The organism is Clostridium sp., assembly GCF_026168755.1.
Classification (GTDB): Bacteria; Bacillota; Clostridia; order Clostridiales; family Clostridiaceae; genus Clostridium.
The window spans coordinates 57,672-115,342 of record NZ_JAPFDR010000004.1; the positions used below are offsets into that span (position 1 = coordinate 57,672).

A 57,671-nucleotide genomic window follows, 5' to 3' on the forward strand; every position below is an offset into this window, starting at 1 on the left:
TGATACATATTATTGTATCCATTTTCTCTCTTAGATTCTAATCCACCTGTAAACTTAACAAATCCATTTGTACCATCGTCTTCCCATTCCATAATTTCAAAGTGTTGCATATACTTTGATGGTAAAGTTTGATTATAGAATGTTTCTATAGCATAGAATCCTTCTAAATCATGCTTAGTTCCCCATCCACTAGCTAACATATGCTTTCCACCTTTTAATAGGTCATCAGACATATATACATCTTGCTCTTGATTTCTTATAAATCTTGAAATCTTACTTGTATTACCTGTATTAGGATATGCAGGGTCTCCTCCCCAGTGAGTCCAAGCAACATCTTCATATAATGGTCCATTAAACTCTGTTGCTGCCATCCATCCTCTACTGTGTATTTCATCAGCTAACACTTTTGAATTCCAGCCTACTCCATCATAAACGTCTATATATATCCAACTTAAATCTGGATGATCAGCTTCTAATAAATCAAATCTCCTTGCAAGTTCTCCTGATACTATATCACTTCTCTTATCAACCCAATAAGCTTGGTCTACCCAGTTCCATCCCTTTTCAAATCCTGGTCTTAAGTTTTCTACTTTAAATTGGAATGCATCTAAATGATATTCTGTTAAGTTAAGATGTACACCTACTCTTGCATTATAATCTTTTCCAATCTCTATTAACTTATTAAGATCATCTTTTCCACCTTGTCTTATTCCAGTATGTCCTCCAATATCAGCCTTAGCATCATCATGACCTTCAGCTTGGAATCCCTTATGAAGAACTAATTGTCCAAATCCATCAGTATAGTTAGATAACTTTTTAATATAGTCTGCAGTTCTTAAAAATGGCATTTGAGTTAATGATCCTATATTAAATGGAATATAAGAGAAGCTATTTCTTACATAATCAGCACCTTCAACTTCTTCCATGTTTTCTCTATACTTAATAGCAGCATCTTGCCAAGTTACTTTTCCATTATTATTAGTATCTCTGGCAATCATAATTTCAGACCATGGTAATTCTTCTGGCTCAAATGGAACTACATCATTACTAGTATTAGAATTAAGATTTAATTTTACTTTTGTAGTACCATCTTCAGCTAAATTAGCTTTAATTAATTCACCAGTTTCTTGACTAACTCCTATCATATTAAGAGAATCTTGTTCTCCTTGAGCTGGAACACTACCACTTGTATTATTAATACAAATTATATATGCAGCTCCTGCATTTCTTGCATTTATTCCTTTTTCTACAAAAGTTTGAGTTCCTCTATCTACTATAGCTACTTTTCCTTTTAAATCTTTTCCTTCAAAATCTTCTACTCCACCTAAACCACAGTAAACAGCATCAAACTCTTTACCCATATATTTATTTATTGAATTACCACTTTGTATAATTACTTGAGTACCATCTAACTCATTTTCTTCAGTTATATCTACTCCAGCAATTTGTCCAACAAATTTTGCTTGTGATGATTCTTTAAGTGATTCTCTATAAGTCCATCTTCCATTTGCTATAGATGCTTTCTTATATCCATCTTCTTGCTCAACACTTATAATAGCCTTATTTCCACTTTCTATTAAATTATTATTTAAAGTAACAGCAAAATCATCATTGTTTATCATTCCATAAATTTTAGAATAATTTCCTAATGCTTTATCTGCTACAGAGCTAAACTCTTCTTTAACATCATTTCTATTTCCTTGAGTTGATACCCCTGCTAATTGACCATTTTCACTATCCTTTACAGAAGCTAAACTATGTCCAGGGAAATTTAAAGTTTTAACTATAAAATCTCCATTTTCTTTAATATCAGTTACTTCCATTCTTAAAACATCATCTTTAGTAAAACTCATTTCTAATTCAATAACTACATCAATTTCCTCAAAAGTCATTGTGTATTCAACTTTATCTCCCCTAAGCCTTCCTTTAACTTTAGGTACATATGGAATATCATTTATTTCAGCAATATATAATTGTTCTTCACTACCAGTTAATACTGCACCATCAGATTTCCATTCATATCTAATTACTCTTGGGAAATTATTATCTAAAACTGCTGTCATCTTTTTAGATTCTAATTTTATTTCATCAACCTCTACATCTGGTGGAACTAATCCTGTAGAAGATTCAGTTACAGTTACATTTGCAACAGCTTTTATATCTGTTCCTTCAACAGTACCTTCAACCTTAAACTCTCCTACTTTTGCATATTTATCTTTTGATATACTATCCCACTTAACAGGAAGAGTTCCTTTTGTTTCATCATCATAAGTTACATTAACAGTATTAGGCATTACAGGTTTAATATATTGTTCAGTGCTTATATTCACTTCTTCAATTGATGATATAGTTTTTTCACCAACTTCATCTGTAATTGACCCTACAGCTCCAGCCTTAAGATAATTTACCTTTATAGTTTTTTGATCATACCATGTTCTAAATCCAACTCCATAACCTTGAGATGTTGGCATATTATCTATTTCTACTTCTTCACTAAATATTTGTTCACCATCAACCCAAATAGTTATCTTTTTCCCTTCAAATCTAACCTTTAACTTATATGTTTGTCCCTCTTTAAGCGTTGGACCTGCTATACCATCTTTCCAAGCTGAACTAGATTCTATTAGCCATTTTCCATTATCGTTATATCCTACAAATAAAAAATTTCCATCTGTTGATGGTCTTACAACAACACCAAATCTACTACTTCCATCTTCTAAAGTAAATTCTGTTTCAACTTCTCCATCTGCCAGCATAGGAGCATTTTGATCATAAAAAACAAAATTATTGTTTGTATTACCTCTAGTTATTTTTAAATATCCGTCTTCTATAACTCTCTCTCCATTACCTTGAATGTCATGCCAATCAGGTTGTCCCTTGTCAGTTTCATCAAAATTTAATGTATAAACATCATCATTTGAAACTGCAACACCCTCACTCAAGATATCGTTTACATCATTTCCAATAGCATATACTGGAACAACTGATGCAACTTGATTAACAACAACAGCGCTTGCTAATAATACAGCTAATCTTTTACTCATAGCTCTTCCCTTCATATCTTTAGCCATTTTTTCTCCCCCTTATAACCTTTTGTTTCACTTTTACAACTATAATTTTATAGTAATTGCTATTTATTTCATATATTTTTATTGGGTAATGTTTTATATATATTGCTAATTTACACATTATACTTATATAATTTACAAAAAATGTAACTACCTCAGATATAAATCCAATATATTGATTTACATCTGAGACAGTTACATTTTTTACTACTTATATTATTCTATTACTCCACCTTCAACAACTATTTCTTGTGGATCTATGCTATCACCATATACAGGTAACAATGTCTTCTTATAATCATTTAAAAAGAATTCTTCACCAGCTAAACTTTTAATTTCATCATTAATCCAATTTAATAATTCAGTATTTCCCTTTTGTACAGCTGGTGCAATTGTATCTATATTACCAATACTTTCAATACCTGTAGTAAAACCTTCATTTTGATTTGACCAAGCTAATGCTTCTGTGTTATCTGTTGCAAAAGCATCTCCCCTACCATCCAATAGTGCATCATAAGCTTCTTGATATTCATCATATTTAACAAGCTTTAATTCAGGATAAGTTTCTGAGAAATATGTTTCTGCAGTTGTTCCTTTTACAACAATTATATCTTTACCTTCTAACTGGTCAGCATCAGTAATTAATGCATTATCAGGTGATACTATCCCTAATGCCACCTTCATATAAGGTAATGCAAAATCAACAGCTTCTTTACGTTCATCAGTTACAGTAAAATTTGCTAAAATAACATCTACTTTACCTGATTTTAAATACTCAACTCTACTTGCAGCTTCAACATAAACAAATTCAACAGCATCTTCACTTCCTAATAAATCTTTACCTATTCTCTTTGCAAATTCTACATCATAGCCTTGAACCTCTCCATTTGAATCAACATATCCAAAAGGATTTTTATCACTAAATACCCCAATTCTTATTTTTCCATCCTTCTTAATTTCATCTAAAGTTCTTGCCTTTGCATTTCCTGTATTATCACTTGTCCCATTCTCAGTAGTATTTCCAGTACTATTTTTAGTAGAACCACAACCTACCAAAGTCCCTATAATAATTATAGCTGATAAAAATACTGCAATTAACTTTTTCATTATAAAAGCCCCCTTAATTTTTATATTTAATACTAATAATAAATTAATTATTATCTATTATTAATTTTTAGACATTTCCATATATACTTAGAATTATTTTGTTGTAACTTCTTGTACACTTTCATAAGTAAAGGTATTAAGAAACTGCTTTGCTCTGTTAGTCTTAGGATTAGTAAAAAACTCCTCTGGCGGTGCTTCTTCAATAATATGTCCACCATCAATAAAAATAACTCTATCAGCTACAGCCCTAGCAAACTCCATTTCATGTGTTACAATTACCATAGTCATTCCATCTCTTGCAAGCTCTAATACAACTTGAAGAACCTCTCTTACCATTTCTGGATCTAAAGCTGCCGTTATTTCATCTAATAATAATATTTGTGGATGCATAATTAAAGATCGTACAATAGCAACTCTTTGTTTTTGACCTCCTGATAACTGCCTTGGATAATCATTTTTTCTATCTAAAAGTCCAACTCTATCTAAAAGTTTTTCAGCTTCTACTTTTACCTCTTCCTTTTTTCTATTTTGAACTAAAGTAGGTGCCAAAATTAAATTTTTCATTATATTCATATTTGGAAATAACTCATAGCTTTGAAATACCATTCCTATTTTTTCACGTATTTCATTTACCTTATTATTTTCAGATGATATTTCCTTTCCATTTAAAATAATCTTACCTGAATCTATCTCTTCAAGCTTATTTAAACATCTTAAAAATGTGCTTTTCCCACATCCTGAAGGCCCTATAACAACAACTACTTCTCCTTTTTCTAGTGAAAATGAAAGATTATTTAATACTACCTTTTCCTTATTATATGATTTTGTCAAATTTTCAACTTCTAATATTTTTTTAGTCATACTAACTTTTTACCCTCCTTTCTAATACTTCTGATAACTTTGAAAATGGAAAACAAATAATAAAATACATTATAAATATTGCTCCATATACCCAAAGTGCTGAATCCTGTATTACATATCTATTTGCATCTATTATCTGCTTACCAACTTTAACAACTTCAACTACTCCAATAAGTACTACTAAAGATGTAGTCTTAATCATTCTTGTTAATAAATTCATTGCAGATGGAACTAATGGCCTAATAGTTTGAGGTATTATAATATGTATAAATACCTGTGGCTTTGTCATTGCTAAAGCAAATCCAGTTTCATATTGATGCTTTGGTACTGAAATAATTGCACTTCTTACTAAGTCTCCCATTTCTGCTGTTCCCCAAAAAGTAAATACTATTATTGCTGCAGCTTCCCCTGAAAAATTTATACCTATATTCTTTGCTGCACCAAAGTATACTAAAAATAGTAAAACAAGCTGTGGCATTATTCTTACAATTTCTAAATATATCCTACAAAGTAATCTAACTATCTTATTTTTACTAGTCATTATTACTCCCATCAAAATTCCAAAGCCTACTGACAGTAACATAGATATTAATGCTATTCTTAATGATACCCATATGCCCTGACATAAACGTAAAAAATTGTTACCTTCAAATAGTACTCGAATTCCCAAATCCTGCATAACGTACTCTCCTTTCTATTACTGTACAAATTAATGAAATTGGAAGTAAAATTATTAAATATGCTATTACTAACATAAGTAATGCTTCATCTATCTTGTAATAAACTCCAATTAAATCCTTTGCTACAAACATTAAATCTGCTAAAGCAACAGCACTAAACACTGAAGTTTCTTTTATTAAAAAAATAAAATTAGCACATAAAACAGGTACTGAAGTTTCAAAGGCTTGGGGCAATGCTATGTGCCAAAACACTTGCATTTTTGTCATTCCTAAACTTAATGCTGATTCATACTGTACTACAGATACATTTTCAATTCCTGAACGAAATGCCTCTGCCATATAACTTCCTCCTAAAAAAGCTAGTCCCACAATTCCACAAGCCTCTGAACTTAATGTAATTCCTATCTTTGGCAAACCAAAGTATAAGAAAAATAATTGAATTAATAATGGTGTATTTCTTGATAGCTCAATATATATTGATACTATAGTCTTTAACACTGGTATTTTAATAGTCTTAATTAAGCTACATATAATTCCAATAATTAAGGATAGTAATATTCCTATAGCTGCAATTCTAATAGTTAAAATTCCAGCTTCAATATATAAATGATAATGTGTCTGAATAAAATTAATATCCAATTTACCCTCTCCCAATTAATAATATTATGATTATATAATTTATTATCTTCTCTATTATTTTGTTCATTGGATTTTAAATTAATTGTTGCTTCATATAGCGGAGCTCTTTCAAATGTATCCCCCTTCATTAAAGAGCATATATTACCTTTCCGCATCACTAGTTAAGTTTGAAACCAAACCTGTACTTATAATAATATCCAAAGCTATTTGTTCTAATTCATATGATGTAGTGTTATTTCTGCAATCTTCTAAAGCCTTAACAGAAAAAGATAATAATAATCTCTAAAAGTATCATCAGCATTATACATTACTGCAAAAATAATATCTGCATCCTTAACTTTTGTGTTATTTAGTAAAGCTTCTACATTTTCATAGGAAGAATTTCCTCCATACCAAATAATACTATAATATCTTAATTTGCAGAACAAAAAAAACAGTATCTCAATTTAAATAACAAGATACTGTTTTTTTAATGTATTTAGATTTACCTATTTTTCTTTACTCCAATCAATAACTACAACAGGTTTTATTAAATCTGCTGGTTTATCCTTCATAAGCATTAAAGCTTCTTCAATTTTATCGAAACCTTCAAATTTATGAGTTATAAGTTTGCTAGTATCAATCTTTTTAGTTACTAATAAATTTGCCATTTTTTCCATCTTTAATCTTCCACCAGGAGTAAGACCTGCATTTATTTTCTTATGGCCCATACCAACTCCCCATTCAACTCTTGGTATCTTAATAAATTCGCCCTCTCCTAGATAATTTACATTACCTATACTTCCTCCAGCTTTTAACATTTTTATAGCTTGTGCAAAAGTATCAACATCTCCACCAGCTATTATAACCTTATCTACACCTTTTCCATTTGTTTTAGCAAGAACTTGTTCAACTATATCTCCTTGCTTGTAATTTATTATTTCTGTTGCTCCATATTCCTTTGCTATTTTAACACAGTTAGGTCTAGATCCTACTGCAAATATATGAGATGCTCCCATTTTATTTGCCCCTTGAACTGCCATTAATCCAACTGGTCCTATTCCAATAACACAAACACTATCTCCTAATTTAATATCAGCTAACTCTGCTCCATGGAAACCTGTTACTACCATATCGCATAACATAACTGCTTCAGCTGGATCAATTCCATCTGGTAAAAGTGCAAGATTAGCATCTGCTTCATTTACATGGAATTTTTCAGCAAATACACCATCCTTAAAATTAGAAAACTTCCAACCTGCAAGCATACCACCTGAATGCTGAGCATATCCATTTTGCGCTTCTATTGATCCCCAATCTGGAGTAATAGCTGGTACTATTACCTTATCACCAACTTTAAAATCTTTAACTAGTTGTCCAACTTCTACAATTTCACCAACAGCTTCATGGCCTAATATCATATCATGCCTTTCTCCAATAGCTCCAGCCCAAACAGTGTGTATATCAGATGTACATGGTGCTACTGCTATTGGTCTAACAATAGCATCTAATGGCCCACATACTGGTTCTTCTTTTTCAATCCACCCTGTTTTTCCTATCCCTAACATTGCAAACCCTCTCATAATTAACAACTCCTTTATATTATTTTTTTACATTGACTAACACAATCCCCCTTATAAACGTTTTCACATTGATGTGTTTTAATTATTTAATATTACTATAAATGTTAAGTTAGAACAATTTTACAGTAATATTTTAACATATTTATTTATATATAGAAACCCTTTAATTAATTTACAAACAAGTTTTTTATTATTTCTATTCTTTGCAAAAATATATTATATTTAATAGAATATAACTAAATTTAGCATTCTAGTTAATATTGCCTCATATAAAAAATACACACTATATATTTCTAATTTAACCATTATAATTACAAATAATGTAATAACCTCAGAGGTCAATCCAATATATGGATTTACCTCTCAGGTTGAATAAAAAGGCAATTAACTTAAATTTCACAAATATATTAATCTCTTATTTTTATACAATTAAATGTTTTTAATAATATTAAATACACAGTTCCAACACAGCTAACAGCTATTATTGTATTTACTTCAATCACTAAAGTATTATGTGTCAACACACTCCAAATTAACCTTCCAAATATAGCTGATATTATGCCAAAAATCATAGGCATAACTACCCAATTTAATAAATTTATTTTAATATTTGTAACCTTAACTACTGTAAAAAAGTTTAAAGTAAAACTAAATATTGTAGATATAAATATTACTATAATTAATCCTTCTATTCCTTTTATAGGCACTAAAAAATATATTCCTAAAATCTTTAATATAGATTCCATAATCTGATATTCCAATGATTTTACCTGCTCATTTAATCCATTTAAAATTCCTCCCATAATCATATCAAGGTACATAAATGGAATTATAAAAGAAATAACCTTAAAAATCATTCCTATATCTTGCCTATTATAAATAGCCATAGATAGTTCATTATAAAATGTAAAAAATATAAAAAAGGATATAATGCCTATTATACTTGTAAATGCAATACTTCTATTAATTATACTATTTAATCTTTCCTTATTATTAATAGCTCTAGCTCTAGAAATCTCTGGCATCAAAACCATTGCTAATGACATAAGTAATGTTGCTGGAAACATTATTATAGGAAACACCATCCCCATAACTCCGCCTAATGCACTTATGGCCTCACTTTCAGACATTCCAAACTTTATAAGTGATAGTGGTATTAATATCATTTGAACAGTACTAAATATAGACATAAGATATGAATTAGCAGCTATAGGCACAGATATTTTAAATAATCTTTTAGTCAATCCCTTTGTATTTTCTTTGATAGTAATTAAATATCTACTTTCCTTATTGTCCAACTTATATGCTATAAATACATAAAAACAAGATAATATATCACTTATTGCAGCTCCCAATACAAGAACAGCACAACCATATTCTAAGTTTATTGATACTGCTAAGTCTAATAATAATATTATTACTGAAATTTTAATAAACTCTTCTGCAAGCTGAGTTGTTATTGGTATAAAAATATCTCTAACAGCATAAAAATACCCCTTTAAGCATGCTGATATTGAAATAAAAGGAATACTTGCTGCAAATATTTTTAATGAAAGTATTACTCTTGTGTCTTTTAAAAATAATGATGCTATATCTTTTGAAAAAACACTTAATATAATGCAAGCTGTTATTCCTAATACTCCGCATATTGTACATGCTTTAAACATTACATACTTTACATTATTATACTCTTTTTTTGATACTTCTTCTGCTACAATCCTAGTTACTGCTGAACTTACTCCTGAAGTTGCAAAAGTTATTGCAATCATACTTACTGTACCAATAAGCTTATATAATCCCATTCCTTCTGTACCAATTCCATTAGATATGTATACATTAAATACAACACCTATACTTCTCATTATCATCATTGTAGCAGTTAGTAATATTGTATTTATAAATAAGTTTTCTTTTTTTCTTTCCATATAGTACCTCTTTTATTATTCTATATATACTATATGTTAAGCATTTATAATAAATTACTTATATCAACTTCTATATTTTCATTATATACTTAATCATCATATATATTTTTAAGCTTCTCTATATATACCAAAGAATACTACAAAAAGAGTAGATAGATTTGTTTTTTACACAAATCTATCTACTCTCCTTATTTTTGCACTAAATTAACTATTAAAATAAACCTCTTAAACATCAAATTATCTATTATTTCATATTAAATTCTATTCCATACCTGCTTCTTTATTAATAATCTCCCAAAACTCTTTTTCAGTAATTATTTCTATTCCAAGTTGCTTAGCCTTTTCTAACTTACTTTTCCCTGCCTCTTCACCTATAACAAGCATATTGGTTTTACCACTTATACTTGTTGGAGAATCTGCTCCATACCTTATAGCCATAGCTCTCATTTCTGCCCTACTTTTAGACATATCACCAGTAAAAACTATTTTCTTTTTACCAAATATATCTTTTATTAAATTATTTTTAGCAAACTCAATCATTTCCTTTTCTTCTGCAACTTTTTCCTTATCCTTTGCAAACTTTCTAAATCTATTAGGTTTTACTGTGATTTCACTATCACTTTTACTTTCTTTATTATCCTTCTTTGCAGTTGAGCTTAATGTTTGTGTAGTTAAAGCTGACCATCTTTCTGGCTTTATAACTTTCAATAATTCTAATAAATCTAAAACATCTTGTAATGCATTATGAGCTTGTCTTTTTTTAATATTGTAATACTCTAATAAATTAACTAATTTATATGATGGCAAAATCTCTTTTTGCTTTATTGTATTCATGCTACAATAAAATTCCTGCTTATCTTCAACCCATCCCCAATATCTTAAAAAGTTTCTATCAAAACTTGCATTATGAGCTACTAAAGGATATTTATACTTTTTAATTAAGTCTTTAAACTTTTTCTTAAGTTCTTCATTTTCTTCAATAGCTTCTAATCCATCACCATATCCATTTTTATATTTTTCTTGATCAGTAATTACTGCTAAGTGTAAAGTATCTATTACTCTATAATCCTCAACAACAACTGCTGCTACTTCTCTAATTCCATCAGCAGGACTAAAACTTCTTGGTGTTTCTATGTCTACAATAATAAATCTTTCTTTTTTCTGCATATCTATTAAGTAATCTGGATGTATGCTATGTAACTCACCATTTATATCTAATATTATTTCATTGTTATCTACTATTCCAACAACATCACATTCTACAGCATCTTTTGTATATGCTCCTTTATAATATAATGTTTTAACTTCATTAGCTTTAGGACTAATTATTTTTAACTCTTTTAAAATTTCTATTTTGTCTTCTTGTGACTTAAATTTTCTCCACACTCTTTTTGGACTTATCATAACTTTATACCTCTACTCTAATTTTAATAATCTTTCTATAATTTCATTTATAACATATATTTTTTATTTAGGCTTGTATTTTTAATTGAATATTAAGAAAAACTAACAATAAACAATTAAAATTATAATATATAAGAGGTAAAAAAATGTTTATTCCTAAAAGAGTTATATTTGAAAAAGGTTCCTTAGATACTGAAGTTGTTAAAAATATTTATAATAAAATATAACCCTTATCTATAAAATACAGCTGTAATCATAAAATTAGTGCCATACTTTTCATTTTCTATAATTCCACTATCTCCCCATTTACCAAAGCCAGCTTCAACTGCTAAAGGTCTTAAATCTCCATAGATAGAAAATACTCCTTTAGACCATACTCTTTTATATCCATATCTTTTAACAAGTCTTTTAATTTCCTTTAAATTTTTATTTGCTATACTTCTAACCTTAAATATATCCTTGGAAACTTTAAAAAACTTTTTATAAAATAAAGTACTATCACAATAATGTGCAAATATTAAACAATTAGTATTATTGCTTATTTTTATATTGCCTTTAAGAATTACATTGTTACTCTCAGCTATTTTATATGCATCATTAATTAAAGAATTCATATTTATCTCTCCATATTAAACATATTTTCTTTTATTATTTACAATTCTTAACTGTTATATGTATAGGTTTATAATACTCTGCTTTCTGGAGCTTTGTTTGTCATAATAAATTTTTTTCTTTACAATTAATCTATACAAAAAAGAAGATTTTTTTTATAGATTATAAAATAAATATTAAAAAAAATTGCTATTATGACATATGATAGCATATATCATTATTTAAGATTATAAGGCATCTCTTATTGTCTAAAGCCTTAATATAAGTTAATATGATTTTGACTTTATATTATTATAAAGTTATACTTAACTTACAAGTTAATCAAAACAAGTTTGCAAAACATAATATCGCGGGGTGGAGCAGTTGGCAGCTCGTTGGGCTCATAACCCAAAGGTCGTAGGTTCAAGTCCTGCCTCCGCAACCAAAAATAAATCTTATATTTTCATAAGATTTATTTTTTTGCATAAATATTTAAGGGTATATACTGATTCTTTCTAGAAATCACTATATACCCTTTCTTATACCCTTAAAGTACTTTTTTAAATATACTAGCTATTAATTTCTTAGTTACTCCCACTGGGATATCTTCAAAATACAAGTTTTTATTTAAAGAATCATTATTCCAATATTTAAAATCAGCTATTGAAAAATCATCCTTCTTAGATAAACTTCTCCACACCTGAAACATAATAAGTGATTGCAATTTAGGTTCATGAAGCTTATGTGAATTTAACTCCTTACTAAATACTTTAGCACCTTTAATTATCTTATTTATATTTTTATTGCTTAATTCAGTGCCTCTATATGCTATAGGTAATGTTTGTATATAATTAATATTCCAATAACTCATTACTTTCTTAATATACTTTGCAGTACTAGTATGCCCAGCTCCTGCAGTTGTTGTAATTATTAATACTTTTTTATTATAAAACTTAGGTCTATGAAAATTATAAGACATATGATCTATAAAATTTTTTAATGTTCCTGATACCTGCATTGAGTAAACTGGAGTTGTAATAATAAAAGCATCTGCTGCTTCCATCTTTTTAACTATAGGTTCAATATATGATCTATGTGGACACTTTTTTTCACCGTTTTTTATACAATTAAAACAACCAATGCACATTGGAATTTTTTCTTTTGATAATTCAATAACTTCAAATTCAAAATTACCGTTCTTTTGCATTTCTTCTTTTACTCTGTTTAATACATCCCAAGTATTACCTCTTCGTGGACTTCCATGTATAATTAAACATTTCATTTAAAAACCTCTTAATTAGAATTATTTTCTATGAATATTATATTCATCTTATTCATTAAGATTATCATTGAAATTTAATACACTGTATTTTCTATATAGTTTTTCAATTATTATTATTTATAGTCTTAAAGCTTGTATTTATAAGTTGTTTCAGGTGTCTACCTTAGTTAAATTTTAGGGCGACACAAGGTCGACAGAGTCGACACTTATTTAATTACTTTCTATATATAATATATACTTAATTAGTTGATTTTTAATTTCTATACTCTACTTTTCATTACAAATTATAAAACTTTGACGTTCTTAGTTAAATTAAAATTAAATATCTATTAAATAACATTTTATTTACTCATATAATCTATTGTTGTATAATTTATATATATTTTACGTACGTAAGGAGAAAATATGATAAGTAACTTTTTTTATACATTCCCCGCTATAAAAGGAATTCAATCTTCAAAAGAATACTTTGTAATAATGTGTCCATTAAAAATATTATCAAAATTATTTATTTTTAATGAAGAAGAAATTCCTGCTGAATATAGATCACAAAGAATTTTAAATAAAAGTAGAATACCGGAAATAGCTAATTACATAATAAACAATCCTAAAGACTATGTATTTTCATCATTAACGGCATCAATAGACGGAGATTTTGAGTTTTCTTCATTTGATAAAAGCTTAAATAAAGATATAGGAGTTCTTAAGGTCTCTATGGATAGCAAACTACTTATAAATGATGGTCAACATAGACGAGCTGCTATTGAAGAAGCTTTAAAAGCAGCTCCAGAGCTATGTGAAGAAACTATTTCAGTAGTATTATTCATCGATGAAAATTTACAAAAAAGTCAACAAATTTTTGCTGATTTAAATAAACATGCTGTTAACGTATCAAAATCAATCGGTATTCTATATGACTCAAGAGATCCAATTGCAATAATAACTAAAAATCTATTAGATAGTAATGATTATTTAAAAAATTTTACTGATAAAGAAAATACATCACTACCTAAATATTCAGCAAAATTATTTATATTAAGCAGTATTTATGAAACAAATAAAAAACTACTTAATAAAATAAATGCAACTGATGAACAATCACAAAAATTTGTTTTTGAGTTTTGGAAATGTTTATGCGATAATATAAGTGAATGGATGTTCGTTTTCAATAAAGAAATTAGTGCTCATAACTTTAGAAATACATATATAAATTCTAATGGTGTTGTACTTGAGGCTATTGGAATTATAGGTAACTATTTATATAGTAATAACTACTCTGATTGGAAAGATTATATTGCTAAACTTAATTCAATAGATTGGAATAGAAGTAATCTTAAAGATTGGGAAAATAGAGTTATAGCTCCAAATGGTCGTATTGTAAAAAATGCAAGTTATGTTAAGTTAACTTGTTCATTAATAAAAACTAAAATCGGCCTTCCATTAACCAAAGACGAAGAAAAACTTGAAAGTGAATTTCAAAAATAGAAGGATGATTATATGACAACTAACGATATAAACATAAAAATAAATGAAGTAATAGAAGAAATGAAACTTGTTTATAAAAATGATAATAGACCTTGGATTATAGGATATAGTGGTGGTAAAGATAGTACTGCTGTTGTTCAGTTAGCTTTTACAATGCTAGAATCACTATCTCCAGAAGAAAGACATAAACCAATTTATGTAGTATCTTCTGATACACTAATTGAAAATCCTATAGTTCTAGGATATCTAAAAGAGGCTTCTCACTTAATCAATGAAGGTGCCAAAGCTAAAGGCTTACCTTTATATGCTGAAATGGTTCATCCAGATTATAATAATACATTCTGGACTAATATAATTGGTAAGGGGTTACCTACTCCAACTTCTATTAGATTTAGATGGTGTACAGAAAGACTTAAAATTAAACCATCTAATACTTTTATTGAAGAAAAGGTTAAAGAGAATGGTGAAGTTATTGTGTTACTTGGTGTTAGAAAAGCTGAAAGTATTGCAAGAAAGATAAGAATAGAAAATAGGGCTATTGATGGTTACTTACTAACTCCTCATGCTTCATTACAAAACACTTATGTATATAATCCAATTGTTGATTATACAACTGATGATGTTTGGAAAACTCTACTTTCTAATAATGGAGTAACTCCTTGGGGTGGAGATAATAATGAATTATTTGCCCTATATGCAGGTTCAGATGCTGGAGAGTGTCCTTTTACTATAACTAAAAATGCTAAAGGTGAAGTAGACTCCCCTTCATGCGGTAACTCAAGATTTGGTTGCTGGATATGTACGGTTGTTAAAGAAGATAAATCACTTACTGGTTTCATTAAAAATGGTGAAGATTGGCTAATGCCTCTTTTAGAATTTAGATCTTGGTTACTAAGCATAAGAGATAAACATGAATATAGACAACAATTTAGACGTAATGGTAATCATTATTACAAAAAATTATATTTAGAAGATTTACCTTTATTAACCGACTTAACCCTAGATAATGATTATATTTTCTCTGATAAAGAAAGTGGTAAAAAATATATAGATTTAAGAAATAATAAAAAAGATTTAGAAGCTGGTAAAAGAAAATCTACAGACAAAGAAAAAATATTCTTAGAGTTATTACCTCTAATTTCTAATTATCAATTAGATGAAAATAAAATATTTGATAAAGAAACTAAACCTTATATAAATGTTATTGGTTATGGTCCATTTAATTTCTTTGGTAGAAAAGAAATTTTAAAAGAATTATTAAAAACTCAATTAAAAATGAATGAATATATCGACTTTCCTCTTATAACTATTGAAGAATTAGAACAAATTGATAATATTTGGGATGATGAAGAAGATTTAACAAGAAGAAGTCTTGTTAATATTTATTATGAGGTTATGAAAGAAAAACTTCCATGGCATGATTTTAAGAAACCTATATTTGATACTGAAACATTAGATACTATAAAAAATCTAAATAAAGAATTTAATCTATCTGATAGCTTAATTAATAAACTGCTTATTGAAACAAATAAAGCTAAACATTTTACTAACAAAACAGTATTAGATAAATCAATATCAAAAGTCTTAAATCAAAGATATTTACACAAAAGCATAGTTGAGGAGATAGAAAATGATAATTAATAGTATAAAACTTAAAAACTTTAGATCCTATGAAGATGAAACTGAATTTTCTTTTTCTCCTAAAGAAAATAAAAATATAGTTTTAATTGGCGGAGAAAATGGAGCTGGTAAATCTACTTTATTCGAAGCAATAAAACTTTGTATATATGGCCCAATGAGTTATGGTTATATAGGAATTAATTCAAACTACTTAACTAAAATAAAAAATAATATAAATAATAATGCTTTTAAAAGTGATATTGTAAAATGTAATATATCATTATCTTTATCCTTTAAAGAAGGAACTCAAACTAATGAATATACTTTAAATAGAAACTGGGAATATATTAATCAAAAAATTGTTGAAAACTTTGACGTTATTAAAAATGGTACTATTCTAAATGAAGATGAGGTTAATTATTTTAATAGATATCTTCAATCAGTATTACCACCAAGTTTATTTGACTTCTTTTTCTTTGATGGTGAAGAACTTACCGAATTCTTTATAGGTAAAAATTCATCAAATAGCTTAAAAGATGCTGTTCTTCAACTATTTAATTATGATACTTTTAATATTTTAAAGAAACAACTACTTTCTTTCCAAAGAAATATGTCTAAAAATAATAATAGTTTAAATGATATTCAAACTATTTATGATGAATCATTAAATAGAGTTAAATTAGCTAAATCTAAAATAGATTTAATTAATTCTAATCTTAAAACTAAAGAGTTAGAACTTGATGAACTTTTAATGAAGAAAAATAATATTGATGAAGAATTTAAAAATTCTGGTGGTATATTAGAAAATGAACGTGCTGCAATAAATTCTAAAATTAACAAACTAGAAAATGAACGTTCAATCATAAATCAAGAAATTAAGGATTTCTGTAATGATATACTACCATTTTTAATCGTTAGTGATTTATTAAAGGATACTAAAAATCAAATTGAAAAAGAAGAAAATATCTCTTCATATAAAGCTGTAAAAGATAAATTATCAGGTGAAGTAATAAAAAAATCCTTTAATTCTATCTCTAATTTAAAAAATTCATCTGCTGATTTTGATGAAATTGCAGTAACTATATTAAATAATATGTTTAATGTTAAAGAGATAGAAAATATAAGTGAAATTTTATTATTATCTAATGATCAAAAAGCTAATGTTCTATCAACAATAACTTCAATTATCTCTAATAATGAAACTTATAAGAATTCATTAATAAGTAATTTTAATAAATTAAAATCTATTTCTATAGATCTTAAAGAATGTAGAGATAAATTAAACTCAACTATTTCAGGAGAGTTAGTTGAAAATTACCTTAAAGAAATAGAAGCTATTAATACTGTTATACTTAATACTCAAAATTCTATTTTAACATTAAAGCATGAGTTATATAATTCTAATCAAGAACTAAAAGTTGCTGAATATCATTATACTAGAGCTAAAAATCAATATACTTCATCATTACAAGATAATAATGTTTTAGAGTTATCAGGTAATGTTACAGAATATCTTGATGCTTTATTAGCTACATTAACTAAAGATAAGTTAAAATTAATTGAAGAAAACTTCATAAATATTTTTAAGACTATAATAAGAAAAAATGAATATGTTTCTAGTATCATAATTGATGATTCATTTGAATCTACATTATATGTTAATAGAATCTATAGTTCACTTGAAATACAAAATATTATTAGTAATTTAGGTATAAATGACATTTCTAAAAAATATGGTCTTATGTTCATAGAAGACTTATTAAATAAATATCCTGTTTCTTTTTTAAGTGAGTTAATGGAATACCTAAATGATAATCCAACTTGGGAAAATATCGAAGTAAGAACTAAAGTTAATGTTAATGACTTCTCAAAAGGTGAAAAGCAAATTTATATACTTTGCTTAATTTGGGCATTAATTAAAAGTTCCGGAGTTGAAGTTCCATTTATTATAGATACTCCTTATGCAAGAATAGACGAAAGTCATAGAAAAACATTAACAGTAGATTATTTACCTAATATAAGTAAGCAAGTAATAATTCTTTCTACAAATGAAGAAATTGACTCTAACTTATACAATGTAATTAAACCTTATATTTGTGATGAATATTTACTTTTATACAATGAAAGTGCAAGAAAAACTGAAGTTAAGAAAGGTTACTTTGAGGTGTAATTATGGGATTTAGACTTAAAACATCAAAAAAGACAAAAGATATATTTGAAGAAATAGGTTCTAGTAGTAACCTTAAACCATTTGCTTTATCAAAAATTGCTATAGCATTATCTTTAAATGATTCTGATTCAATTGACTTATATGCTGAAACTGATACAAACGGATTAGAATTACAAAGATCAACTGTTACTGGTGAATTTGATAATGTATATAAATCTTTAATGGAAGTTAATTTAAATAGACATTTAACAGATGATGAATATTACCCTTTATATACTAAAAAACATATAGATAAAGGTGCCGAAATACTTAAAAATCTTTATAAGTATTCTGGTGGTAATTTAGAGAAATTCCTAAGAATAATAACTCAAAAAGGAGATGAATCTATATGATATATTTAGATAATAGTTCCACTACTCCTATTGATCCTGAGGTTTTGGAAGCTATGCTTCCTTACCTTAAGGAGGAGTTTGGTAATCCATCTAGCCGACATTATACATTAGCTGTAAATGCAGAAAAAGCAGTTGAAAAGGCACGTGAACAAGTTGCTGCTCTTATTAATGCAAGATCTAATGAAATAATATTCACTAGTGGTGCTTCTGAAAGTAACAACTTTATTATTAAAGGTGTTGCTGATTATATGAAATACTATGAAGAAAAAGGTAATCATATTATAACTTCTACTGTTGAACATAAATCTGTATTACAAACTTGCAAATTTTTAAATGGTGAAGTGTTTAATAATAATCCTACAAAATCTGTAGCAAGTAGATTTATAAAGAAACAATCTATAAAAAAAGTTGATCGTGGCTTTGAAGTAGACTTTTTATCAGTAAATGAATATGGTCAAGTAAATGCTGAAAATTTTGAAAAATCTATTAAAGATAATACTATTTTAGCTTCATTTATTTACGGAAATAATGAAATAGGATCATTAAATGATATTAATACACTTGGTAAAATATCTAAAGAAAAAAATATATTATTTCATACTGATGCTACACAAGTGTTAGGTAAAATTGATATTGATGTTAATACTTTACCTGTTGATTTTATGTCATTCTCTGCACATAAGCTTTATGGTCCTAAAGGTGTCGGAGCTGCTTTTATAAGACAAAATGGCTTAACTAATTATAAAATGACTTCTTTAATTCATGGTGGTCAACAAGAATTTGGTTATAGAGCTGGAACTCATGGAGTTCATAATATAGTTGGTTTTGGTAAAGCTTGTGAAATCGCTAAAAGAGATATGAATGAATATATGAAAAAGATAGCCGATCTTGAAGTTGAAGCTAAGAAAATGATATTAGCTAAGTATCCTGGAACTGAATTTTTAGGTGATCCTGTTAATAATATTCCTGGAGTAATTGGAATGTTAATTCCTGGTATTGTTAATGAAATGTTTATTAAGGATTTATCTGATAAAGTTGCTATTTCTGCTGGTTCTGCTTGTGGAGTTAGTGAACCTTCTTATGTTGTTAAAGAAATAAATAAAAATAATAATAGCTCTAATTTTATTAGGCTATCACTTAATAAATATTTAATAAAATAATAGAAGCGAAGATATACTCGCTTCTATTATTCGCATTTTTCTACAAAGTTTTTCTCAAACTCTTCCTTAGTATATGTGAAAACCTCTTTAAAAAAATATCCTTTAAATTGATCTAATCCAAATAATATAAAATTTTCTTTAGCATGACTAAATAATCTCTTAGATAAATAATCTCTAGATTTTGATTGTTGTAATGATGACTTTTGTCTTTTAATCCCTTCGTCACATAATCCTGTTGGTCCATTTTGATCATATTTTTTTTTATTATATACTAAAATATAATTAATATTACTTCTACTAAATGAAATTGTATTATTAAATTCTATTTCACTATTTTTAAAATCTATATCAAACAATATAAATAAACTATCATATATCTTTTTATTAATATCAAAAACAATATTATTTCTAATACTTCCATTCTTAAACTCTATAAATGTCCATACGCCATCTTTTGATAGATATAATGCATCGTTAGATTTTGGATTAGGTTTAACATTTGACATATTATTTTTTATATAATTTTCTTTTACTTTATCAAAATCAATTACTTTTAAATTGCTATTAGTCATATATTCGTTATTATCATTATCATATGATACATCCTTTAATGTTGATATATTATTCCTTAGTTCATCTGGTAACCCCTCTAAATTATTACTACTATTCATCCTTTATTATTCCATTCCTTAAACTCTCTAAATATTGCATTGGTTCGGCTAATTTTTTATAAATTAATTCTATACTATTAGTCACATCTTTTACCTCAACTGAATAGTCTTCTGATATATCTGATAAATAATAATTTACTCTATCAGATACATTATGTTTAGCTGAAAAAACTTCAATTGCATCAATAAAATATGGACTATGTGTAGTTATAATAATAGTTAAATCAAATTGTTTTTGCAATAAAACAATTAACTCAGCATAGTAAATCTGCCACTGTGGATGTAAATGTATCTCTGGTTCATCTAAAATAAGAACATCTTTATCTTTAAGTGATCCCTTTTCTAATAACATTTTTATTAGTATAAAAGATTTTAACCCTGTTGAAAGATTATTCACATTAATTTGTTCTTTTAATTTACCTAAGCTATAATAATAATTTCCATCTGAACTTTTAGTAATATTCCCATCAACAACATCATTTAAAACGCTATATATTTCTAATAATTTCTGTTGAGCTGAAACACTTTCAAGAACACCTTGCATCATATCATCATTATCTACTCTCAATTCAGAAACTATATGACTTTTTAATACATTCTCGTTATAAATAAAACCAAATTCATTTAATTCATCTAACACAAATGGATTATCTATATAAAAAGCATTATTTAAAATATTATATGAAGTATCAAATGCTACACATTTATTATCCTTAAATTTTAGCTCCATAATCTTATCTTTAATTGTTAAATTAATTATAGATTCTGACTCTGATTCAATAACACTATTTATTTGTTGATAAAAAATATTTTGAAAATATCTTGAAATGTATTCTAGTTCAATTTCTTTATTTGGAACTTTAAGTATTTCATCAATCTTATTTACTAACTCTACTAATTCAGATCCAAATTGATGATTTTCATATATAGTATTATATTTTTTTATAGAATCATATATGAAATCGTATAATTCCTCAGTTTGTATTTGGTCTTCAATTGGAAATACATTATTTATTACATCTGAACTAATCCTATCTACAACTCTGCGTATATTTATTTTTTCGTTTGTTAGATTTTTCATATCAGCTTCTATAAGTAAATTAAATAGGTGCTTTCTTAAAAATAAAAGTATTTGCTTCTTTCTTTCATTTTCTATTTTATCATTCAAATTATGAATAGAATTAAATAAAGAAAATAAAGTTTTACCAATTGTACTTTTCCCAGTATTATTTTCCCCTGCAATTATTGTAATACCATCACATCTTATTTCTGATAATTTAATTTTAGCAAAACTTTTAAGTAGTAATTTCATTAATATATGCTCCTTTAATAATAATTTAATATTATTCTAGCATTATACTAAATAAATAACAACTAAAATAATATTTTTATCCTATTTAACTAATTCCCAAAAAGCCCTATCCTTCATAAATATAGGACTATCACTATCCCCCATCTTAACTAAACTATGATGCTTACTTAAACTCTTAATCCTATTACAAATTACCTCTTGCTCACTCTTAGATTGAACATTAAAAATATACTTTGCATTCTTAAGATTAATCTCAGCAACATTATGAACTATCCAAGTTAAAATATAATTAGCATAATCATTTTCATCAGTAGAGAAATGACTTAACAACTGAGTTGAAAGTATAGTTCCTACTCCAAACTCTCTACCTTCCTTAAGTATCTTCTTTAATGTTTCAAAATCCTTACTTAAGAAATTATCAGCTTCATCAACCAATATCATCTTATTTAACTGTCTTAAACTACCTTTAACTCCGCTATGTCCATGAGCTTGCATTTGTGAATAGAATAAATCTAATGTAATTGCAACAACTAAATTTTGAATATCTGGATCATATCCTGATAAATCTATTACTGTAACTCCATCAATTAACTCAAATAAACTCTTAGTTTGATGTGGATCTGGTTCAAATATTTCAAAGTCTATTAAATTACTAAATGCAGCATAAAGACTATCCTCTTTTAAATCTTCCCTACTTACGTAAATATCATAAACATCTCTCAATGTAGGAGCTGGATTATCCCAAGTATCTGGTTTACTTTTAATTATTCCTCTTTTCTCATAAGCTTCCATTATTAAATCCCTTAATAATGTTTCTTGCTTAATTCCAAGTCCAAATGCTTTAGCTAATGTAACCTTTAAACTATTAGCTGTATGAAGTGGTAACATTGGTTTAGAGTTTTTAGCTTTTATAACTGATAAAGGATTAAATGGTAAATGGTATAGTTCATATACATTTGCATTTGTAGCTTCAATAAAGTCTGTTTTATCCTTGTTGTAATCACCTTTATAGTCAAAAATTAATATTCCAACATCTTTACCATCAACATTATATTTTGACTCTCTATAAATTTGTGTAATCATTGATTTAGTAAATTGAGTTTTACCAGTTCCCATTGTTCCAATAATACCAGTATTAGTGTGGAACACTTTATCCGTATTATTTGGATACCAATAAACTTCTTTATTGTTTTTTTCATTAACTCCAAATAATATCTCCATATTTCTCTCATCCTTTGGAGCAACATATATAGAAGTAGGTGATTTACTTATTACTTCTGGTTGTGGTACATTATCTCTACTTCCATATTCTCCTCCATTTATTGGAGTTTTTGTAGTTGTTGGTTCTTCATAAATCTCTTTGCTTGATGGAATATTTTCATTAGGATGAAGCTCTATATTTTCTGAAGTTATTTCTATACCATTAACAATTTCTCTTATTTCCTTAACGCTTTTAGTTATAAAGTTAATTCCCTCTTCCTCAGACATTTCTATTATCATAACTTCATCTTCTACTCTAATATCATTAAATGTTACGCCCTTTTTAAATGATATTACTGCAGCTTTTCCAATTGATTTATCAAAAGAATTACTTATTTCATATTCTTCATTAAGTAATCTTCTTCTTAAATCAGTATCAATTACTTGAATCCAATTTTCCTCATCACAAACATTATATAAATTTAACTTTTCTGCACTAGTTATAACTAATTGCATTAAAAAGTTTCTATATACCTTTTGAGTACTTGTTAAATCACCATTTTCATCTGGTAATAGAGTTTTATTAAATATATTTTTAGTTGTTTTTGCTTGTTCAATTCCCTTTTGTATATAAGTTGAATTGTTTTCTCCTATTTTAACTTCTACTGGATAATAATGAACAAATACTTCATTATTTATAGTTTCTATTCCAACAAGTAAAAGATCATCACTTGTTACACCTGCTTCAAATCCTAAGTTCTTAGCAGAGAAAAATCCTTCACTTTGCTTTAATCCACCTCCACCAGATACTCTTAATACCTCTTCTAAAGATATAGGAACCCAAATAATGTTGTCCTTCTTAAATTCAGCAAGAGCTAATTTTATTGCAGAAAGTATACTTATCTTTTCCTTAGGGAAATGTGATTTACTTGATAATAATCTTAACAACCAATCTCCATTTACTGCATTAAACATGTTTATTACTGCTGGTGAATAATCCTGTGCATTTTCAATTCCCTTTTTAGTTAAAAACTCTTCTATAACTCTTTGATAAGGCCCAGACTTTCTAGTAACAGTTATAGCATCATATCCTCCTGCTGTAGTATATTGATCACTATAATGAATAATAAGTAAATCCTTAGCCTTAGGATCATTTTTAAAGAAGTTTAAATCAACTTTTGGATCAATAAAAGTAATCCAATGACTTGCATCATATATTTTATCTAAAGTTGTTTTACTATTATTAGGCACTGATATAGCCTTACATTGATTACTATTAAATGGCTCTCCAGCTGAACAAGCATTAACAGCATTTAATCTTATTGCTATATTCATTAGCTTATTATCTTTATTTGTATACTTAGTACCAAATCCAGTTCTATATGAATCACCTAAAAATACTGAAGGCACTCCTGAAATCATTCCATTTAATATAACTCCTGATGGTATATCATCCATATTAGAAGTAACTTTTTTGGCTTCATTATTCATCTCTAAGAAAGTTATATGAGAATACTCTATACCATCCTCTAATTTCTTCGTATAGAAATGTACCTTTTCTCTATAAAGATTTAACACATCTTCTTCTGACATATTGTCAACCTTTAAATCCAAATTATAAACTTCTTTTAAATTATTAATATTTTCATTAAATGCAACTTCTTCAAAAGCATTAGTTATATTCTTATTTGAATATATAAATAAATCCATTGGTAATACTTCTTTAGCTTTATCACTATTAAGTTGTTTTACATAATACTTAAATATACCTTGAAGTATTTCTTTACTATCACCTGTATTAATTAAGTTAATTCTTATAGGTGCATTTCCCATTTCAAACATATATTTAAAATGTCCTACAAATTCATCTAACTTTTCACTAACTAATTTTGAAACAAAATCTCTTGAACTTTTATATCTTGGAAGATTTTCATCTACATAATACTTCCATTCTGGAGTATGTTGTTGCTCCATAGGTATATATAGCTTGTCATTTTCATCAACTATATAAGGTAAAAGATATGTTGAAGTAAACTTCTTTAATACTTCATCAGACATAGTATCATCATCAATACAATTAATTAGATGTAACTGATATGCTATATTTAATGGATGTAATGATGTAAATATTAACTCTCTATCCTCAATCTCTCTTTTTATTGTCCCTATTTTAAATAAGTTCTTTTCAGATTGTGTTAGGTAAGAACCTTCTTCTATATTATTTAATGCTTTTATATATACATTAATAAAATCTCCATATAAACTCTTTAAATCCTCATTTAAATAAGTTAAACTCGGTAATTTTTTAGAAGCTCTATAATATTCTAATATACTATAATATGACTTCCTAACATCATTATTTAAATCTAATTCTATAGATTCAAGTCCATCTGCTGTATCAATGAAACTCAAGCCTTCCATATCTATAATTTGTTTTTCTAAACTTAAGTTTTTCCTAAACTCATCTCTAGTAAAATATTCTCTAGTTCCATGTTGTAATTTATTATCACCTATTAATTTAAAGTCACTGCTCTTTTCTCTTTTTAATTTCCATACCTTAAATCCTTCTATAGGTGCTACTTTTTCTGTAGTTCCTACTATACCAACAGGAATTAACTCATTTCCTATTTTCAACTTAAATCTAACTAAATCACTATCATCTTCATAATCAAAGTTTTCACTTATCTTAATAGTTAACTTTTCATCACTTTCAATATTTATGACATCATTATTAGAATCTATTTCATAATTAGTAATATCACCTTCTGCAAATTCATTAAATGTTATAGACGAGTCATTAGTATTAACTGAAATGTATTGTTCATTATTTTTAATAACTAATGAAAATTTAGCTTTTATACTTTCAAAGTACTTCTCATTACATTTAAGCATAACAATTTTAAACTCAAATTTTACTTTTTCATCTTTATAAATAACTTTATAAAAATTAGATTTTCCTTCTATATCTTTTATTTTTACTTTTAATTTTTTGCCTGAAGTTGAAGCTTCCACTTCACCTTCTGTTTTATAGATGTACTCTTTCTTTAAATAATCATCAAACAAAAACTCTAAATCTATAGTTTCACTTCTATTTTCATTAAATACTATTATATTTCTTATTCTTGATTTTGCCTTTGATCTTCCTTCTTCTTTATCCCAATCTTGGGATGAAGATAGATATTCTAAGGGTTTAATTAGCTTCTTTTCATCAACAGATTTTTTAACATCCTTATATTCAACATCTTTCCAATCACTACCCTTAAGCTTGTCTATACCTTTTTCCTCAAAATATTTTTCCAATTGAGTTTCTGGGGTTCCATAATTGTGTATCTCATCTACCCTATTAAAATATAAAGCATTATCTTTTATTCTATTTTTTAATTCTTTTCCTTCAAATTCACTTAGCTTACTATCATAAAACAATCCAAAATCTTTATATTGTTCTCTATTAATACAGCCCTTATTTAAAATATCTAAAACTTCTCTATATTCAAATATAGAATTATTATCCTTAAATAAAATATTCTTTTTTCTATCTAAATCTATATTAATAATCTCTTTATCTACTTCAGTAAAAGAAGAACCTTCTAACTTTGACTTAATATCTCTTTGTATAGAATCTATATGAAAAGGCATTCCCTCTTTTGCAAAAGATTCTGTTCCTCCCATAATACTATCTAAAGTAGTATTATGTATAAATAAAATTGCTTTAGTTTCATATCCACTTTCCATCCCAACCATATTTCTTAATCTGGTTAAAAAGTCTGGTTGAACATCATGTCTTGTTGCTGATACTATTAATTGAACTCCATTGAAATCTAATTGATACGAATTATATTTAACTTCTCCCCTTGGATCTTTATACTCATAATCCATATAATAAGTATTGTCTTTTAACTTTTCATATAATTCTCTTACCTCTTCCTCTTTTTCAAACTGAATATTATATTTTGATCCAGGATTTAAAGGATTAACTATAAAAAAATTTATTATTCTTTCTGCTAAATAACTATAAAACTGATCTGACATATTGTGCATCCCCACTATCTGATTTCTTTTCTAATAAATTTAGTTTTTCATATACTTGTATAATTTTCGTTTTTGAATCCCTATCAAAAAATAAACCTCTTAACTCAAATTCATCAAACAAATTTTTAAGCTTAATTTTTTTGTTATTATTTACACATATTTTAGTCATTAGAATAATATCATCTTCTGTTATATTTAGGTTATATCCTAATTGACCTCTTCTTTTTGCAAAATTACTATGTATAAACTTTAAGAAACAATTACTATACTTACTATTTGATTCTCCTCTAGTAGATTTTGAAAATTGAAATTCTATTGCATCAAAAAGCTCATATATTTTATCATATGCACTATTTCCACTACTATCTCTATTACTCTTAAAATTACTCCAATCTATTCCTTTATTTCTACGTTCCATATACTCTTTTATTAATTCGTTTATATTAGATTCTAAATTCTCATCAGCTTTTTTAAATTCATCAAATAATTCTATGTAACCCAATTGCCTTCCTAGATTATGATAATTTAAAAACTCTAATGTTATTGCATGAGAAAATAGAGAGCTTACACTTCCTCTTAATTTTTCTAATCCAAATTGATAAGCTGTTCTATTTTTCGATGTGCTTTCCCAATCCAATGTATAATATAATACATCAGCCTTGCTCATATCTGCTTTCTCAAAACTTTTAAGCTTCATCGCTAATTGAGATACATAGAACATATAATAATATTTCAATAGTCTTTTAAGTGAATTTTTATATAATTCTTCATTGCTTAATATAAATTTTAAATCATGTACAAATAATTCTCTTACAAATGGCAAATAACAAAAATATTCATTTATTGAATACTCTTTGTTTTTTAAATCTGGTAATGCCTTAAGTGCAAGCTTATAAAGTACATTATCAGCTTCTTTATTGTATAAATTTTCAACATCTTTATTTAATCTATCATCAAACAAAACTGAATATAAAAATTTAGATATTTTTTCATCAACTGCTGAAGATGAAATATAATTAATTGTTTTAACATCAAAATCAACTAGTTTTTTATTATCTATAAACATAGTTTTTATAATATCTTTGAATGCCTCTTTACTTGAATTACCTTCAAACTCTCCAATTAATTCAACTATTTCATTTATAAAATTATCTGAGTTGAATTCTTCTTCAAAGTCTTTATTAGATATCATTCTTGAAAAAGATCCTAGTACTCCACTAAAATCAGATACTAGTGTCTTTTCATTTGTATCATAAGGCAATAATTTAAATTTGCTACACTGTTTATGTGTTAAACTATTTTCTGTGAACTTAAAAGCACTACTTATTTCTTTTAATTTTATATTATATTTTATTTCTTCAGCCATACCTAAATCTCCATAAATCTATATATTTCAAATTCTTCATCAAACTCTAATCTATACTTTTTATTTTCTTCTCTGTTTTTCTCTGTAAATATTAATTTACTATTTTGAGATCCTGCACATTCTATTTTATTTATGAATTCAATGAATTTAATAAAATGATTTTTATCCTTTTTATTAGGTCTATAACCATTTCTAACTCTTATTAATAACTCATATAATGAATAATCTATATCTATACTACAAGACCTATCTAACTTATCGCCTTTATATCTAATATCCATTTCTGTTAAAAATTTTATAATATCGCTATCCTTATTATCTGGTAAATTACTTGCATCAGCTTTTAACTCTATCTCTTCACTTACTTTATATTTAACTTGATTCTTACCAACAAAGATATTAATATGATTCTTTTCAGCTTCACCATTCCACTTTAAAATACCATCTTTAATTTCTCTATATAATCCAATAAGCTTAGCTTTATCTCCTTTATTCCAAAAGTATAAGTACTTTATAAAATCTTCATATACTTCATCATTTAAAGAAAATAACTCACCTTTTCCACAAAAATAATAGCTTCTTATAAATAACTTTAATAAATTAGTTTTTATTCTTCTACCTTCTAACTCATCAAAATTAACGTTATTTATTTTTTCTATATATCCCTTTGGATAATCTATATATTCATCAAAAAATTGTATTAATTCTGTTGAATTATTAAACTTAATAATAAAATCATCTATTTTTTCATTTCTAACATTTAAAGGATCTAAAGTACTTAATGCATTAAATATAAATGATAATTCTTTATGATCAAAAATTATATTAGGTGTTAAAGAGTTAATATACTCCTCATTCTTAAGCTTACCTATTTTATCTTTAAACATAGGAGAATTTACATCTATATATGACCTAGCTATTATTAAATCATACATGAAATTTAATAAAGCTCTTGTTGAAATTATTATTTTTCTCTTTATAATACATTGCACTAATAAATCTACTATTGCATTTTGAACATTATCTTCACTTATTAATTCATAATTAGCTTTAATAGGACACTTATCTTTGTTCTTACAAGTACTACAATTTTCTTTATATGAATTATAAAAATCATTTATCTCTGATCGATTAGTTATTTTATTTATTAATTCTTTTATATATTTTGATTGTACTTTGCCATCTTTTAATGTATATAAATTATAATCACTAAAGTTAATAAACTGAATATTACTAAATGAATCAAACTTATTTTCAATTATACTTTTTTCTAGTATCTTTTTACTTTCAACATACTTTTGTAATACTGTAAATCTTTTTCCATATTCCGAATCTATAAAATTATTTAAGGTCCCAAGGTTAATTGCTAAAATTAATTTTTCACTACTTGTCTCTATTTTTTCATCACTAAAATTATCTAGAACATCATTTAATGTATCCATTGATGTTTTATTTGGCTCTAAACTTTCTGTAGCATCATTATGTAGTGTAAAATTACTAATTACATCAGGGTATTTATTTTTAAAATATGAAATTATGTGAGATTTACCATCACCAACACTACCACAAACTAAAATTAATTGAGCACTATTTTCTTGGTCAGCTTCTAATATTATTTGTTGTAATTCATCCTGTACATCTCTATTTACATGCATATATGTTTTGAATTTACTAAATGTATTCAATCCTTCTACAGCCTCTTTTGATGATTCCTTTAACTTAGATAACTCTTGAATAAGACATTCTTTTTTAGCTTCCTTAGTAACTGCAACTTCTACAGACTTCTCTACATCATCTACAATATTTAAACTATTAACTTTCTCCTGTCTTATATCACTATTTTCTGATACTTCTTTATTATTAATATGTAATAGATGATCCATCTTACTTATTAATTTCGTTAAAATACTTGAATGTTCTTTATCTACTTTAGTATCATTTATTGGTTTTGGACTCTTATATATAGGTGATTTAAAATTATAATCTATATATGTTTCAATAAACCAACAAGTTATCTTATATATATAGTTATGTATATTTAATGCAAGTACTAACTCTGTTTCTACTTCATCATGAGTAGCTCTATTACCGATTTTTCTTACTTTATAAAAATATTCTCCAATATCACTATCTAATATTCCATTTCTACTTAATGAGCTTAGTCTATCGGCTAAGTTCCCATTATTTAAGCTCTCCATATTTTCTAATTTAGCTATTTCTACACTTAACTTTTCTATATAAACTCTTGATTTTACTATTACACTATATGGTTCTGTAAAAACTAATTTATCTATATCTGTACCCAAACTATAAAGTTCTTGATATTCTTTTTCTAAATACTTAAAAATATTTATATCCACAATTTAACTCCTTTTTATCTAATTTAATAATATATTTTTATCAAACAATATTCTAAATATAATTATTCTATTTGTATTATTATTTAATTATACTTTAATACATTTAATTTATATGTCAAATATTGTCGAATCGCAAATTAAATATTGTTTTATTCTTATATAAATATAAAAAGATAATAGTTCACTTATTAATAAAATTTATATACTTATGTATATAATAGAAATAATTTATTTTAAATAAAATAGAACCTATATAGATAGACACTTATAAAAGAAAATCCACCTATATAGGTTCCAATTTAAAATTCATACATTCATAGTTTTCATCTATATTTTCGGAGTTATACCTTAACTTCCCTCGCTTAAGCAATGTATCCATATAAGGTTTATAATCAAGCTTAATATTACTATAAATAACTCTAACTTGATCACTGTCCTGTTCAATTCTAGCACTATCTTGAATGTCACTAGAATCAATTTTTTCAACAGCCATATCTCCATCTTTTTTATCAACTATTCTATTAGACTGCGCTAACAAAACAATACTATTATCCTCATGAATTATCTAAAGACCAAAATCATACTCATGTAACATTTTTTCTATGGTAGTTTCATATATTGAGCATAAATCCAAATTAGGTTGTATTGTTATAAATCTTATTTTTCTACACTCCATCCTAGATAAAAATTTATCTATAACTCCTATTCCTAAAAACTACATCACAAGTTTTTGGAATAAAATCATCACCATAAGGTACTTCTACAGTTTCATTAAATAATATCCTTACATTTTAACTTTGCATTTCATCTATTCTGTCAACTATTACTTTAAAAGATATAAATTTAACACTTTTTTCTTATAAAATTTAAAGGCAGTAATAAGACTTGATTCTTTCACAATCCTTATTACTACCTATTCTTAATATATATTCCTTAATTCACACACCCACATATTATTATTCTTGAATTTGAGATAATTCAGTTACATAGAAATTTCTAGTATTTGCACTAAGTAAATCTGCAATTAATGTAGCTACTGCTTGAACTTTTTCAATCTCTGCATTTGCTAATAAGGTACCTATTTTCTTTTTTATAAAGGTTGTATTCCCATCCTTATCGCTTCCTGATTGTACTTCAATTGATAGTACTGTGCTTTCTAAAGCTTTGTTTGCCATAATAAATTCCCCCATTTCATTTTAAATTCTACAAATGTATTGTAAATACCTCAAATTCACTTGTATCATTTGATTTTAACAATCTATAGTTCTATTATATATTAATTTATATAATTATTTTTTATTATATATTATTAATGTACAATCAATTGATGTTTATCAAAGGCCTCTATCCTATCAATCACTCTACTTAATCCAACACCATCTTTTTCTTGTGATAAAATTGCCGTTTCCCAATAAAACTTAGAGTCTATGATGTAAATTCTAAAGCTGCTTTCTTTTGTGATACCATAAGTATTTTTTTACTATTACTTAAATATTGTGAAACTATATTTACTATAGTTTGTGACTTACCTGTTCCCGGTGGTCCATAAATAACTAGTTGTGAATTTTCTTGTGCCCTCTTTACAGCTATTTCTTGACTATAGTCTAAATCTAAAATAATTAACTGCACCTTCTATAAAATTATCTCCAAATACTGATAAATCACTATATTCAGTATCAATATCTATATATATTTCTCCATTCTCACATATATAAACAAAGCAGCTACAATAATTTTGTAACTACTCTTAAATTTAATTTTGTGATATTTTTAAAATATATTCTTTTTCTTTAATTAAAATCTATATCTATTCTATATACCTAAACACTATATCCATATTACTTAGCTTTTTATTAACCCTAACCTTATACTTAAAATTCTTACTTTCTATAAATATTAAAGTCATAACTTCCCATAATAATACCGTTCCTCCTGAATTCAATAATGATGTAATTAATTATTTGTTTATTTTATAATTTAACTTTACCAATTCAGATGATGATTCTAAAAATATATCTAAATAAATAATTTCTGAGTGGCAAAATTTAATTATATCTGCTTCTGCTATATCTCTCTTATAATAATCATGAGTAAATCTATTTCTAAGTGTTATACATTTAATTAAAAATTCACATAAATAATCATCCATTAACCCTTCTGTAGTTGCTGATTTAACTAAGTCAACACCACTTAACCTTGGATTATATCTATCATTTATAACTAAATACGTTTCGCATATATCAATTATATATTCAGTAAAATCAGAAAAATATCCTGTCATCCCTCTTGCTATAATTTCATTTTGATCTAAACAATATAACTGAACAGCTTTTCTTATTTTAATTAAAAATTCATGTGCACTATTAAATTTTTCACTTAAACGTTCTTTTTTATATCTATAATATACCATATTTTGATTCCCAATCCTCTCTAACTAACTTAATTAAGTTTTCATTAACTCGATTAAACTTACTTATATACATTAAAAAATCATAATGTAAATCAATATTAAAGATTAATTTATCTTTATAATCTATATAAATATCAGCAAACACTGTATCAAAACTATTAAGTCCAATAAAAGTAAAGTGTATATCATCATAATTAAAGTATTTTTGTAATACTTCCCTATATCTATTCTCTATTTCAAATTCAATATTAAAGTCATTTCTCTTTACTAAGGCTAAAATATCAATATCACTTTTTCCTTCAAACCAATATTTAGTATTATAACTTCCAAACAAAGTTAAAGATATTAAATTTTCATTATTATTTACTAGCTTTAAATTAGATAATAACTTTTCCATTTTCCACCTCATAAAATGTTGACTTTAGTTAAGTATATCAAAGCTTTCTACCATTTTCAATTTAATACTTTTTTATTAAATCTAAATACTCATCTATTAATAATTCTTGATATGCTGCTCTTTTGTTTATTCTTAATTCCCTAATCACTTCATCTAACTCACTACAATTAATTTTATTTAATTGACTCATACTCTTTTCTTCAATAATATTATTAGACATAGTATTTATATAACTTTCCCTAGTATAATTTAAAAACCTAACCTTATCCTTATATCTTTTCTTAAGCTTATATGCAATCATTAAACCTTCCGGGTCAAAATCCCCTGCATAATATATATTTTTTAAATTTCTAATTTTATTAAGTACTATGTATGAAGATAAATTTAATTGTCCACTAGTACAAATCAATGAAATATTATCACCCTTCTCCTTTAATATCTTATGAAAAACTGCAGGATTTTCAAATATAAAAACTGTATTATTTACAGCCTTTAAATAATCAACTTTCAATAAATTACTTATAGATATTTGTAAAGGCTCTCTCCATAAATTAAAACTATTAACAGCTGTAACTTCACTATTATCTTTTTCAAAAGCATTTAATCCATAAATAGTTGTATGATTTGATATTTCATCTTTTAATATCCCAACTTCATAATATGCCTCATTAATTTCATTTATATCTTTAGGCTCATCCTTATTAATAATAAATGATATAGCCTTTATAAATAGTCTTCCTGTAAATTTATTAATATCAAAAAAATGAGAATCCCTTGTATTTACTGCTGAAAATACTGCTATATTTTCATATTCATTATTTAAATATGGAAGTTTATTTAGCGAATTAATTGTTAAAATTATTCTTTTATTTAATTCTTCTAATTTATTTATTTCCTTTTCACTTTTATATTTCCTTATAATAATGTTATATCCGTATTTTTTCTTATCTAAAATTTCAATAAACCATTGTCTACCAATACCATTATCACAAGATTTTAATATATCTTCATAAAATTTTTCTTCTTGCTCTTTTTCTTCATCTTTAATTTCTTTATTAGTCTTTAGTTCTTTCCCAACTACTTTAACTAACAACTCTTCAAAGCTATACTCTTTTAATTTTCTATTAAATAATTCTCTAACTGTAGCAGATTTTATCTTAGCTTTTCCTTCAATTAATGCCTTAGAGTCAAAATTAGATAGTATTCGTCTTTCTTCAGTAGTGGCAGCTTTTAAAGTAAAGCTGCCTGTAATTTTTCCATACTTTTTATATTTACTATATACTTCTAAAAATATTTTTTTATAAATCTTATTGCTATTTATTAAATCTAATGATTCCTTCATATAAATCTTCCTATTTCTTTTATCTACATAAATTTATTATACTTCTATCTTAGTCTCCATAAATTTAACTTTTCCATTCCAGTGATATTTTATAGGAAGTACTACCTCTTCCCCCTGCCTAATAAGCTCATAAATAGCTAAACTCTTGACACTTTCATAAGTTCCCCAAAGAACTTGTGAATTAAGAACATAATCTAGCTTTAAGCTTTCAATAAGCTCAAACATATATCCAATATTTTGATCATCAACACCTGCAAAAGCTTCATCTAGTGCTATTATTCTAGGACAATCCTTCTTGTCTGCACCATTATATCTAGCATTAACAGCTGCAAATAATGGAATATACATTGCCATAGCCTTTTCTCCACCTGATAATCTAAAGAAGGCATTATCTGTTAATTCTTTTTTAGGTTCTAATGATTTTGAATACCATAATTGAAAATCAAACCACTGTCTATAATCTAAAACATCACTTATTATTCCTTGATAACTTCTTATAGTTCCACCTTCTTCAGCAATTCTTTTTTGCTTCTTTAAGCTTTCTTTAAAGTGATTTGCTACCTTCTCTCTTTGTTCATCCCCCATAAAATCTGGTGTTCCTAATATTTTAGTAAGCTCTCTAATATCTAATTCTTCCTCACTACTTGCCTTTTTAGGTATCCACTTTAAACTTAATTTAAATTTATTTGATGTATTCATGTCTTCCATTAATTTATTAATTTGATTAACCCATGAAGTTGCCAAGTGTATTTTAGCATTTATTTTAGTGCTTAATGTATTAATTAATGTATCTTCAAATACTTCTCTTTCTTTATCACTAATTAATAAATTTTGCACTTCTATGGTATCATTTAATTCTTCAACTAAAGAATATATACTAACTACTTTCCTGTTAAATCTAACTTTTAGATCTGTTCTTACTGCCTCTGATAATATCTCATTTATCTCTTCGTCTTCACTTTCATCATAATTATCAAAAATATCTCCAGAACTTAAAGAATAATCACCTAAATCACCTTTAAATTTATTATAAACATCAAATAATTTTGATAATGTATTTTCCTTTTGAGATATATTGAAACTTTCGTAATTTTTCATCATATATGTTACTGCTTCTTCTACTGTAAGGTTATCTACTTCTTTTATATATTTTAAGTTTAATTCATTTTCTAAAACTTTAGTATAAACATCTAATATATTATTTTCTCTTGTAATTTTCTTTTCAAGAACTGAAAAGTTATTGAATAAGCCTTTTATTTTTTCATCTGCTCTTACAATATTTTCTTTTATATTAGAAATCTTCTCTGGATATAAATTAATTATATTTGTAACTTCAGCATATTCTTTTTCAAGCTCACCTAAATTTAACTTTAATAAAGTTTCTTTTAATGAATTTATAGTATTCATCTTATAATCTATCTTATCTTTTACTATTAATAAATCACCATAAATTGAATCTATATCTTCATTTAATTCCTCTATAATTTCCTTGACTCTTTTTATATCAGATTTTTTATGTCTTAAATTTGTTACTTTTTCCGATAAATCTCCTATAACCTTGCTATATTCAGTAATATTTTTAATAGCATTATCATAGCTTTCTTTATTTTTAGGAATTTTTATATATTCAGTAGCTTTGAATACCTTAACTTTTAATTGCTCTAACTCATTTTTTACTTTTAATAACTTTTCCTCTAATGAATTTAAAGTTTTTTCTAAAACCTCTAATTGATTTTTGGTTTCATTTATAATTTTAATTCCAACTTCAATATCATTTGTTTTAGGGAAATTATCTATTTCTTCTTGAAGTTTATTTAACTTTTCTTCTGTAAATAATATTAATTTTTCTGTATTATTTAACTCATCTTCTATAGATTCTTTTTTAATATTTAACTGTTCTACTTTTAGTTTTCTAAAATTCTCTCTTGATTCTAAACCTATATATTTTAAATCATAACTTTTATAAGAACCACCATTTATTATTCCTATTCCAAAACTTAAATCATCTTTAATAAATGTATTATTTTTATTGTTATTATCTATGGATATACTTTTTAATATTTCTTCTACTTGACTTTTATATTTTCCAACAAAAGTGTTGTTTTCTAATATTAAATCATCTTTAATACTAGATATTTCTTCTGATTTTTCAGCAAATATTATTTTATATTCATGTCCTTTTAAACATTCTAATGAATTTTCTTTATACTCTAATGGAATAATAAGACTATTTAATATTCCCATATTAAATAAACTGCCTTCAATATTAATTTTTCTTTCCTCTGATATTCCCTCATTAAAGTTTATACATTTATAAAAACTTTCAAATGGTATATTATTATTACTTAAAATCTTTTTACAATTTTCTATATCTTCTGTATCTTCTATTATTTCTTTAGAATTCTCTATTGCTAAAATTTCGTTATTTATATTATTAATATCTTCTTGTAATAATCTTTTTTTATTTTCTAGTGTAATTTTATTTTCAAAAATATTACGTCTAATAGGCTCACTAACTTCTTTAACAATATTTAATATATTGCTACAATTAGATATTTCCTTAATATCATTAATTTCTTTAAATAAATTTACTAATTGTTTTTCATCTATATTAAACTCTGTAACTTTTCCTAAATATTCATTAACCTCTTCTATATATTCACTTTTTAAATTTGTTAAATATTCAATTGATTCTTTTAACTTATTTTCTACAGATTCAGCTTCTCCCTTTTGGAAATCTCTTTGCTCTTCTATTGTATTAAATTCTTTTTTGCAATTATCAAACTGTAAAATTAGGCTATATGCTTCTCTAACTAACTTATCATACTCATTAATACTACTTCTTATATCTTCAAAAATAAAATTATCATTCTTTAAAATATCCTTAAATCCAAAGTCTTCTTGAATATAACTTTCTTCTCTAAAATATTCTTCATCATCTAATAACATCTTTATTTCATTTATTATATGACTAACTTCTAAATCTAAATTTTTTATTTCACTATCTCTTTTTATTTTATCATCATTTTTCTTATTATATTTTTCTTGATTTTTATCACGATCATTTACTAATTCTTTTAATTCTTCTTCAGCTTTACATAGCTTATCTCTAGCATTAAAGCCTTCACTATTTTTTAAAGCCTCTTCTTTTATTTTTGCTGAATTTAATTTATTTATATATGCCTCAAGTTCACTCTTATTATTTTCAATATATTTTAATATTTCTTCTTTTTTTAACTTTAAATTTTCTAAATCTATATTTAAATTTTTAACTTGATTTTTTTTACTATAATAATTTCTACTTTTATTATATAACTCACTTAAATTATATCTATTAAAAGAATCTCTTATTTTTATTGCCGATTCTTTACTCTTTTTTAATTCTTCAAGCTTATTATTAAGACTATCCATATTATCCATAGCCTCAGACATAGTTCTTAAATCATATTCTGATAATAAACTTAATGAACTTTTTAATATTTCATATATTACTGTTGGTTTAAAATCTTTAGATAATTTAGGACTTCTTACTTGTATTAATAAATTTAATAAATCTTTATAACTATCTATATCTGAATATCCAAATAAATGCTCATTAACCTTTTCCATATATTCTTTAGGACTTGTTGTATATATATTTCCTTCACCTAAAGCATTCTTAAACTCTTTATCTGTTAAAGCAAACTTCTTTCCTTCTCTTTTTTTATAAAGTTTAAGCTCTTTATTAATCCTTCTTCCATCTTTTAATATGAAGTGCCAACAATCTAATTTTTTCCCTCTTCTAGCTCTAAAGCCTATTCCAATAGTTAAGTATGTATTTGAAGATGGTTTTACAAATTCCATATAAAGATATGCTATCTTATCATTTTCTTCTTCATTTAATAGTAAATAATTTTCTATTTTTCTAGCACTTGATCCAAATGGATCTAATCTACTTGGTCTTTTATCTCCATCTAATAATAGTGGAATAAAACTTTGAGTAGTTACTGATTTACCACTACCATTAGTTCCTCTAAAAATAATTTTCCCATTTGATAACTCAAATTCTTCTTCATCGTAATACCAAAAATCAAATAACCCAAACTTATTTGCAATCCATCTATCACTCATCTTTAGCCTCCCCTTTATAATCCTCTGGATATTCACCTAAAACTTTCCCAATAATAGGCATAAGTATAGTAAAATCATTTTCTTCTCTTATCATAGAAAACTCTCTCATAAAGCTTCTTATTATGTTTATAAAAACTTGTTCACTTGCATCTCTTAATGCCTTTGTAAATCCATGACCATGAGTTTTTCTTACTTCAATAATAAATTCATCAAACTCCGAATTTTTCATAACAACAATATCATTGTCTTCCTTTTTAAAATCTCCTGATTTTATTCTGCTTCTTACTTCTTTATTAATAAATAAAACTACTGCACTTTCACCTTTTTTATTTGGAAAAATATCTTTAATTTCATTTGAATTTTCTAAAACTGCTAATGTCCCATTTTTATGAACATGAATATCCCAGCCTAAATTTTCTTCAAAAGCACTTCTAATAAAACTTCTCTTACTTTTAATATAATCATAATCTCCATTATCATTTTCATCATTATATACAATAGGTGATAAAAGTAATCTTCTAAAAACTCTATTTTTTCTAACTGTTCCTAAATCCCTACTTATTCCTGAAAACTCATCACTTAATAAATCTTCATAGCTTTGACTATCTTCTATATCTTTATTAAACCTTCTTACTATATATCTTGATAATCCTGTACTTTCGTATAAAATATCTCCAGTTTCACTTTTTGAAAATTCTTCTTCACTGCCATCATTCTTTTTAATTATTCCAATATCTATAGCGAATTTCATAACCTTTATTAAACTTTTCCTATTTTTAAATATAGTCCATTCAATCTTTTCATCTGGATAATTATGTTCTATATATTCTGTAATACTAGATAAAATAAATTGCTCTTCCTTATTTTTATCCTCTAAAAATGTAATTAATAAAATAAAAAATATATATTCCTTAATTTCTGTAAATTCACTTATCCCCATCCATTCTTCTGGAACTCCTGGAATCTTTTCAAGTTTTATAAAATCATCTTTTATAATTATGTCATAAGCAAGATTATCATAAATAAAATTTTTATATTTATCTATATTATCTTTAACATCATAATATAGTTCTTTATCTCTCTCTTTTAATATTAAATAGTTTTCTAATAAATCAACAAAATTCATTCTTTAAACCTCTTCTTTAAAAATAATCTCATAAGCTGGCATAATAAATGCTCCATCTTCGCACTTTAGAGTTATTTTTTCTGTTTCATGCTTATTTACTACCTTGTAGTATCTTCCATATTCATTCCTTACCCATTCTTGATCTTTTTTGTTTAAGCTATAAGATAACCAAGTTAAAAATATTCTTCTTTCTTCTGCTGTAATATTATTCAGTTCTTTAAATGCTAATCTATTATTTACAATATTACTTTCAATAATTTCTTTTTCTCTTTGTCGCATTTCTAATATTTTCTTAGCCATAACTTTTTTAGCTTCTGTTTTTTCCTTAACTGAATTTCTATTAGCTGTTTTTGCTCTATATCTATTACTTGGTTGTACTATTATTGTTGTAGCTTTTTCTTCATATATTCCACTATTAATATTTTCTGTTTCTCTTTCAATATCACAACCTATATGTTTTGAGGACATTACTCCAAAAACTACTGATGATAATTTATGTGCTTCATTAATATCTACACATTTATTAAACATCTCAATTAAACTTTTATATTCTCCCTTCCTACTTCCCCCTGAAGTTTGCATTTCTACTATTTGCAAAGCATATCTTGTTATTTTTCTAATAATTTCACTAGTACTTTCTAAAAGATTATCAGCCATGGAAATATTGCCTAAATTTCCAATAAACCATTCTCTCATGCTTAAGTATCTTCCATAATGTAATTCATAGCTTTCTTTTTCATCATAATCCATATCTAAAGCAATATTTTCTTTTTTATACTTTATAATATTTTGAACAATCCACCTAATTTTAGCTTCTTCATCATTAATATGTCTTAATAAATACTTTATGTTAGGTACATTTATTTGTAATCCCTTAATAAACTCTCTTAAATATTTTATAAAGCTTTCTTTAAATATTAAGAACTCATTAGTTTTTAGTAATTCCTCTGTTTTAGGGGAATAAAATTTGCTAATATAATCTTGATAGTTTTCATTTAAATGCTTAAAATCTCTATTTAACATTTCCCACCATGAATATATTTTACTACTATCAAATTCTTCAAGATCCTTTATTTGCTCTAATGTTTCTTTAAATCTTTCAATTAGTGAAATTTCTAATGATCCCCTAGATGTTTCTTTGATATTTTCAATTTTTATTAAAGTTCTTTCTAATTCAATAGTTGTTGTAGATAATTGATATGTAAATTTCCTATTTTTAAATTCCTCTAAAGTCCTAGTTCTTGCTGTATCCTGCACAGCAATAAAGTTACCCCAAGTTTCTAGAGCATCTAAATCTTGTTTTAAATCATCTAATGTATATTCCTCAAATCCATTAATTTTTTTAATATCCTCAAAAATTTCTTCTTTGTACAGTGAATACTTCATTTTCTCATATTTTTTATATGCAATTCTTATTATTGCTCTATATCTAAATGTGTTTCCCGTACATAAATATGATGCTTCTGTAATTTTCTTAGTTGTTTTCGAAGTAATATTTAACATGCTTATATATTATAACCCTTACCTTCCTTAATTTGTTAAATCTATTAATATTATTCTACTATAGATAACAATTTTATTCGAATAATTATTCACAAAAACTAAAACTTCTTTTAAAATATAAATAAAAATACATAGGAGAGATTATATGAATAACCTAAAAATACGTAATGCAAAAATAAATGACATAGAAAAAATATTAGAAATTGAACATGCTTCCTTTGATAAAAATATTTGTGAAGATAGACAAGTATTTATTGATAGAATTGAAAGCTTTAATGATGGTTTCTTAGTTGGCGAATATGAAAATGAGATAATTGGATATATTTGTTCTGAAATATGGCCATATAATGAAAATCTTAAAGAAAGTGATTTTTTATTAAATCATTCTATTAAAGAAAGTCATAAAACTAACGGTAATGAATTATATATATCATCTTTCGCTATTTCACCTAAAGCAAGAAAATATGGAATAGGTAAAATACTATTTAATTACTTAATTGATAATGTAGATAAATTAGTTAAAGAACCTAAATCTCTTTTATTAGTAGTAGCTGAAAATTGGACATCCGCTAGAAATATATATATCAAGAATGGATTTCTTGAAGTTTGTACATTAAAAGATTTTTTTGATTACGGTGATATTGAACCATTTAAAGCTGATGGTATAGTGATGAGAAAGTTGTTATTATAACTCATATGCCATTAAACTTTGCTATATTTGATAGTAATACTGCTTATGAAGTAATATCAAATTTCTCTAATATTAAAAAATATCCTATTTGGCAGCCATTAATTAGATATAGTAATGGCTGCCAAATAGGATAGTGAAAATAGTAATATTAAATTAATATATTTCTTTTAAACTTATTTTTAAATCACTAAAAACAGTACTTACATAATCATCATCATTTTTATATACTTCTGAAATAACATATTGATTATCTACCAATGAATACTGTATAATCTTACCACTTTGTTCTACAATATTATATTCTTCTACTTTAAACTTTTGGTATACTGCAAGCTTAGTTATATAATCATGAGATGCAGTACTTTTAGAAACTACTTCAAATATAATTTTCGGAATTGAAGTAAAACTCTCACCTTTTCTAGTAGCATTCTCACACATAACAAAAATGTCCGGTTTATATTTATATATTTCATCTTTATTTTGAAATATTACCTCTATTTGTTCATCAAAAGGCTCACATTTTGATCCATTGAAGAAACTATCTAATTTAGCTAATATTTTTCTCTTTATTCTATTATGCTCAATAGATGTACTTGAAGTTAGAAATATTGAACCATTGTCAAACTCTGCTTTACCATTAAAATTTTTTTGAATTTCTTCAAATTCTTCTTCAGAGTATCTATAATCCTTAATAATATCCATTTTACCTCTACTTACTCCCTTTCTTCATTTATTTTATTATAACCTAAAGGTCTATTTTCTTAAATATATAATTAATTGGCTAGCATTAAATAAATTTTCTAAAATTTATACAACTTTTACATTATCCAATATAAAGTTCATAATTTCCTCTTCAGACTCAATATCACCTTTTATAGGATAACTATTCTTTAATTTTTCAAATTCTCCTAATACTTTATCTGCTTTTTTCTTATCCTTTAATACAATTAAATTATAAACATACATAAGCCTTTTTCTTGAAATATAACAATCAGTTATTTTTATATAGTTTCGTAACTCTTTTGTATAAAGCTCATCCACCTTTTCCATATTTCCATTTAATATTTCATAAAACAATAATTCACACTTTATTTCATTTTCATATAGCTTTATAATATTAGGAGCACTATTTAATATATTTTCATAACATTCTTTTGCAAGATTAAAATCAAGTTTATCTTGATAATAATTTGCCTCCATGATCTTTAAAAATGTCACAAGATGATTATTTAAATCTGCTTCCTCTTTTACATGAAACCACTCTATTGGCATGTCCTTAAATCTCATTCCTTTAGACAAAAGTCCATTTACCTTAAGTTGAATATAAAAACAATATTTTATAAACTTATCTCTTGAAATAGACATTGTATTATAACCATCATTAGAAATTCCACCAAGCTTCATTGGAATTCCATTACTTATAACACATATCACTCCTATTAAAATGAACTCACTTAACATAACTTTTATATATTGATTAGTATCTACTAAGATTAATATTAGTAAGCATATAATAGAAGCTATAAAGTTCATTAATATCCCACCTAAATTGTATAAAACATAATTTATCTCTTCATAATTATTAGTTTTTGGCATCATTAAACATTGACCACCAGTACCTTTAATCTTAAACTTTTTTAACTTAAATTTATCCTGATCTTTTACTATAGTAATACTACCAACCCTAAAAGATATAAATTCGTACCCAGATAGTAATCCAAAAATTAAGTGTCCGGATTCATGTATTATAATTTGAATGATAAATGCAAAATAGAAAATAAAAATATATAATACAATTGTAAATATAGACATTTCAAAGGATAAACTAGATTTCTCCATTTTTTCTCCTAATAAAAACCCTCCAAAAAAACCTAGTAATAGTATTACTAAACTAAAGCAAATATAAAATATAATCTTTTTACTACCTTTTTTCTTTTCTCCCATGTTTTCCTCCTAAACCACTACATATTACAAAGATTAAAAAGCTCCTGAGCCTCCTCCACCTCCAGGCCCTGAGTCTCCTCCACATCCCCCAGTGAAATCTCCTCCCCCGAAAAAGTTTCCTCCACCACTATCATCACCACCATTAGTGAAATTATTTGAAGAACTTGGTGGATTTGCTATATGTAGTGCATCATTAGCCATATTATCAAACATTGACATGTATAGTAAATAATTATTCATGTACATATAATCTGAATCGCTAAAAGAATTAATATTGTCATTAGTCTTAGATGTTACTGAATCTATAATTTCTTTTAATTGACTTTCTTTTACTTCTAATGCAGAAGCATAAATAATAGTCAAATCACTTAATGAATCATTACTTTCACCATTAAAATTATATATATTTTTCAAATACTTCTTATAAGCATTCCATTTACACTTTTCATTATACCAATTATTTTCAAGAATATTTTTATTTCTTATTTTAATATAAAACCCTATATTTTCTCCATCACTTCTAACCTTTATTAGCCAATAATTTAAATTATCTATAAATCTTTTAGCTCTCATACTTGAAGAAAGTGAACTCTTTATTTCTCCAATAGAAAAACGTCCAGCGACTTCATAATCCTTAAACCAATCTAATAGGAAATTTAAGTGACTATATTCACTTTCCTTATTATAATTAGTTCTAATAAATACTAAATCATTAATATCTTTAGTTGTTTTTTCTTCTATTCTATAATAACCCTTATTAACTAAATAAAATAATGTTATATTTAACATCTCTTTAGATACAACTTTTTCATTCATTAATAAATTTACTAATGCTGGTGGTAAATCTGATGGTGGCTCCATAATAAATTCTTCTTCAGTAAATTTACCTTTTGCTCTATATTCACTAACTTCTTTATTAAACCCTCTTCTATCCATTGCAAATGCTGCAATAACTACACCTATTATTGCAAACACTGTTATGGCAAGGGCAATATCTTTATTATTTTCTTCTTTTCCATGGTAATTAAAATCTTCCATTATATAATTATCTTCATAGCTTTCAGGTGATATCTCTTCAACTATTGATAAATATTCTTTCTGAAATTTTAAATCTATACCTATTAAAGTAGTTAGATTTTTAAAATTAATATCTATAGAATTTTCTGTATTATAAGCTGTAATATCTCCATCTCCATATATGTCATAACTTAAAACCTCAGTAGAGAAACTTGTATCTTTTAAAATAATTTTAAGAGTACCTTCTTTAACAGAATCAATATTTTTAACGTTATAGAAGTTCCAATATAACTGTGAATAATCAGTATACTTTTTTGCTGCACCTTTTATAGTGTAATTTAAATTAATATTTTTAATTTCATTGATACTTTTGCAAAATAGTTTAATTTGTATTGAGTCAGAACTTTCTTTTATCTCATATGTATTATTTTCTTCATTATATCCCTCTGTAGCTTCTATAATATTACCGGAAGAATCAATTATTGAAACATTATTAATTAAATATTCATCTGTTCCATTTAAGTTTAAATTTCTATAAATCCCATTGAACTCTCCATCAAATCTATACTGTAATATCTCATTTACTACTACATCACCATTTGGAAGTATTTGTGCATTAATGTTTAGATTATCAATAAAGTACTCTCTATTATCTGCCAATGCACTTTTAGGTGATATTAAAACAAAGATAATAGTTAAAATTGTAAGTAGTTTTTTCATCCTTATCCCCCTTTTTATTTTAATTATACCATATTTAGCTTTTATTAGTTTTAAATAAAAAATTCTAGCTATTATTTATCAAATTTTATTAAACTTTTTTATATAAGAAAAGCAGGTATGAAATTTAATTCATACCTACTTTTTACTTATATTCTTAATTTTTTTATTACTAATTAACTATTAAAAGTTAACATCTATGGTTTCATCTGCTTCATAATTAAAGAAATCAAAATCTGCATAATGTTTATGAAGCACTCTATCAGCACAAGTAATTCCTACAAAAGTACCAGTAAATTCACCATACTTACAGTACTCATCTGAAAACTTAGTTGTATCAAATACCTTTCCTATTTTGTTATAAACTTCTCCATCATAACTCCACTCAAAATAAGACTGACGCCCTTCTACTTTTAAACGTAAATATATAGGAGACTCATCAACAGGTATTCTTGTATTTAAAAACTCTGTTTTTTCACCATTTTCAAGATGAATTATAGATAAAGCACTTTGTCCTAATGTTTCACTATAATATTTTCTTAAATAAATATAGTTCATATTATCATAATATATGATAAGCCCTGCACTATGTTGATGTACTTCTGGCTTAAATTCCATTTTAGTAGTAACAGTTGCATAAACTGATGTTAATTTTCTTGCTAAAATACTTACCTTATTTAAAGAACACCTAGATTCTTGCCCCCTAATTCTTACATATCCTGGCCTTGCTTTAACATCTGCAAATGATGAAGGAATAATTCTTGGAGCATAATATTGAAGTCCAAGCTCTTCACTATCAAAATCATCAAAATCAGGTATTTCTGGAACTTTATATTCTGGCAGCTTACTTTCTTCTACATATTCCTTTGCTAAATTTGAACCATCAGCCATTCTTAACCATCCATCATCTGTCCATTTCATTTTTTGAATTGCAGTTTCACGTCCAAGTGTACACCTTAATTCTGGTACAAATGGTCTTGCTGTTAAATGTACCATATAAACTTCACCTAATTGAGTTTCAACATAACTTCCATGCCCTGATTTTTGAAGGACTGATTCTGGATTAAAGTACTTTGGTTTTAAATGGTCAGGATCATGTCTTTCATAAAAATCTCCTGGTATAGATGTTAATATTGGATTTGTTGGATCTCCTTCATAAGGTCCCCAAACATTCTTAGCTCTTCCCATAGTTACACTATGACCATATCCTGTTCCACCTTCTGCACACATTATATAATAATAATCTCCACGTTTAGTTAAGTGTGGCGCTTCTATACAACCTCTATCTGTTCCACCAGACCATATTCTCTTTGGATATCCTACTATTTCCTTCTTTTCTTTAGAATACTCAACCATACATATAGCTCCTGGTTTTTCATAGCCCTCTCTTGTTTCCCATTCTAATGAAACAATATATTTTCTTCCATCATCATCATGTAATATTGATGCATCAAATCCTGATGAGTGAATATAAACTGGTTCACTCCAAGGTCCTTTAATATCTTTTGCCGTAATTAAGTAATTATCCACATCAAAATATCTAGCATTCATAGAGTTCATTACTCCATAAACTACATAAAATAAATCCTCTTCTTCACAATATGTTAAGCATGGTGCCCAAATCCCCTTAGCTGATGGTAATTTTTTTAAATCTACTAAACTATCATCAGTCAATACATGGGTATAAAGCTCCCAATTTTTTAAATCCTTTGAGTGATATAATGGAATTCCTGGAAACCATTCAAAAGACGATACTGCCATATAATAGTCTTCACCTTTTCTACAAATACATGGATCAGGATTGAAACCTGGCAATATTGGATTTTTAATCATAATAAATTCTCCTCCTATTTATCTTATACTTTCATACTCTATATTAATTATCTGCTAATTTTCTTTTTTATTGTTCTTCAAGTATTTTTACATCCCAATCATGTAATGATATAATATCGTCTTTTTTATAACACTTACCGGTTAATATATCTTTTACATTATCATAAGGACATTTTAATATATTATTTTCTTCACTATAATGAAGTACATAATGCAACTTATTTCCCTTGGAATTTTCTCCACTTCTTATAATTACAGGCCATGAAAATTTTGGTATATCCTTTAATAAATCAGCAGTTTTAAATGCATTTATATATATTTCTTTAATAATTTCTTTATTGGTATAACATCCAATATAATATGCATATCCTTGTCCATATTTATTTTTAGTTATAGCTGAATATTTGCTCCAATACTTATGCTCATAGTTATATAAACTTTCTGCCCCTTCTAAGTTTAGCAACTCAGCCCAGTACTCTACCTTATTTCCATCAATTGTTGCTTTTCCTGGTTCAGTAAATTGATTATAAGTAATTCCAAAACATTCATTTAATATGTGTGGCTGTTTATCATGGTAAACACTTAAGTGTTCATCTGATACAAAAGATTTAAATGAACTTAGTAGTACTCCTCCATTTTCTACAAATGATTTTAATTTATATATAAATTCTTCATCTATACTATAAAGTGCTGGAGTTATTATTACTTTATACTTTTCAATATCTAAATCTTTAGCAAATACAACATCGCATTCTATATTAATTTCGTATAAAGAGTCATACATCCACCTAACTACATCGTTATAACTTAAATCTTTATCTATTGGGAACCACTTAAAAGCTGTTAATGATTCATTATCAATAATAAATGCTACTTTATTTTTCTTTTTTAAACTTATTAAATCTTTACTAAGTTCTTTTAACTCTTTTCCTAATACACATGCCTCTTCATAAGTGGGATTACTTTGTAAGTCATGACTTAATAATCCCTTCCAATACGTTTCATATCCATTATGAATTGAATGCCAATTCCAATACATTATTCCATTAGCACCATTTGCTAAATGACTATAAGCATGTAATCTAAGTTGACCTGGATATGGAGTCCAATATTTAAATGCTTGTGCTTGGCACTCAAGTACAAAATAATTATCATTCTTTAAGCTTCTTATTTCATCTCCACAAAATGCTATTTCTGCACCTGTTAAATTATCCTGTGTTGGATGATATATATCTGTACCTGCAATAGTAACTGACCTCGATGCTTCATTATGATTTATATCTGGCTGTACACCATAAGAATATCCATCTTGTGCAATATCAGCTCCAAACTTCTTCCATTGAAAATCAAAGTTATGTGTTATAAATTGATCTTCTCTTTTATACTCTTTTATAATTTCTGCTTGCCACATTAAATATTGAGCTGCTAACCTTCTTTGAAATTTTTCAAATTCACTAGCAAGCCCTCCATTTATACATCCTCTCATATCAGGTAAGTCATCCCATCTTTCAATAGAATTACTCCAATATGATAATCCAAATACTTTATTGAATTTTTCTGTTGTTTTAAATTTTTCTATTAAGTAATCTTTAAATAACTTTTGTACATATTCATTTGCTATACCATAATGCTTAGTTTCATTATCTATTTGAAATCCTATAATACATCTTCTATGTGCGGTATGCTGTATTAACTTTCTAATTATACGTTCTGAATAAGATCTAAATGTCTTGTTTACAATATTCATTAACTGTCTATGACCATACTTAGCTTGTCCTTCTTTAGTGGTAACCATAATATCACTATCTTCATTAACAAGCCATGAAGGAATTGCATAAGTAGGTGTTCCTATAATTGCTTTCATATCCTCTTTTTCTAGTATATCTAAAACTCTATCTATATATGTAAAATCGTATTTTCCACTACTAGGCTCTAAAGTACTCCATGTAGATTCTGCAATTCGTACTATATTCATTCCTGCATCTTTCATCATTTTTATATCTTCTTTTAATCTATCATAAGGCATATATTCCAAATAATATGCACTTCCAAATAAAATATCTGAACCCATAATAATTACCCCATTCTTTTATTTTTTTATAAAAGATGCCAGAAAATTTATCTAGCATCTTTTAATAATATCCTTTATTAAATACTATCTTTATACTTACCAGCTTCTAAATCAGCTACTACTTTGTCATACTTTTTATCTAAGTCATAGAAGAAAATACATATTACTCCAATAAACATTGTTATTGCAGGTACCCATGCAAATGATACCCCTATGGCACTTATTGCAGCTGATGATTGTTCTGCTAATGTTGCATTAAATTTACCAACTGAAAGAATCCATCCTAATGCTGCAGTACCAATACCAGATCCAACTTTCATACAGAAAGAAGATGCTGCATTACCCATTCCTGAACTACCATATCCATTTTGCCATTGTCCATAAGTAATAGCATCTTGTAACATTCCAAACATTACAGCTGCTGAACATCCAAATCCAACACCTTTTATAATAGACGCAGTAATTTGAACTGTTAAGCTAACACCTGCAACTCCAGTTAAAAAGAATGCTGCTGTTGAAACTATTGTCCCAATTAACATCGTATTTCTTTTTCCTATTTTTTTCATAACAAATGGTGTAATAAACATAGTAACAATCTGAGCAATAGATAAAGCGTTTGATAATGGTGCATAATAACTAATATCCCCCATTACGTATTGTGCATAATATGCAGCAGAACCAAAGAAACAAGACATCATAAAGTACATAACAAACATTACTATAACTATTAATAACCAATATTTATTTGTTATAAGTCCTTTTATTGATTTTATAAAAGAAACTTTTTCTTTTTGATTTTCATTTTCTGCATGATTTTCTACAACACGCTCTTTACAAGTGGCAAACATAAATAAGTTTAATATAACAGTTGCAATTCCTATTATTATAAAAGTTTTAGTCCAACCAGCACGATTGTATTGATTTCCATCACCTAAAGCAACGACCATTTTTAATACAAATGTATTTACTGTCATTGTTCCAGCAGTTGCTAATAACATACGAAAGTTTCCTAATAAACCACGTTCATATTGATTAGTTGTCATAAGACCATTCATAGTAGCATATGGTACATTAATACCAGTAAAAAATACCGTTGATACTAAGTTATAAGTTAGGAACATGTAGATAAACATATACTTTCCACTTAAACTTTCTGGTACTGAAAACATAAGCACTGATGATATTGCAAAAGGAACACATAACCTTAATATCCATGGTCTTGCTTTACCATATTTAGACTTAGTATTATCAACAATTCTACCCATTATAAGATCTGAAATACCATCAAATATTTTTGATATAGCAATTATTGATGCTGCTATTGCTGCATCTGCATTGATAACGTTTGTATAATAAAGTAATAAAAATGCACTAATTGAAGAATATATTAAATTTCCTGAATAATCACCAACTCCATATCCAAATCGTTCTTTAAAAGAAAGTTTTGCATTAGGATTCATCTTATCATCAATATTACTCTTTAAGTTTACTTCCATAATATAACCTCTCACTTTCATCTCTTAATTGTTTTTAGAATTACTAATTATCTTTCAATAGGAAACCATCCTTGAGCTACACATTTTCCTAAATCCCAACTATCCCAGCCAATCCATCCTGGTTCATTAACTGTATCTAATAATAATTTATAATTCCAGTAAAAATATCCATTTCCCTTTTTCCATGCATTAAGTTGAGCCTCTGCTATTGATGAATATAATTTCTTTTTTTCCTCTGCTGATAATATTTCTTCCCTTGCCTCTATTCCATTTAAAGGAGATTGTCCACCTTTTGTATCTACTCCAGTTCCATAAGAATTAAATAAGCTCCATTCTCCACAAATAACTGGAAAATACTCTTTCATTTCTTCAATATCCTTCTCATAGTTTTCTTTAATGTAACTTACATATCCTTCAATACTTTTTTCACAGCCAAAAGCTTCTGCTACCATTAAATATTGATGAGTATCTAAAACTACATTTTTAAATTCCTCTTCTCTCATAAAATCTTTCCATGCTTTTAATTCAAATGCATCATGGAAAACAACAGCTTTATCTTCTGGCATATGTTTACGCATTATTCTATATGCATCAATATAGAATTCACGTAAAAATTCTAAAGAAATAGGCTTACTTCCTTCTGCTAATTCTGGTTCTACAGGCTTATATCTATTTTGTACATTAAATGTATCCCACATTTTTTCTGTAACAGGTTCATTTAATATTTGAATTCCCCAAAGCCCCTTTCTTTTACCATATCTTTGCGCTAATCTTTCTAATACACTTAAAGCAAATTTAATACTTTCTGGCTGTTGTGCCCATTTACAAACTCCTGAAATTCCACCATTATCAAATCCATTTTGGCTTCCTGGCACAGTATGAAGATCAATTAAAATACTTAAATCATACTTTTCGGCCCAACTAAATGCCTTATCTAACTCTTCTACACATCCTATAAAAGGTTCGCAATCACCAAAAATGAAATATGGTACAGGTATACGTACTGAATTTAATCCCATAGACTTTATCGTTGCAAAATCTCTTTCCGTTATATATTCACTACGATGAATTTTAATACGAGACTCATAAACATCTCTTGGCAATCTTCTTGGAAGATAGTATTCATCTTCTGCATCTGTTCCAAAGAATAATGTTGGACTCATCCATTTTTCTAGTACTAACCAATTTCCTAAATTTACACCCTTTACATACATAACTATTACCTCATCTTTCATTACTTAAAATATGACTATTTTATATTTTCAGGAATCTACAAATATATATACTTTTGCTTAATATTTCTTATAGCCGTTGTAAATTCTTTATCTACACCCATTGTATACAATTACATCCATTTAATTAAGTATCTTTATTATCTAATTTATATGTCAATATTATCTTTTTTTAAATTGATTTATAAATAAATTTATTTTATAATTCTGTAAAGGGAGTGAGAATTTTGAATAAAGAGAATTTTATGCATGAAATAATACAACCAACTGAAAATTTAGATGCAGTTTTAAAACTGTTCAATGATCCTGGAAGTTATACAGCTAGTCATTGGCATAATTCAATAGAAATCTTATATATAACATCTGGTAGTTTGCAGGTTGATATTGGAAAATACTCTTATAATTTAGAGGAAGATGATTGTATATTAATTAATTCAGGAAGAGTTCATTCAACTCATTGTATTAATGGAAATACATCTATTTTGCTACAAATACCACCTGAATTATTAAAACGTTATATACCAAATTATAAAAACTATTATTTTGATTTAAATATTAATTCAAGTAATAATGAAGCAAAAAGGAATTTAAATATAATAAAAAATATTTTAAAAAGTATGAGAGATTTAGAAAATAATCCTTGTGATGTTTCTCATTTACGCTTTGCAAGTCTTTTGTTTGAATTTCTTTATCAGTTATATACAAACTTCAGTATTTCAATAACTAATAATAAATTACAACATTCTCATTTATCTTTTTCTAATCTAGAACCTGTATTAGAGTTTACTAAAGAAAATTATTATAGACATATTTCTATTAAGGAAATTTCAGAGATAGCTCATCTTCAACCAGAGTATTTTTGTAGAAAATTTAAACAATACATGGGACAAACCTATTTAGATTATTTAAATGAATTAAGACTTTCTCATATTTATATGGACTTACTTAATAGTAATGAATTAATATCTAATATTATGGAAAGACATGGTTTTAGTAACTATAAATTATTTTATAAAATCTTTAAGAAAAAATTTAATTGTACTCCTAAAGAAGTACGTAAAATTAATAAATCTGTCTAAATTTAAACTATACTTTTTTATTCTATATTTTTTATAATAAAACTACAAATCAAATAAGTCGCTACAAATTCTAACTTTGTAGCGACTTATTAACTAATATCTTTTTCTTCTTCTACGTCCTCTAAATATAGGTTTATACCTCTCACTTCTAGATTCATGTAACATTTCCTTACAAAATCTGCATCTATCACTTGGATAATCCCAAGATAACTTCTTACCACAAATACTACAAACTCTTTCATGATCAAGTAAATTAGTTAAAAGAAGTTCATTTATTTTATTAGCTGTCTCTTCCTTCTCATCTGCTATATATCTATTATTTATCATCATATTAAAATTCTTTGCAAAAGAATAATTTAATTCTAATGACTTATAATAACTTTCAAGCTCATCAAGCTCCTTCTTTGAACTTATACTTTTCTTAAGAACAGGCTTCTTTAAATTTACTGCACCAGCACTATACATCTTGCAATACTCTTCCCAAAGCGCTTCTACAGCTTTATTATTTTCCTCAAAAGGAATTGTAGCCATTTTTAAAAGCTCTTCTTTAGATACATTTATATTAAGCTTCTTTAACCTATTTAAAAGATAAATTATTCTTGTAACATCTGTTTTTTCATAATAACCTTTAACAGACATTACACTCCATGTTTTTAATGCATCTATAATATCTATATTTATATCAAGTAGTGAATCTGGTACTCCTATAAAACACTTTTCTATTTTCTTTGTCTTAGCAGTTAAGGCATTTTTTATTAAATTGCTATCATTCATAGCTATAACATATCCTTTATTATAAATACCCTTACGTCCAGCTCTTCCTGCTATTTGCTTTATTTCAGAAACATTTAATTTTCTTAAAGATACTCCATCATATTTTCTTGTTTCTAAAAATACAATACGTTTTATAGGAAGATTCACTCCCATTCCAATAGCATCTGTACACACTATTACTTCTGTTTCACCATCTAAAAACCTTTCAAACTGCTTCTTTCTTGTTGAATATGGAAGTGAGCCATAAATTATACTTGTTTTTATATTATTGTTAAGAAGTTGTGCAGAGACTGCAAGGGCCTTCCTTTTACCAAAAACAACTAAAGCATCTCCTGGCTTAACATCCTTATTTAAATCAAACTTTTCATCTTCAAATATAAGCTCTGTATCTCTTTTATGTTCAACAATTTCATATGTATCATTACAATCTTTTATTAACTTAACTATTACACCCTTTGCTTCCGGAGCCATGCATATATGAATTTCTGGTGACATTACCCCTATTATAGCTCTTGTCCATGCCCATCCTCTTTGTTTATCAGCTATCATTTGAGCTTCGTCTATAACACATACATCATAAGGAGTTCCAAGCTGCAATTTCTCAATAGTTGATGAAACATGACCTGCATATGTAATAATATCCTCCTCTTCTCCTGTTAATAATGAGCAAGGTATATTTTGAGAATTAAGTTTATCTTGAATTTCAAGTGCTAATAATCTTAACGGAGCTAAGTAAACACCAGAGTCTGCTTCCATAAGTCTTTCAATACTTGAATATGTCTTTCCTGTGTTAGTTTCACCAACATGAAGATAGAAATGTCTTTTCATATCTCTTGTTTCTTTATATTCATATATTGGATTATCTAAAATTATCTCTTGAATTTCATCTTTTGCCTTATTTTTAATATATATGTTTTCTGATGTCCAAACTAAACCTTTTATGCATATCCATGAAATACATTCTTTAAAATCTAACATTTCATCAATAGATGGTGCTTTTTCATTTTCTTTTAAATATTCCTTATAAAGAATATTTTCAACTACAGCAATTCTTTTTATTATTTTATTTATTTTATCTTCCTTAGATATTAGATTCCTTCTAAAGCCTGGTAAATTAACACTTTTATAATATCCAAAGACCATAGTTCTAGCATCTTCTAAGAATAAATTCATATGTTCCTGTGTCTTATAAATATTCACATTAATAAGGTTATCCAATCTTTTATCAATTGAATTAACAACCTTAACTTTAAGTCTATTTACTCCCTTTGTAGATGCACTTGCTTCTTCACAGCTTTTAACCATAACTTGTATTAATTTTTCTTCATCATTGCTTTTATCTGCTTCTACAACTTCTGTATAGCAATCATTGACTATTCCTAATGCTGCACAACCTTTGTCATAAATATCTAATAAAAGCTTTTCTTCTAAGGATGCTACTTTTGTGGCTACTGAGCTACCCCATCTACTTTTAAAACCATTACCTACTTCAACCTTTATTTTTTCTTCTAAACTTCTTTTTTTATCTTGACTTAACTCATCTAAGTTTAAGTCACAATACACCTTTCCATCTCTAGTTCTCTTATACCATCTAACGCTGTTCCATAGGAATTCTTCATTATATCTACTTTTGAATCTTTTATATAACTCGCCTTTTTTCTGCCCCATTATTTTTTCTACTTTTTCATATAAAACAGTGGCAATATCCTTTGGCTCATACTTAAATACAGGCTTATCATTACTATTATTTTCAATCTCCTCTAAATCTTCAATATATGAACCTTCCCATGATAATTCATATATAAAATCCTTCACATAAGTATAATCATAAATATTAAATGGTCCATTATCATTTAAATCTACCTTAGAATTTACATCATATTTATTGTAATTTGAATCATCTATTTGAACCTTATTAACTTCTTTTATATATTTAACAATTTCTTTAATTGTTTCATTAATAAATTCATTATCTATATATTTAGCTATTTCATTTTTTGTTTCTTTTCTTAAGGTACACTTAATTGAACCCATCCCATCACTTCTTTCTAAAAATATTTAATTTAAAGTAGTTTTTATATTTCAACTCATTTCTTGTCTCATTATAACATACTTATCATTTGTTTATATTATTAATAATACTAGATAAAACTGGATTTACATATTATAATTATAATAATAAACTAACTATAGGATGTGATTTTTTATGATGATGATGTGTCCTGCTTCTAATTTACATAGAATTATAGTACATTATATATTTAATGAATTGTTAGATCAAACTGACTCCGCAAATAATGTTGGTTCTGAAGCAACTAGAATTGATGTTAATTATATTCTTAAAAATCCTAATAAAAAATATAAATATTTAGAACCGGATGTTTTTGCTGGTGGGGATTTATTATGGAAAGGCGAAATATTAGTTTCTGCTCCTGAATTAGTTATTGAAGTTTTAAGCTTTACTACAGCTAAATATGATAGAACTGAAAAAATGGATTTGTATAAATCTATAGGAGTAAAAGAATATATCCTAGTTTCTCAAGATGGCAGTATAGAGCTATATAGCCTAGAAAATCCTAATTATAGAGATTATATTAAAATTGATAATATTTTTAAAAGCAATTATTTAAATATAACATTAGATTTTGATAAAATATTCACTTTAGTTAAAAATAAATTTAATTAAAAAATTTGCAGTATAAGGGGAGAGTAGGGAGAGTAGATAGATTATTGGGATAATAATCTATCTACTCTCCCTCTTTTTTCAATAAAAAGTTCCTTTACAACACACTCCTAAAGCCTGGAATATCATCAACCTCTTCTAAATCATTATTAATAATAACAATCTCATTTCCATCAGTAACAATTCCATATTTAACAGTATCATAATTACTCATATATTCTTTAAGATGAATTACCTCTCTTTCAGCACCTTCCCCTAATCTATTAGTTTTAATAAATATAAATGGTACCTTATCCTTATTCTCATACCCATAGACAACAACATCTATCTTTTCAGCCTTAGTTTCAATATTAACCTTAACT

42 protein-coding genes and 1 tRNA gene (2 of these 43 cut by a window edge) are annotated in these 57,671 nt (G+C 26.3%); 9 read left to right on the plus strand and 34 right to left on the minus strand.

Going from position 1 to position 57,671, the window contains the following annotated elements:
* The 10 genes from Q0Y03_RS02910 to Q0Y03_RS02955 form a co-directional block, all read right to left on the minus strand.
* On the minus strand, window positions 1-3,071 hold the 5' portion of the coding sequence (locus tag Q0Y03_RS02910) for an endo-alpha-N-acetylgalactosaminidase family protein (protein ID WP_297712339.1). The gene continues 2,701 nt to the left of window position 1, outside the view; 3,071 of the gene's 5,772 nt are visible here — the first part of the coding sequence; it begins with the start codon at window positions 3,069-3,071; its stop codon lies beyond the left edge, outside the window.
* Between the two features lie 213 nt (window positions 3,072-3,284).
* Window positions 3,285-4,175 carry a cysteine ABC transporter substrate-binding protein gene (locus Q0Y03_RS02915; RefSeq protein WP_297712340.1) on the minus strand — a complete coding sequence of 297 codons (891 nt, stop codon included), beginning with the start codon at window positions 4,173-4,175 and terminating at the stop codon, window positions 3,285-3,287.
* Between the two features lie 93 nt (window positions 4,176-4,268).
* Entirely contained in the window at window positions 4,269-5,036 is a 768-nt protein-coding gene (locus tag Q0Y03_RS02920; RefSeq protein ID WP_297712341.1) for an amino acid ABC transporter ATP-binding protein, read from the minus strand.
* A gap of 1 nt (window position 5,037) precedes the next feature.
* Window positions 5,038-5,715, minus strand: a complete 678-nt coding sequence (locus Q0Y03_RS02925; RefSeq protein WP_297712342.1) for an amino acid ABC transporter permease — start codon at window positions 5,713-5,715, stop codon at window positions 5,038-5,040.
* Entirely contained in the window at window positions 5,684-6,355 is a 672-nt protein-coding gene (locus Q0Y03_RS02930) for an amino acid ABC transporter permease (protein ID WP_297712343.1), read from the minus strand. The genes Q0Y03_RS02925 and Q0Y03_RS02930 overlap by 32 nt, the downstream gene beginning before the upstream one ends.
* A 248-nt stretch (window positions 6,356-6,603) precedes the next feature.
* A complete protein-coding gene (locus Q0Y03_RS15495; RefSeq protein ID WP_363318704.1) occupies window positions 6,604-6,783 on the minus strand; it encodes a hypothetical protein in 180 nt (59 codons plus the stop codon).
* 60 nt (window positions 6,784-6,843) lie between these two features.
* Window positions 6,844-7,917, minus strand: coding sequence for an NAD(P)-dependent alcohol dehydrogenase (locus Q0Y03_RS02940; RefSeq protein WP_297712344.1), 1,074 nt, complete (start codon window positions 7,915-7,917; stop codon window positions 6,844-6,846).
* A 407-nt stretch (window positions 7,918-8,324) separates the two neighbouring features.
* Window positions 8,325-9,842 carry an oligosaccharide flippase family protein gene (locus tag Q0Y03_RS02945; protein WP_297712345.1) on the minus strand — a complete coding sequence of 506 codons (1,518 nt, stop codon included), beginning with the start codon at window positions 9,840-9,842 and terminating at the stop codon, window positions 8,325-8,327.
* Between the two features lie 261 nt (window positions 9,843-10,103).
* Window positions 10,104-11,246 (minus strand): BRCT domain-containing protein, encoded by a 1,143-nt coding sequence (locus tag Q0Y03_RS02950; RefSeq protein WP_297712346.1) that lies wholly within the window; start codon window positions 11,244-11,246, stop codon window positions 10,104-10,106.
* Between the two features lie 230 nt (window positions 11,247-11,476).
* Window positions 11,477-11,860, minus strand: coding sequence for a hypothetical protein (locus tag Q0Y03_RS02955; RefSeq protein WP_297712347.1), 384 nt, complete (start codon window positions 11,858-11,860; stop codon window positions 11,477-11,479).
* A gap of 346 nt (window positions 11,861-12,206) precedes the next feature.
* Between Q0Y03_RS02955 and Q0Y03_RS02960 the strand changes: the two genes are divergently transcribed.
* Window positions 12,207-12,282, plus strand: a tRNA-Met gene (locus tag Q0Y03_RS02960).
* Window positions 12,283-12,384: 102 nt separating this feature from the next.
* On the opposite strand, the gene Q0Y03_RS02965 is transcribed toward Q0Y03_RS02960, so the two are convergent.
* Window positions 12,385-13,119 (minus strand): NAD(P)H-dependent oxidoreductase, encoded by a 735-nt coding sequence (locus Q0Y03_RS02965; protein ID WP_297712348.1) that lies wholly within the window; start codon window positions 13,117-13,119, stop codon window positions 12,385-12,387.
* A gap of 405 nt (window positions 13,120-13,524) precedes the next feature.
* Here Q0Y03_RS02965 and dndB point away from each other — a divergent pair, with 405 nt between their 5' ends.
* Genes dndB through Q0Y03_RS02990 form a run of 5 tightly spaced genes read left to right on the plus strand, consistent with a single transcriptional unit; the run spans window position 13,525 to window position 19,946 of the window.
* Window positions 13,525-14,604, plus strand: a complete 1,080-nt coding sequence (gene dndB / locus Q0Y03_RS02970) for a DNA sulfur modification protein DndB (protein ID WP_297712349.1) — start codon at window positions 13,525-13,527, stop codon at window positions 14,602-14,604.
* Between the two features lie 12 nt (window positions 14,605-14,616).
* Window positions 14,617-16,245, plus strand: a complete 1,629-nt coding sequence (gene dndC, locus Q0Y03_RS02975) for a DNA phosphorothioation system sulfurtransferase DndC (RefSeq protein ID WP_297712350.1) — start codon at window positions 14,617-14,619, stop codon at window positions 16,243-16,245.
* Window positions 16,235-18,394 carry a DNA sulfur modification protein DndD gene (gene dndD, locus Q0Y03_RS02980; RefSeq protein WP_297712351.1) on the plus strand — a complete coding sequence of 720 codons (2,160 nt, stop codon included), beginning with the start codon at window positions 16,235-16,237 and terminating at the stop codon, window positions 18,392-18,394. The genes dndC and dndD overlap by 11 nt, the downstream gene beginning before the upstream one ends.
* Before the next feature lie 2 nt (window positions 18,395-18,396).
* Window positions 18,397-18,786, plus strand: a complete 390-nt coding sequence (locus Q0Y03_RS02985; protein ID WP_297712352.1) for a DndE family protein — start codon at window positions 18,397-18,399, stop codon at window positions 18,784-18,786.
* Window positions 18,783-19,946, plus strand: a complete 1,164-nt coding sequence (locus Q0Y03_RS02990) for a cysteine desulfurase family protein (RefSeq protein WP_297712353.1) — start codon at window positions 18,783-18,785, stop codon at window positions 19,944-19,946. Before Q0Y03_RS02985 ends, Q0Y03_RS02990 begins: the two co-directional genes overlap by 4 nt.
* Before the next feature lie 26 nt (window positions 19,947-19,972).
* On the opposite strand, the gene Q0Y03_RS02995 is transcribed toward Q0Y03_RS02990, so the two are convergent.
* The 14 genes from Q0Y03_RS02995 to Q0Y03_RS03060 form a co-directional block, all read right to left on the minus strand.
* Window positions 19,973-20,617, minus strand: a complete 645-nt coding sequence (locus Q0Y03_RS02995; protein WP_297712354.1) for a hypothetical protein — start codon at window positions 20,615-20,617, stop codon at window positions 19,973-19,975.
* Window positions 20,610-21,929, minus strand: a complete 1,320-nt coding sequence (locus Q0Y03_RS03000; protein ID WP_297712355.1) for an AAA family ATPase — start codon at window positions 21,927-21,929, stop codon at window positions 20,610-20,612. The genes Q0Y03_RS02995 and Q0Y03_RS03000 overlap by 8 nt, the downstream gene beginning before the upstream one ends.
* Before the next feature lie 81 nt (window positions 21,930-22,010).
* Complete coding sequence (dptH, locus tag Q0Y03_RS03005; protein WP_297712356.1) at window positions 22,011-27,158, minus strand: DNA phosphorothioation-dependent restriction protein DptH; 5,148 nt, start codon at window positions 27,156-27,158, stop codon at window positions 22,011-22,013.
* Complete coding sequence (gene dptG, locus Q0Y03_RS03010) at window positions 27,139-28,524, minus strand: DNA phosphorothioation-dependent restriction protein DptG (protein WP_297712357.1); 1,386 nt, start codon at window positions 28,522-28,524, stop codon at window positions 27,139-27,141. Before dptG ends, dptH begins: the two co-directional genes overlap by 20 nt.
* Window positions 28,525-28,526: 2 nt before the next feature.
* Window positions 28,527-30,884: a DNA phosphorothioation-dependent restriction protein DptF gene (dptF, locus tag Q0Y03_RS03015; RefSeq protein WP_297712358.1), complete on the minus strand. Its 2,358-nt coding sequence runs from the start codon at window positions 30,882-30,884 to the stop codon at window positions 28,527-28,529.
* Between the two features lie 283 nt (window positions 30,885-31,167).
* Window positions 31,168-31,422, minus strand: a complete 255-nt coding sequence (locus Q0Y03_RS03020; RefSeq protein ID WP_297712359.1) for a hypothetical protein — start codon at window positions 31,420-31,422, stop codon at window positions 31,168-31,170.
* Between the two features lie 418 nt (window positions 31,423-31,840).
* Complete coding sequence (locus tag Q0Y03_RS03025; protein WP_297712360.1) at window positions 31,841-32,059, minus strand: DUF1659 domain-containing protein; 219 nt, start codon at window positions 32,057-32,059, stop codon at window positions 31,841-31,843.
* A gap of 250 nt (window positions 32,060-32,309) precedes the next feature.
* Window positions 32,310-32,513 (minus strand): AAA domain-containing protein, encoded by a 204-nt coding sequence (locus tag Q0Y03_RS03030; RefSeq protein ID WP_297712361.1) that lies wholly within the window; start codon window positions 32,511-32,513, stop codon window positions 32,310-32,312.
* A gap of 328 nt (window positions 32,514-32,841) precedes the next feature.
* Window positions 32,842-33,294 carry a hypothetical protein gene (locus tag Q0Y03_RS03035; protein WP_297712362.1) on the minus strand — a complete coding sequence of 151 codons (453 nt, stop codon included), beginning with the start codon at window positions 33,292-33,294 and terminating at the stop codon, window positions 32,842-32,844.
* The gene (locus Q0Y03_RS03040) at window positions 33,281-33,691 is read right to left on the minus strand and encodes a nucleotidyltransferase domain-containing protein (protein WP_297712363.1); all 411 of its coding nucleotides are present in this window, start codon (window positions 33,689-33,691) and stop codon (window positions 33,281-33,283) included. The genes Q0Y03_RS03035 and Q0Y03_RS03040 overlap by 14 nt, the downstream gene beginning before the upstream one ends.
* Before the next feature lie 61 nt (window positions 33,692-33,752).
* Window positions 33,753-35,033 carry a TIGR02679 domain-containing protein gene (locus tag Q0Y03_RS03045; protein ID WP_297712364.1) on the minus strand — a complete coding sequence of 427 codons (1,281 nt, stop codon included), beginning with the start codon at window positions 35,031-35,033 and terminating at the stop codon, window positions 33,753-33,755.
* A 36-nt stretch (window positions 35,034-35,069) separates the two neighbouring features.
* A complete protein-coding gene (locus Q0Y03_RS03050) occupies window positions 35,070-39,143 on the minus strand; it encodes a TIGR02680 family protein (RefSeq protein ID WP_297712365.1) in 4,074 nt (1,357 codons plus the stop codon).
* Window positions 39,136-40,269: a TIGR02678 family protein gene (locus Q0Y03_RS03055; protein WP_297712366.1), complete on the minus strand. Its 1,134-nt coding sequence runs from the start codon at window positions 40,267-40,269 to the stop codon at window positions 39,136-39,138. Before Q0Y03_RS03055 ends, Q0Y03_RS03050 begins: the two co-directional genes overlap by 8 nt.
* A 3-nt stretch (window positions 40,270-40,272) precedes the next feature.
* Window positions 40,273-41,772: a TIGR02677 family protein gene (locus Q0Y03_RS03060; RefSeq protein WP_297712367.1), complete on the minus strand. Its 1,500-nt coding sequence runs from the start codon at window positions 41,770-41,772 to the stop codon at window positions 40,273-40,275.
* Between the two features lie 145 nt (window positions 41,773-41,917).
* On the opposite strand from Q0Y03_RS03060, the gene Q0Y03_RS03065 reads away from it, so the two are divergent.
* On the plus strand, window positions 41,918-42,463 hold the full coding sequence (locus tag Q0Y03_RS03065; RefSeq protein ID WP_297712368.1) for an N-acetyltransferase: 546 nt from the start codon (window positions 41,918-41,920) through the stop codon (window positions 42,461-42,463).
* Between the two features lie 153 nt (window positions 42,464-42,616).
* On the opposite strand, the gene Q0Y03_RS03070 is transcribed toward Q0Y03_RS03065, so the two are convergent.
* The 7 genes from Q0Y03_RS03070 to Q0Y03_RS03100 form a co-directional block, all read right to left on the minus strand.
* A complete protein-coding gene (locus tag Q0Y03_RS03070) occupies window positions 42,617-43,165 on the minus strand; it encodes a Uma2 family endonuclease (RefSeq protein WP_297712369.1) in 549 nt (182 codons plus the stop codon).
* Window positions 43,166-43,270: 105 nt separating this feature from the next.
* A complete protein-coding gene (locus Q0Y03_RS03075; RefSeq protein WP_297712370.1) occupies window positions 43,271-44,407 on the minus strand; it encodes a site-2 protease family protein in 1,137 nt (378 codons plus the stop codon).
* Window positions 44,408-44,440: 33 nt separating this feature from the next.
* The gene (locus tag Q0Y03_RS03080; protein ID WP_297712371.1) at window positions 44,441-46,144 is read right to left on the minus strand and encodes a DUF2207 domain-containing protein; all 1,704 of its coding nucleotides are present in this window, start codon (window positions 46,142-46,144) and stop codon (window positions 44,441-44,443) included.
* Between the two features lie 180 nt (window positions 46,145-46,324).
* Complete coding sequence (locus Q0Y03_RS03085; protein ID WP_297712372.1) at window positions 46,325-47,974, minus strand: glycoside hydrolase family 43 protein; 1,650 nt, start codon at window positions 47,972-47,974, stop codon at window positions 46,325-46,327.
* Window positions 47,975-48,041: 67 nt separating this feature from the next.
* Window positions 48,042-50,045 (minus strand): beta-galactosidase, encoded by a 2,004-nt coding sequence (locus Q0Y03_RS03090; RefSeq protein ID WP_297712373.1) that lies wholly within the window; start codon window positions 50,043-50,045, stop codon window positions 48,042-48,044.
* Window positions 50,046-50,122: 77 nt separating this feature from the next.
* Complete coding sequence (locus tag Q0Y03_RS03095; protein ID WP_297712374.1) at window positions 50,123-51,541, minus strand: glycoside-pentoside-hexuronide (GPH):cation symporter; 1,419 nt, start codon at window positions 51,539-51,541, stop codon at window positions 50,123-50,125.
* A gap of 47 nt (window positions 51,542-51,588) precedes the next feature.
* Window positions 51,589-52,755, minus strand: a complete 1,167-nt coding sequence (locus Q0Y03_RS03100) for a cellulase family glycosylhydrolase (protein WP_297712375.1) — start codon at window positions 52,753-52,755, stop codon at window positions 51,589-51,591.
* A gap of 245 nt (window positions 52,756-53,000) precedes the next feature.
* On the opposite strand from Q0Y03_RS03100, the gene Q0Y03_RS03105 reads away from it, so the two are divergent.
* Window positions 53,001-53,852 (plus strand): helix-turn-helix domain-containing protein, encoded by an 852-nt coding sequence (locus Q0Y03_RS03105; RefSeq protein WP_297712376.1) that lies wholly within the window; start codon window positions 53,001-53,003, stop codon window positions 53,850-53,852.
* A gap of 93 nt (window positions 53,853-53,945) precedes the next feature.
* Here the strand turns inward: Q0Y03_RS03105 and Q0Y03_RS03110 are convergent, their stop codons facing one another.
* A complete protein-coding gene (locus Q0Y03_RS03110) occupies window positions 53,946-56,660 on the minus strand; it encodes a DEAD/DEAH box helicase (RefSeq protein WP_297712377.1) in 2,715 nt (904 codons plus the stop codon).
* Window positions 56,661-56,832: 172 nt separating this feature from the next.
* Here Q0Y03_RS03110 and Q0Y03_RS03115 point away from each other — a divergent pair, with 172 nt between their 5' ends.
* Entirely contained in the window at window positions 56,833-57,312 is a 480-nt protein-coding gene (locus tag Q0Y03_RS03115; RefSeq protein ID WP_297712378.1) for a Uma2 family endonuclease, read from the plus strand.
* Window positions 57,313-57,406: 94 nt separating this feature from the next.
* On the opposite strand, the gene Q0Y03_RS03120 is transcribed toward Q0Y03_RS03115, so the two are convergent.
* Window positions 57,407-57,671, minus strand: partial view of a 3'-5' exonuclease gene (locus Q0Y03_RS03120; RefSeq protein ID WP_297712379.1) — the final stretch only. It continues 1,673 nt past the right edge of the window; only the last 265 of its 1,938 coding nucleotides appear in the window; its start codon lies beyond the right edge, outside the window; the stop codon is at window positions 57,407-57,409.

Excerpts from the sequence above, each read along its gene's own strand:
- Q0Y03_RS02915 (WP_297712340.1), bottom strand. The coding sequence starts at position 4,175 with ATGAAAAAGTTAATTGCAGTATTTTTATCAGCTATAATTATTATAGGG.
- Q0Y03_RS02920 (WP_297712341.1), bottom strand. The coding sequence starts at position 5,036 with ATGACTAAAAAAATATTAGAAGTTGAAAATTTGACAAAATCATATAAT.
- Q0Y03_RS02925 (WP_297712342.1), bottom strand. The coding sequence starts at position 5,715 with ATGCAGGATTTGGGAATTCGAGTACTATTTGAAGGTAACAATTTTTTA.
- Q0Y03_RS02940 (WP_297712344.1), bottom strand. The coding sequence starts at position 7,917 with ATGAGAGGGTTTGCAATGTTAGGGATAGGAAAAACAGGGTGGATTGAA.
- Q0Y03_RS02945 (WP_297712345.1), bottom strand. The coding sequence starts at position 9,842 with ATGGAAAGAAAAAAAGAAAACTTATTTATAAATACAATATTACTAACT.
- Q0Y03_RS02950 (WP_297712346.1), bottom strand. The coding sequence starts at position 11,246 with ATGATAAGTCCAAAAAGAGTGTGGAGAAAATTTAAGTCACAAGAAGAC.
- Q0Y03_RS02955 (WP_297712347.1), bottom strand. The coding sequence starts at position 11,860 with ATGAATTCTTTAATTAATGATGCATATAAAATAGCTGAGAGTAACAAT.
- Q0Y03_RS02965 (WP_297712348.1), bottom strand. The coding sequence starts at position 13,119 with ATGAAATGTTTAATTATACATGGAAGTCCACGAAGAGGTAATACTTGG.
- dndB (WP_297712349.1), top strand. The coding sequence starts at position 13,525 with ATGATAAGTAACTTTTTTTATACATTCCCCGCTATAAAAGGAATTCAA.
- dndC (WP_297712350.1), top strand. The coding sequence starts at position 14,617 with ATGACAACTAACGATATAAACATAAAAATAAATGAAGTAATAGAAGAA.
- dndD (WP_297712351.1), top strand. The coding sequence starts at position 16,235 with ATGATAATTAATAGTATAAAACTTAAAAACTTTAGATCCTATGAAGAT.
- Q0Y03_RS02985 (WP_297712352.1), top strand. The coding sequence starts at position 18,397 with ATGGGATTTAGACTTAAAACATCAAAAAAGACAAAAGATATATTTGAA.
- Q0Y03_RS02990 (WP_297712353.1), top strand. The coding sequence starts at position 18,783 with ATGATATATTTAGATAATAGTTCCACTACTCCTATTGATCCTGAGGTT.
- Q0Y03_RS02995 (WP_297712354.1), bottom strand. The coding sequence starts at position 20,617 with ATGAATAGTAGTAATAATTTAGAGGGGTTACCAGATGAACTAAGGAAT.
- Q0Y03_RS03000 (WP_297712355.1), bottom strand. The coding sequence starts at position 21,929 with ATGAAATTACTACTTAAAAGTTTTGCTAAAATTAAATTATCAGAAATA.
- dptH (WP_297712356.1), bottom strand. The coding sequence starts at position 27,158 with ATGTCAGATCAGTTTTATAGTTATTTAGCAGAAAGAATAATAAATTTT.
- dptG (WP_297712357.1), bottom strand. The coding sequence starts at position 28,524 with ATGGCTGAAGAAATAAAATATAATATAAAATTAAAAGAAATAAGTAGT.
- Q0Y03_RS03025 (WP_297712360.1), bottom strand. The coding sequence starts at position 32,059 with ATGGCAAACAAAGCTTTAGAAAGCACAGTACTATCAATTGAAGTACAA.
- Q0Y03_RS03035 (WP_297712362.1), bottom strand. The coding sequence starts at position 33,294 with ATGGTATATTATAGATATAAAAAAGAACGTTTAAGTGAAAAATTTAAT.
- Q0Y03_RS03040 (WP_297712363.1), bottom strand. The coding sequence starts at position 33,691 with ATGGAAAAGTTATTATCTAATTTAAAGCTAGTAAATAATAATGAAAAT.
- Q0Y03_RS03045 (WP_297712364.1), bottom strand. The coding sequence starts at position 35,033 with ATGAAGGAATCATTAGATTTAATAAATAGCAATAAGATTTATAAAAAA.
- Q0Y03_RS03050 (WP_297712365.1), bottom strand. The coding sequence starts at position 39,143 with ATGAGTGATAGATGGATTGCAAATAAGTTTGGGTTATTTGATTTTTGG.
- Q0Y03_RS03055 (WP_297712366.1), bottom strand. The coding sequence starts at position 40,269 with ATGAATTTTGTTGATTTATTAGAAAACTATTTAATATTAAAAGAGAGA.
- Q0Y03_RS03060 (WP_297712367.1), bottom strand. The coding sequence starts at position 41,772 with ATGTTAAATATTACTTCGAAAACAACTAAGAAAATTACAGAAGCATCA.
- Q0Y03_RS03065 (WP_297712368.1), top strand. The coding sequence starts at position 41,918 with ATGAATAACCTAAAAATACGTAATGCAAAAATAAATGACATAGAAAAA.
- Q0Y03_RS03070 (WP_297712369.1), bottom strand. The coding sequence starts at position 43,165 with ATGGATATTATTAAGGATTATAGATACTCTGAAGAAGAATTTGAAGAA.
- Q0Y03_RS03075 (WP_297712370.1), bottom strand. The coding sequence starts at position 44,407 with ATGGGAGAAAAGAAAAAAGGTAGTAAAAAGATTATATTTTATATTTGC.
- Q0Y03_RS03080 (WP_297712371.1), bottom strand. The coding sequence starts at position 46,144 with ATGAAAAAACTACTTACAATTTTAACTATTATCTTTGTTTTAATATCA.
- Q0Y03_RS03085 (WP_297712372.1), bottom strand. The coding sequence starts at position 47,974 with ATGATTAAAAATCCAATATTGCCAGGTTTCAATCCTGATCCATGTATT.
- Q0Y03_RS03090 (WP_297712373.1), bottom strand. The coding sequence starts at position 50,045 with ATGGGTTCAGATATTTTATTTGGAAGTGCATATTATTTGGAATATATG.
- Q0Y03_RS03095 (WP_297712374.1), bottom strand. The coding sequence starts at position 51,541 with ATGGAAGTAAACTTAAAGAGTAATATTGATGATAAGATGAATCCTAAT.
- Q0Y03_RS03100 (WP_297712375.1), bottom strand. The coding sequence starts at position 52,755 with ATGTATGTAAAGGGTGTAAATTTAGGAAATTGGTTAGTACTAGAAAAA.
- Q0Y03_RS03110 (WP_297712377.1), bottom strand. The coding sequence starts at position 56,660 with ATGGGTTCAATTAAGTGTACCTTAAGAAAAGAAACAAAAAATGAAATA.
- Q0Y03_RS03115 (WP_297712378.1), top strand. The coding sequence starts at position 56,833 with ATGATGATGATGTGTCCTGCTTCTAATTTACATAGAATTATAGTACAT.